A 47,304-nucleotide genomic window follows, 5' to 3' on the forward strand; every position below is an offset into this window, starting at 1 on the left:
ATGGCTACGGCAATGACGCCTTGTATCTCTATAACCACACGGCGGTCACGTGCGCCCTTTACTTTCAAAAAGACACCTTCCTGACCTGCAAAGTCACCGGCTGTGATACGGACTCTCATACCCTTGGAAAGATTCAGTTCTTCGGGCTGGAAGTAAAGCAAATGGTCGTTATAGGTTCCGGCAACGGCGATGAAGCGTTGCATCTCATGGTCGGGGACGACTATCTTCTGACCACTGCGGGTATCGGTGATATATTGCAAATAAGTAATTTGAGACTTTACACGCTGTACGTCGGAAGGACGTGCATGGACAAAGACCAGATTACGGATGACGGGAACCAAAGCACGGACTTTCTTACCCTTGCGGATGCTTACCTTATATTGCATGGGGACAAAACAGCCGAGGTTCTCCTTCTCGAGAAGATGCACCGCATCAAGCTCCCTGCGGTATGTGGCACGCATGGCATGCCAGACTTCAACCTCGTTATCCGTTCCCATTTTCGCCACTTTGTTCATAAAAGGGTGTTCCTCCGGGGCTTTGAATACTCGGTATACACCTGGTATCCAATCATTTGCGAGCACATTATGTAAAATACAGCAAGCATTGTGCCCTTCTTGCCAACAGATTTTTTGCAGTTCTTCATTACCTTCCGGTATGAAACTATAAACGAACGGATTACAAGAAAAAAGCGTTTTTTAAACGTTCGTTTTTTGAACGTCAATATTTAAAAAATTAAAGAGGGAAGATTACTTAAAAATTAGTAAAAGGAAGAAGTTAGAGAAATACAATGCAATAGGCTTACTGACAAAGTATTATACTCACTAAAAAGAAATTTATAGAATATTTTTATTAAACATTTTGCGAGATTCAAAAATACACGTTATCTTTGCGTTCATTAAACGAACGTTTAAAAAGCACCTTTCCTAAACGCAATATTCCACTGTATAACAGCAAATTACACCCAAATAAAAAAATATCGTGTTTATAGAAATCAGGTTCCTACAAACACGATATCAATTAAAAAAGAAATTACTATTCTCAGAAATTAAAGATACCCAATTCCGGGAAAGTAGCCCCCTGCACCGCAAAACAGATTCCGAAACAAGCCGCACTTACAATCCAAAGGATAACCAGCGTCCACTTCAGACCGGAATTCATCGGCTGCCATTTGAATATCTGGCTAAAGATGGCCCACACAAGGCTGACCAAAGGAATCCCTACCAGCAAGATACCTGCAATGTACATCACAATGGCAGACAACGGAGAAGTAGACAATACCAAATCAGCCATCGGGAAATGGGAAATGAGAGCCGCACCACCACCGACAGCGACCGTTATCGCAGCAAACAACAGCGCCACGAATACCACTCCAAATACAAACAGTATCGGACTGCAGATAATGGCAAATATCACCAGACAGATTTTCAAAAACCAGCCGGCAATCATCACCAGCCCATCTCCCAACTTTTGCAGGAAAGTACGGGGCTTGTCCGACCTCATATAATCATTCACCCCATTGGCGACTTTCTCAAAACCATCCGTCACCGTCTTTCCGATATTCTCCACCGTAACGGCCTCGCCCCGCATGCTCAACTTCTCAGCAGCCGTGCGAGCCTCCGGTATAATCAGCCAACATACGATATAGACCGGTATCAACGTCCCTACCCCGCAAATCAAGATAACAAGCAGCAACAGCCGAAGCAAAGTCACGTCCCATCCTAGGTAGGCAGCCATTCCACTGATGACACCACCCAGCATCTTGTCATCCGGATTACGGTAAAGACGACGGCGTGTAGTGCCATAAGCGGTATTACTGTTCCAAGCACCGGCACCATAGCCGCCCCCGGTACTCGTGCTGCCGGAATCGGCACTAGCACTCTCTCCTTCCGCCTCCATATCTTCAGGCTTTCCCATACGGGCAATCACCTCTTCTACATCGGCTATCGTAATTACTTGTGAGCCGGCCGACAATTTCTCGGCAAAGAGTTCGGAAATACGGCGTTCAATATCATCTACAATCTCGTCGGCACCGGCTTCCTTGCGGAAGTGCATCTTGAGATTACTCAGATAATTATCCAAAAGACGGTATGCGTCATCATCAATATTGAAAACGGTTCCACCTAAATTTACAGTTAATGTCTTTTTCATAACACACTATTCATTTACAATTTGACTATTTACGATTTACTATTTATCATTCGGCGAATGCGGCATATTCTCTGTGGTCATTTCAAGAATTGCTGATGTGATTCACCGTCTCGTTCAACTCTTTCCAGGATGTTTCCAGTTCACCGAGAAAGACTTCTCCTTTTTCCGTCAACCGGTAATATTTACGGGGAGGACCTTGTGTAGACTCAATCCATTCATATCCCAGAAGGTCGTCATTCTTCAGACGGGTGAGCAATGGATAAAGTGTACCTTCTACTACAATCAGTCTGGCTTCTTTCAACTTCTGAATGATATCCGAAGCATAAGCCGGCTCTTTGTGAAGCAGCAGCATGATGCAATATTCAAGCATGCCCTTGCGCATTTGCGACTTTACATTGTTTACATCCATAATGGCATTTACAATTTGACAATTTACTATTTTGCTGCGCAATAGAGTAATGAGTGTCCTTATTAATTCTATTGACGTTCCTTGTATGGCACAAATATATGTATTATATCAGTACCTTGTATTACAATGTACCTTATATTAAATATGATTAACAATAAAAGCAGTACACACCACTCTCCATCATCAGTAGTGTGAACAACATATCGTTTATGGTCAATAAGTTATTAAGATTTACAGATAAATAAGCCGGTTGATAAGCCTGAACAGAGAAAGGGGAATATTTACCGATGGATAACTATTTTATCCAATATACCGGTCAGACTCGCAATCACCACTCCGTAGTTAGTTATGGGGATATGTTGTGCGCGGGCATGGGCAATACGGTTGAGTACATACTTACGATTGAACATACAGGCCCCGCAGTGGATAATCAAGTCGTATCGGGACAAGTCTTTTGGGAAGTCACTCCCGGAGACGAAGTCTATCTGCAATCCCCCACCGACACGCTTCCGCAGCAGGCGGGGAATTTTGACCTTCCCGATGTCCTCGGCCAGCGGAGCATGGGTACAAGCTTCGGCTATCAGTACGCGCGATTGCGCTGTGAGGCAGTGGATAGCGGCAGCTCCCTCCACAAAATCATGGATATTCCCTTTGTAACCGGCAAAAAGAACCGAAAAAGAGGTGAGGCTGCTTTCGGCGGGCTTTTGCCGATAAACGACGGGAAATACCTGAGAGTCTGTGATAATCAGCTTGGGCGGACGGACAAGGGCTTGCAGAGAGGCTTGCAGCTTATCGGTGGTGCAGCTCATCACCAGGCACTTTTTATCCAACAGTTCGCGGATGGTCTGCACCTGCGGAAGAATCAACCGACCTTTTGGGGCTTGAATATCTTGGGGCATGACCAACAAAACAACATCTCCCTCAGCCACTAGTCCGCCCGTAATGGTTTGCTCACCAAAGTCCTCGGGAAGTTTCTCAAGGATGGCATCGAATATGTCCTGAATGCCGGTGCCTTCTTTGGCACTGACTACAACTGGAGTCCGTCCACACTCCCTTTCAATCCGGAGCACCAACGAAGCGACATCCCGGCGGGAATCGGCTTTATTCAGTATTGGTATAACGGGAATTCCTTGCTCTGCCAGCAAATCCATCCATTGTTTTTCCAAAGTTCCGTCTTCTTCATAAAGCAAGAGGGCGACGTCGGCTTTCTCCACCGTCTTCAAGGTACGTTCCACACGCATCTCGCCCAGTTCGCCTTCATCGTCATCAAAGCCGGGAGTATCAATAAAGAGACACGAACCCAGAGGATATACTTCCATGGCCTTTGTCACGGGGTCGGTAGTAGTGCCGGGAGTTGCCGATACCAATGCTGTGTCTTGCCCGGTCAAAGCATTGACAAGGCTGGACTTTCCGCTGTTCCGTCGTCCGAAAATTGCAATGTGCAGACGGTTTGAATGGGGTGTATGATTCATATTCTCCTTTTTTCCTCCGCTTGAAATCTAAAATCTGAAATCCCTTTTACCTTCTTCTATCTCCCGAAGGTTACGCTCGGCTATCATACGTATCTTGGAATTCGGAATATGCGCCATCTCCTCACGAATCAGCCGTATGCCCTTCTCCTTTGTTTCGGGAGAGGCATAGTCCTCCAGATATTCTTTCAATGTCATCAGGGCATTGGGCTGGCAACAGTTTGCTATCTGCCCGCGCTTGACGAGCGACATGAAACGGTCTCCGGTGCGTCCCTCGCGATAGCAGGCGGTACAAAAGCTGGGGATATGCCCCAGGTCGAGCAGCCAATTCACCACTTCATCCAGCGTGCGCCGGTCGCTTACATCGAATTGGGAAGAGTCCTCCTCTTCCGTTTCCGGAACGGCATAGCCTCCCACACTGGTACGCGAACCGCCGCTTATCTGCGAAACGCCCAGTTCGAGCACCCGGCGGCGTACGGCTTCCGACTCACGGGTGGAAATAATCATTCCCGTATAAGGCACTGCAATGCGGGTAACCGCCACAATACGGCTGAACATCTCATCTGAGATGGCATCGGGAAAGTCTTCGGTCGAAATATCATCTGCCGGACAGATACGCGGCACGCTGATGGTATGCGGACCTACGCCAAAGGTAGCTTCCAGATGTTCGGCATGCATCAGCAATCCTACGAAGTCGTAGCGATAGGTATTCAGACCAAACAATACGCCGATACCTACATCGTCGATGCCTCCCTCCATGGCACGGTCCATCGCTTCGGTGTGGTAGGCATAATTACTTTTCGGTCCTGTAGGATGCAAGGCTTCGTAATGCCCTTTGCTGTAAGTCTCCTGAAAAAGGATATAGGTGCCGATGCCTGCCTCTTTCAGCAACCGATAGTTCTCCACCGTAGTAGCGGCTATGTTGACATTCACCCGGCGAATGGCTCCGTTCTTGTGATGGATGCTGTAGATAGTACGGATAGACTCCAGAATATAATCGATGGGATTGTTCCGAGGGTCTTCTCCAGCTTCCAGCGCCAGACGTTTATGTCCCATGTCCTGCAAGGCGATAACCTCGCGGCGTATCTCCTCTTGCGAGAGTCTCTTGCGGGGAATGGTACGGTTCTTGGCATGATACGGGCAATAGACGCAACCATTCACGCAATAGTTGGAAAGGTAAAGCGGGGCAAACATCACAATGCGGTTACCATAGAATTTCTGTTTGATTTCACGCGCCAAATGAAAAATACGCTCTACCAGTTCCGGCTCGTCGCATTCCAGCAGCAGGGCCGCCTCCCGATGGGAAAGCCCCCGGCACAAAGCAGCCTTGTCAATCAGACTCTCGATGAGCGGACGATTGTTGCGGTTTGCCCGGGCATACTCCAACGTGTCCAATATCTCCTGATGATTGATAAATTCTTCCGCTTGTCTTGACTTTATGTTATACACTTCGTAAATTGATAATTGGTAATTAAAATAAAGAATGAAGATTTGAAAATTATCAATTATCAACGGTCAATTCTCCATTCTCATAATCTCCTCTCTCTTTGGACACTTCATAGCCTATTCCTTTCAGTCGCTCCTCCAGTTTCTGCAAACCTTCTGCAGCTTCAGCACCCACAGAGGCTTTGTTGTCGTAAAGGGAATACTTTGCCCGTTGATGAGAAGGCGAAAGGTTGGGCATCACGACATTGGCGCCCGCCAATATTCCCCGCTCCCGTCCGTCCGGGGCAAGTGTAGCCAAGGCAGTAGTGGCAGGTATCAGTGCGGAAGGATGCATCAGCCGGAAGATAGAAAGCAACTTCAGCGTCAACTCCATATCTCCCGATGAAAAAGAGGAAAACGGAGTATCGTGATGCGGAAGGAAAGGTCCCATGCCTATCATCTCCGGATGAAACCGTTCGATGAAGAGAATGTCTTCCACCAGATGGTCCACCGTCTGGTAAGGACTGCCTACCATGATTCCGGTTCCCACTTGATAGCCTATCTCTTTCAACCACCCCAGGCATTGTAACCGGTGAGAAAGAGACGTCTCCGCCGGATGGAGCTTGCGATAGTGCCTTTCATTGCAGGTTTCGTGCCGCAACAGATAGCGGTTGGCACCTGCCAGGAAGAAACGTTCGTAGGCTTCCCGCGATTTCTCGCCCAAGGATAAGGTAATGGCACAATCCGGGAAGGATTGCCGGATGGCGGCAACTGTCTCCACCATCCCCTCATCCTTCACCGCCGGCGCTTCGCCCCCTTGCAGCACAAAGGTACGGAAGCCCAACCGATAGCCTTCATGGCAACACGAAAGAATCTCCTCCTGCGTCAGCTCATAACGGGTGATGTTCCGGTTCTCCTTCCGTATGCCGCAATAGTAGCAGTTATTGCAGCAACGGTTGGTTATCTCAATCAGTCCGCGAATGAAGATTTTATTGCCAAAGCGGGCAAGCGCTTCTTCCCGGGCAAGCCCTTGCAGGTAGGCTGCAAGGGCTGTGTCCCGACAAAGAAGCAAGGCTTTATACTCTTCGGCATCCAGCCTGCGATTGCTCCGCAGTTTGTCAATCAAATGCTTCATATAAACGGACAAAGGGCTAATACGTCTCTTTTCTCTTTGCCAACTCCTGCGTCAGCTGGCGCTTTCCGGCAGTTATTTCATTATGCGAACATGGCCCGGTAATACAACCGCCCTCACAAGCCATCACTTCAATAAACTGCCCCGGAGCCTTGCCCGACTTGACGTAAGCACGCAACGCACCAATAGCTTTCTTATCCAGATTAGCCACTTGTACGGCATTGATTTTATCCGCCTCTTCCTTCAGATAGGCTTTCACGGCACCCATCACGCCCCCTGCCTGCGCGAAGCCATGCGCCTCGCGCACGGAAGTGAAACTCATGGAATAGGGCTGTGCCTGCTCCATCTGAATATCCAGCCCGGCAAGCACAGAAGCCATTTCCTCGAAAGTCATGATGAAGTCCACCGCCTCGTCACGCTGCGCCTCTTTGCGCTTGGCGACGCAAGGACCTATAAAGACCACCTTCGCATCCGGATACTTCTCTTTAGCAATGCGGGCGGCATAATACATCGGAGACCCGGTACCTGACACGTAGGGCTTCATGGCAGGAATATGCTTGTTCACCAGCTCTATATAAGACGGACAGCAGGAAGTCGTCATAAACTTCTGTCCCTCCTCCAACTTCTCAATCAGCTCGTGCGCCTCGTTGCTGACAGTATCCATCGCTCCCTGAGCTACCTCAATGACATCCGTAAAACCAACTTGTTTCAATGCGCCATACACTTGTTCAATGGTTGTCTTGAACTGCCCCAGGATGGACGGAGCCACAATAGCTACCACCTGCTCACCCTTGCGGATTTTGTGTAACACGTCAAATACCTGCGATATTTCGAAAATTGCTCCGAACGGACATGCATTGAGACACTTTCCGCAATAGATACATTTGCTTTCGTCAATATGCTCTATCCCCTTCTCATCCTTACTGATGGCTTTTACGGGACAAGCTTCCTCACAAGGTACAGGAATATAAACAATGGCATGGTAGGGACAGCTCTTATGGCAGATGCCGCAACTGATACACGCATCATGGTCAATCCACGCCTGCCCGCTCTCCTTGACATGTACAGCTTTCTTGGGACAATTCACCTGGCAACTGCGTGCCGTACATCCGCGGCAAAGGTTCGTAATCTCGTAGTTTATCTGCACACATGCCGAACAAGCTTCGTCAATCACACACATGATATTGTCTTTCGGCTTGCCATTCTCCGCTCTATCCAGTGCACGGGCAGCGTACTCCGACAAAGGAGTCAGTTCATCCATCTCGTCCTCCATATCAAGTCCCAGCAACGGCAGTGACTTGTACTTCCACACTGCGCGCTCTTTGTGCACACAGCAGCGTCCCGCATGCTTAGAACGTCTCGGACTCAGCTCGATAGGCAGCCGGTCTATTTTCTCCACAAGTTCGTTATTATTCCACAGCTTTACCAGTTCCTTCAGCAATCTGTGGCGGACAATCATAATGTTGCTCGTAAATGCCATATTTTTTAAAATCAGAATTAGTTAGTTCGGTAACGGTCTGCAAAGATAACGATTGTTTCACAAAAAAGGCTTAACTTTACAACCCAAACAGTATAAATACCACCGATATGTTTACTATAAGAAAAGCAACGACAGCAGATTGCGCACTGATTCAGAGACTTGCGCAACAAATATTTCCCGTTACGTATAAGGATATCCTTACTCCCGAGCAGACCGCCTACATGATGGAATGGATGTATTCATTGGACAATATCCGTAAACAAATGGAAGAAGAAGGTCATGTCTACTTTCTGGCTTACAAGGAATGTGAAGCGGTGGGCTATGTGTCTGTAGAGCAGCAAGGGGAAAATTTATTTCACTTGCAGAAGATTTATGTACTCCCACATTACCAAGGTGCACATTGCGGCAGTTTCCTCTTCCGTGAAGCCATCAGGTATATCAAGGAAGTACATCCCGGCCCTTGTGTGATGGAGCTGAATGTGAACCGTAACAACAAGGCACTGCAGTTTTACGAACACATGGGAATGCAGAAACTCCATGAAGGGGATTTCCCGATAGGAAACGGATATTATATGAATGACTACATCATGGGACTGGAAATCTGAGCCCCGGCATTAAAAGTCCTCCAAAAATTAAAGGCTGCGCAGTTCATTACGAACATTGCGCAGCCTTTGGTTTTATCTTCCGTTTCCGATTACTTCGCCACCTTTTCAAGCCATTTTAGCATGAACAGCATGGTAAACATGGAAATGCAGCACGCTACTACGAATACCGTCCACGTCATCCAGATAGGGATACTTTCGTAGAGGATAGCACCGATAACGAGCAACTGATTACCAATGGCAGTAGCACCCAGCCAACCGCCCTGCATGATACCCTGATATTTGGGAGGAGCCACCTTGGACACGAATGAAATGCCCAACGGAGATATGTACAACTCGGCAACAGTCAATATCAGATAGGTAACCATCAGCAACAGCGGAGTCACCTTCACCGGAGAAGTACCCAAAGCGATAATATCCTTGTGCATCGGCAAGTTGCTTACATAAGAACCGATAGCCATTATAAGAAAGCCGGTGGCAGCAATACCCATACCGATGGCAATCTTCCGCGGAGTGGAAGGCTCTTTACCCTTGGCACGTTGTGCTGCAAAAACAGCCATAATAACCGGTGTCAGAGACACAACAAAAATCGGGTTCAAAGACTGGAATAGCTCAGCGGAAATAGCCATTCCGAACAAATTCAAATCTGTATATTCCTTGGCAAAATAAGTCAGCGTCAATCCATTCTGATGGAAAGAAAACCAGAAGAAAATTACCACACCAAATACGGCAAACAATGCATACATGCGCTGTTTCACCTCTTGCGCACTCATCTCCACAACAGTTGCGTCGCCTACTTTTGCAGCAACCTTCTTGCTGGGATCGGGGAACTTCTTTCTGTTGATGATAAAAATCACCAGAGAAAGAGCCATAGCCAAGATAGCTACACCGAATGCATAGTGGAAACCGGTAGTAAACACATTCAGATATTCATTGGCAAATACCGTCATATCCGTTATGGGTGTTCCGGAAATAGTGGCTTTTGCCGCCAATGCGCTATAAGCGTCCACAGCTTCGGGAGTCAGCGTTCCAGCCAGATGTCCGTGGCAAAGGGCAGGCAGGTCGGCATCATAATTGTAGCCGAATGTGGACAGCCACCAGTTACGTACGCCTACTGCGGCAAACGGAGCAAAGATGGCACCTACATTGATGAACATATAGAATAAGGAGAAACCGGAATCGCGCATGCTGGAATATTGGGGATTGTCGTACATCTGCCCTACCAGCGCTTGAAGATTTCCCTTGAAAAGGCCATTTCCGAAAGCTATGACAAACAAGGCTGCACAAGTAATCACCAAAAACAAGGTTTTATTGGCAACCGGTGTAGGAGACGGGATGGCCAGCATCAAGTAGCCTACCGCCATCAAGACAATACCGGTAAAGATGGTACCTTTGTAGTTACGAGTTCTGTCGGCAATAATACCACCTATCAATGCAAGAATGTAAATAGAAAAATAAAATGTTGAGTAAATCAACCCTGCCTCTTTTCCATCCAGTCCGAACTTGGCTTGCAGAAAAAGTACAAGAATGGCCATCATGGTATAAAAGCCGAAGCGCTCGCCCAAATTAGCAAAAGATGCGGCAATCAGACCTTTAGGGTGTTTGTTGAACATAAAAATTAGTTTTTAGAATTAGTAATTAGATTGATTTCTTGAATAATTCCTGCAAATATATAAATTCTATTGAATATTTCCTTATATAATTAAAATATCTCAGCAAAAAATAGAAGATTTATTCATTAAAAAGAACACAAACCTCTGCATGTACTTCCCTTACCAAATCCTTCGGATCCAGTTTAAGCTGCAAACCGCGTTGTCCGGCACTGATATAAATATATGGAAACTGAAGGCACGTTTCGTGAATATAGGTAGGGAAAGGCTTCTTCATGCCGATGGGTGAACACCCGCCCCGGACATAGCCTGTCAGGGGTAAAAGTTCCTTAACCGGAATAAGGTCACACTTTTTGTTACCCGATGCCTTTGCCGCCAGCTTCAAATCCACTTCGTGCTCACCCGGAATGACACAAACAAAATAGCCGGATTTATCACCGTGAAGAATCAGCGTCTTGAACACGCAATTGATGTCCTCACCCAAACTGGCAGCTACATGCACTGCACTTAAGTCATTCTCATCCACCTCGTAGGGAATGAGCTCATACGCAATCTTGGCCTTGTCGAGAAGCCTTGCTGCATTCGTCTTATTGATTTTCACCATGGCAATTTACAAATTTTATTTTATCAGCTTCCAGCTCTTCACGCAGGAATTTCGGAGTATAGCCTTTCTCGCTTTTTGCCACCTCTTCAGGCGTCCCGCAGGAAAGAAGCTCCCCTCCTCCCTTGCCACCTTCAGGCCCCATATCAATGATATAATCTGCCATCTTGATAACATCGAGATTATGCTCAATGACGACAACAGTATTCCCTTTGTCTACGAGTTTGTTCAACACGTTCATCAGAACGCGAATATCCTCGAAATGGAGTCCGGTGGTAGGCTCGTCAAGGATATAAAGAGTCTTGCCCGTATCACGTTTGGAAAGTTCAGTAGCCAACTTCACGCGCTGACTCTCACCTCCGGAGAGCGTGGTGGAGGACTGCCCCAACTTGATATAACCCAATCCGACTTCCTGAATAACCTTAATTTTGTTCAATATCTGAGGAACATTCTCGAAAAACTCCACCGCACGGTTGATGGTCATATCCAGCACATCGGCAATGGATTTTCCCTTAAAACGTACTTCCAGCGTCTCGCGGTTGTAGCGTTTGCCGTGACACACCTCGCAAGGCACATACACATCTGGCAGGAAATTCATCTCAATACACTTGTACCCGTTGCCTTGGCAAGCCTCGCATCGCCCTCCACTGACATTGAAGGAGAAGCGTCCCGCCTTATATCCGCGTATCCTCGCTTCGGGTAAGCCGACAAACAGATTGCGTATATCGGAAAATACGCCCGTATACGTGGCCGGATTGGAACGCGGGGTACGCCCCAAGGGAGACTGATCTACATTCACCACCTTATCTATATATTCTAATCCTTCAATGCTGCCATACTCCAAAGGGTCCTGCAGAGAACGATAGAATTTCTGTGAAAGAATAGGCTGCAACGTCTCATTGATAAGCGTGGACTTACCACTGCCGGAAACACCAGTAACGCAAATCAGCTTGCCCAACGGAAACTCCACATCCACATTCTTCAGGTTATTACCCTTGGCGCCACGCAGCCACAGGCTGTGCCCATTGCCCTCGCGACGCTTGGCAGGCACCTCGATGGCACGTTCACCGTTCAAGTATTGGGAAGTCAGCGTATGCGTCCGGAGCATTTCGCGGGGAGTACCGGCAAAGACAACATCCCCTCCCAGCCTACCGGCTTTCGGCCCCATATCAATGACATAATCGGCCGCAAGCATCATATCCTTGTCATGCTCCACCACAATGACGGAGTTGCCAATGTCACGCAAGTCCTTCAAAGAGCATATCAAGCGCTGGTTGTCTCGTTGGTGCAGGCCGATACTCGGCTCGTCCAATATATACAACACATTCACCAACTGAGAGCCTATCTGCGTAGCCAGGCGGATACGCTGGCTTTCGCCACCGGAAAGGCTGACGGAACTGCGGTTCAGCGAAAGATAATCCAGACCGACGTCAAGCAGAAACTTGAGCCGTGTACGGATTTCCTTCAGGATTTCACCGGCAATCTGCTGCTGCTTGCTACTGAGATACGGGTTCACGTTTGCCAGCCAGTCATACAGTTCATTGATGTCCATCGTGGACAATTCGTAGATGTTCTTGTCGTGAATGCGGAATGAAAGCGCTTCTTTATTCAACTTGGCACCATGACATTCCGGACAAACGGCAGTCTTGGCAAACTGATCCGCCCACTTCTGCGCCGTGGCAGAAGCATCCTTCTCCTGCAACATCTTGATATACTTTACAACCCCCTCAAACGTCACAAAATAATCGGAAGAGGTGCCTATCAGTGAACTCTTTATCTTGATACGCTCGTCCGAGCCGTAGAGTATCTCATCCAGTGCATCGTCCGGCAACTTCTTCACCGGAGTTTTCAGCGTTGCTTCATATTTCTCCAGTAAGGCGGCAATCTGCCAGAAAATCATGCTGTTCTTGGCTTTCCCCAAGGGTGCGATGGCACCTCCGGCGATGGAGAGCTCGCGGTCGGGAATCACCTTGTCGATGTCAATCTGGCTCACCACCCCCAGCCCTTTGCACTTGGGGCATGCGCCCTGCGGGGAGTTGAAGGAGAAGTTGTGCGGTGCCGGTTCCCGATAAGACAACCCCGTCACGGGACACATCAGCCGCTTGCTGTAATGGCGCACGCTGTCGGTCTGCGCATCGAGTATCATCAGCAGTCCGTCACCTTGGCGCATGGCGGTGGCCACGCTGTTCTTCAGACGTGTGTCATCCTTATCCGTCACCACCAACTTATCTATCACCACCTCCACATCGTGGTTCTTGTAGCGGTCCAGTTTCATACCGGGCAAAGCTTCGTGCACCTCACCATCCACACGTACATAGAGGTAGCCCTTCTTGCGCACCTGTTCGAAGAGTTCTTTGTAATGTCCCTTACGGCTACGCACCAGCGGGGCAAGAATATAAATGCGTTTTCCCTTGTAATCCTTCAGGATAAGGTCAAGAATCTGTTCCTCGGTATACTTCACCATCTTCTCGCCCGAAAGGTAAGAATAAGCGTCACCAGTACGGGCAAAGAGCAGACGCAGATAGTCGTAGACCTCTGTGGTGGTGCCTACGGTGGAGCGTGGATTCTTGTTCGTAGTTTTTTGCTCAATAGAGATAACCGGACTCAATCCCGTTATCTTGTCCACGTCCGGACGTTCCAGATTACCCAGAAAGTTACGGGCATAGGCTGAAAAGGTCTCGATATAGCGACGTTGCCCTTCGGCAAAAATAGTATCGAATGCCAGGGAGGACTTGCCGCTTCCGCTCAAGCCTGTAATCACAGTCAGGCTGTTACGAGGGATTTCCGCATCAATATTCTTGAGGTTGTGTACACGCGCACCATATACATTGATATATTCTGTTTCTTCTTGCATGTTGATTAATCCTATCGTTTTAACTGCAAAAATAACTGTTTCCCCCCGAATATCAGCTGGCAAGCGCTATTTTTCAGTTTTGAAATGCACAATATTATTTCTTAACGCAATCCTTTGGTTAGAATGCCACAATATTCGTACCTTTGCAGCTACTTTGGGAAATTGTAAACATAAACCAACGATTACTGAATGAAAACGATTAACCGCATTATCTGCTCCTTGCTGCTTGCCGGTGCATACAGTATCAATGCAGTAGCACAAGAGAATCAATCTTATTTTCTGCATACTATCGAGAAAGGACAAAGTCTTTATTCCATCGCCAGCATGTACGGCGTCAGCCAGTCGGATATCATCAAGCTGAATCCCGGCAGTGACGAAAAAATATTCATCGGACGCACGCTGCGCATCCCGCGCAACGCTGCCAACGTACAAAAAGAGACATACCATACTATCGAAGCCGGTGAGACCCTCTACCGGTTGACCGTAAAATACAATGTATCTGCCAGAGCCATCTGCGATGCCAACCCGGGACTGAGTGCCGAGAATTTTCGTATCGGACAAGTAATCCGCATCCCTTCCACAACCGAAGCCAAAACCATTGTCCCAGTTGAAACGCAAAACAACACTATGGTTGCCAACAATATTCCCGGCCCCGTAGAATCACGATGCCGTGACATGCACAAGGTGAAACGGAAAGAAACCGTATTCAGCATCAGCCGCGAATACGGCATCAGCGAAACCGAACTGATAGCCGCCAACCCGGAGTTGAAAGGCGAAAACAAAATAAAGAAGGGAACCTTCCTCTGTATTCCCTATCCCAAAGCGCAGACGGAGCAAAGCACCCAATCGCAGGCAATACCTACCGACAGTGAGTTGTTCCGCGAAAACAGAAAAGAGACAGAGCGTTTCAGCACCATCAAGGCTGCTGTCATCCTCCCCTTCCTGGACGGGGTATCGAAGAGCGAATCCTCCCGTATGGTAGAATACTACGAAGGTCTGCTGATAGCCGTAGACAGCCTGAAACGTACCGGCACTTCCATTGACCTGTATACTTACAATTCGGGTCCCGAGAACACCTCATTGAACTCCATTCTGGGTAAAAGCGAGATGAAAGATATGGACATCATCTTCGGGCCTCTATACCAACAACATATCAAGCCGCTGGCCGAGTTTGCCAAGAAACAAAACACGCGTCTGGTGATACCATTTACGTCGAAAGACAACACTGTATTTCAGAATCCGGCAATCTACCAGATAAATACCCCACAATCTTATCTGTACTCCGAGGTGTACAATCATTTCGTACGCCAGTTCCCCAATGCCAATGTCATCTTTATTGAAGCCAGCCAGGATACCAAGGACAAGGCAGAATTCATCAAGGGACTGAAAGACGAACTACGCAACCGTTCCATCCCGATGAAGAGCTTGAAAGAGAGTGTCACCGTAGAATCCTTGAAAACGGTATTACGTGCTGACCGTGAGAACATCTTCATTCCCACATCAGGCAGCAACCTGACATTGATTAAGATACTTCCCCAATTAACGCTATTGGTGCGCGAGCAACCCGAAAGCCGTATTCATTTGTTCGGTTATCCGGAATGGCAGACCTACACCAAAGACCACCTGGAAGCCTTCTTTGAGTTAGACACCTATTTTTATTCCTCTTTCTATACAAACAACCTGCTTCCTGCCGCCATCAACTTCACCAAAACCTACCGCAGATGGTATGGTAAGGAGATGGATGAGCGCTATCCCAAATTCGGAATGCTAGGCTTTGATACCGGTTATTTCTTCCTGAAAGGACTTGCGCGCTACGGCTCTTCTTTCGAGAAAAACATGCAGGGATTAGATTTGATACCTATCCAGACCGGCTTCAAGTTCCAACGGGTAAACAACTGGGGAGGCTTCATCAACAAGAAGGTGTTCTTTGTGCACTTCACCAAGAACTTTGAGCTAGTGAAACTGGACTTTGATTAGGGATTCATATAACTCGTAACTATATTTTCGAATGAAACTAAAAACAATCGTCATATTCGCCTTACTGGTGTGTGCATGTGTATTGCCTCTGCATGCACAGGTGGGCGAGCAACGCCACAACTTCGCTGTCGGCGTCAATGGAGGCATCAATCTGAATAGCGTAAGCTTCTCTCCCTCTGTCAAGCAGAAGAATCTGATGGGCGTCAACGGTGGTGTGACAGCCCGATATATCTCTGAGAAATATTTCAGTATGATTTGTGGTGCACAAATTGAAATAAACTACTCACAGCACGGTTGGAATGAGTACTATGAGGACTACCCCACACTGAGCTACACTCGCACCATGAACTATGTGGAAATACCGTTCTTGGCACATCTGGCATTCGGCAAAAACCGCGGTCTGCAATTCTTTATCCATGCCGGTCCACAGATAGGTTTCCTGCTTGGCGACAGTGAAAAGATAGACGGTGATTGGGACGGTACTATAGCAGACTCCTACACCCACATCACCGTGGAACAGCACGGAAAGGCCATAGACAATAAATTTGACTACGGCATTGCAGGTGGAGCAGGCATAGAACTGCGCACCAAGGCTGGCAATTTCCTTGTAGAAGGAAGATACTACTATGCTTTGTCCGATTTCTATGGTAGCACCAAGAAGGATTTTTTCTCACGTTCCGCACATGGAGTTATTACAGCCAAGATTACTTATTTGTTCGACTTGAAGAAATAATACCTTCAAGTAGTATTCTGAGCTATCCTACAGAAATCCCAGGTTCTTGCTAAGATATCCGGGATTTTTGTCCGTTTTTATATTCCGCCCTCACCCACTTCCCGCCTCTTTCTTCCATCACACTTGAAAGATGTCTCAGACGCCCATATCTATATGCTCGCCTTATACGGAACAGCAGTAGTCCCAAGTGACAAGGTCTAAGGAAAAATCCAGTAAAAAGGCAGACCACGTATTCCGAATGAAACACGTGGTCTGCCTTTTATTATTAATTATCAAAACCCTTCTTATCTTCTTAAACGATCTGCTGCCTTCACCATCACCTCATCCTTGTAGATGGCACGAAAAGCCAGATAGTTGAGAATGATGGCTACCACCGGAAGGCAGAGAGCCCATCCTAGCTGGAAAGTCATTGCATCTAAATTATCCTTCAAAATGAACATAAAGACACAGAAAGCTATGTAGTAGCCTATCAGCAGAATACTGCTAAAAATCGTCATACGTATTTGCAACATACGGTTACGGAAAAGGAATATAGTACAGAAGGCAACAAGCACACTGAGCAACAATATCCCGAACAAGCCCCAAGTAGACAAAAATCCTCCGCCAGCCAAAGACACTCCCAGAGGTTTGAAAACATGTGCCGTTACTCCGTCCGTTCCAATGAACTGTCCTACAGGCATACAGATTGTCACAACCAGCAAGATAGTTACCAACAACAAATAAACGGATTGAATACGCTGTATCATTACTGCAATTTTTCTTTTTCCTTAGCCGGGTTACGATAATAAATCTTACCCTCAATATACTCTTGTGTTCCAATCAATGTCGGCTTCGGCAGTTTTTCGTAATAGCGGGAAATCTCAATCTGTTCCCGGTTTTCGAATACTTCTTCCAGATTATCATTGTAAGAGGCAAACTCAGCAAGCTTTTTAGAAAGGTCATTCTTGATTTCCACACTAATCTGGTTGGCACGTTTTCCGATAATCGCTACGCTTTCGTATACATTACCAGTATCCTCACACAACTCCATCATATCACGGGTCACCGTAGTAGTAGGAGCATTTGTCTTTCTGTAATCCATAAATTTATCTATCGTATTAATTACAAATTATTAATTACTTTATCAATCATAAACTCTAAATCACAAATTACTTAGCATATTCTTGCCATTTGCAATTCGTAACTTTCAGTCTGTGGCTTCTTATTATTACTCTTCGCTTCCTTCTCCCAGCATTTTCTGTGCCTCCTTGAAGATTCGGTCGGCTTCCTTCGTATATTTGCTTTCAGGGAATTCGTTTTTAAAAGCATAGCACTCATCCACAGCTTCACGGTAACGTTCCGCTCTTCTATCTTCCACACTATATACAGCCAATTCATACTTGGCACGCAAGATAAGAATGGATAAGTCTTCACGCAGGTTGGTATATGGATAATCCTTCAAGGCATTCTGAGCAGTGATAACACACGCCTGATAGTTATTGCCCAGATAGTTACCCATATTATAATAAAGTTTTGCAGACAGATATTCCTTCATCACCAACTTGTCCTGCAAGGCAAATATCATGTTCTGTGCCTCCTCTTTCTTGGAGCTTTGCGGGAAGTATTCCATAAACATCTGCAACTGTTGGATAGCACTATATGTACCGGATTGATCCAAACGCGGCTCCGGAGTATCCAGATACAAAGCTTTACCGGCATGGAAGCGTGCCAATTCTGTAAATGTACCACGGGGATAAACGTTGTAGTACTGAATGAAAGTCTGCGCAGCAGTCTGATAATCCTTCTGGTTATAGTAACTCATGCCCAGCATATAGAGGGATTCCTCCGCCTTATCAGTACCTTTGAGAATGGCAATCAATTCGTTGAGCAAAGTAGCAGCACGGTTGTACTGACCTTTTGCGAAATAATTTTTTGCCGCTTCGTACTTATATTCATAATCCGTGCTTTTCAGCAATTTATTGTATTCTCCACACGAGGAGAGCAGCAATGCTGCAAGCAGAGTTATTAGGATGTTCTTCTTCATTACTTTTGTTCAAATAATGCGCAAAGATAGAGGTTCGCATCGAATAAAGCAACGATACGAGCCTTAATTTTTCAAAAACCAGATGAACGGGTTAGAAACAGGGACCAACGGTTAGTGGTTAGGGATTATCCCTAACCACTATTTCACAGTTTATACAAGTCACTTGCCGCCAACAAATCGACCTTTTTTTCTGTCAATACACGGATACAGTTATCCATGTCGTTGGGACGGATGATAACATTGGCCGTTTCACCGTTGGCAAAAGAATACATATACTCGATGAAGACACCTTCGTCGGACAGGAAACGGAGTACTTTTGCCAATGAGCCGGGGATATTAGGACAACTGATCCCTACCACATCTGTCACATTCACAGCGAAGTGATTATTTTTCAAAGCCTTATATGCTTTATCCGGTTCGGAAACAATACCACGAAGGATACCGAAATCGGCATTCTCTGCAATACATAGAGCAGAAAGGTTGACACCTTCTTTTGCAAGAACTTCAGTCACCTCCGTGAGGCGGCCGGACTTGTTCTCCAGAAAAATGGAAAGTTGTTTTGCTACCATGATTATTGAGTTATAAGTTATAAGTTATTAAAGCTTTCGGTTGTCGATGACGCGCTTTGCCTTGCCTACGCTGCGCTCAATACTGCGTGGTTCTACCAGACGGACATCTACGCCGAGGCCGAGTACACTCTGCAGGCGGGCTACGAGCTTCTTCTTCAGAGCCAACATCTTGTTGATTTCGTCGGAATAGTATTCAGGGCGAACTTCAACCTGCAACTCCATGGTATCGGTATTGTTCTTGCGGTCTACCAGCAAGAGATAGTGAGGCTCGAATTCCGGCATTTCGAGAATGACAGACTCTATCTGCGTGGGGAATACGTTGACACCACGGATAATCAGCATATCATCACTACGTCCCAAGATACGGTCCATACGAACCAAGGTACGTCCGCAGGAGCATTTTTCATAATGCAGAGCAGTGAGGTCCTTTGTGCGGTAACGCAACAGCGGCATACCCTCTTTCGTAAGGTGAGTGAACACCAATTCACCTGTCTGGCCGGGAGCAACCGGCTCAAGAGTCTTCGGGTCTACAATTTCGGGGAAGTAATGGTCTTCATTGAGGTGGGTGCCATGCTGGCACTCGCATTCATAGCCCACACCGGGACCGGCAATCTCGCTAAGTCCGTAAATATCGAAGGCCTTGATACCCAATTTAGTTTCAATATCCCGACGCATACTTTCAGTCCACGGCTCAGCACCAAATGCTCCTATTTTCAACCTGAACTCTTCGCGGGGAAGACCGGAGTCCTTGATGGCATCTGCCAAATAGAGGGCGTATGAGGGTGTACAGCAGAGTACAGTAGAACCGAAATCATGCATCAGCGTAATCTGCTTCTCCGTATTGCCACTGGACATCGGGATAACAGAAGCCCCGATATTCTCGGCACCGGCATGCGCACCCAGTCCGCCGGTAAAAAGTCCGTAACCGTATGACACCTGAAAAATATCCGAGCTACTGGCACCATAGGCGGTAAAAGCCCGTGAAAGGCATTCGGACCATGCCGAAAGATCTTTTCTGGTATAGCCTACCACAGTAGGCTTTCCGGTAGTGCCGGAAGAGGCATGGATACGTACAAGCTGACTCATGGGTACTGCACAAAGTCCGAAGGGATAATTGTCCCGCAAGTCATACTTGGTGGTAAAAGGCAGTTTTACAATATCATCTATACTGTTTATATCATCAGGAGTAATTCCCAGTTCCTGCATTTTCTTACGGTAAAAAGGAGTGTCATGATACACACGCTCCACAGTCCTTTTGAGGCGAATACTCTGGATTTTACGAAGGCTCTCGCGGTCCATGCATTCAATACTTTCATTCCAAATCATGTTCTTCGTTGTATTACAATTATTAATGGTTGTTATCAATATAGCTGCAAAGTAAACAAAAAAATTTTGTTTATCTCAAAGATTTTGCCGAATATTGCCGCATTAAAAAAGAGACAATGAGCAAATTCGAACTGACATCTGCCTACCAGCCCACCGGTGACCAGCCGGAGGCCATCGCACAGCTGACCGAGGGTGTGCGCGAGGGACTCCCCGCACAGACATTACTCGGTGTCACCGGTTCCGGAAAGACATTCACCATAGCCAATGTCATTGCCAACATCAACAAGCCCACACTGATATTGAGCCACAACAAGACGCTGGCCGCCCAGCTGTATAGCGAGTTCAAGGGATTCTTCCCGAACAATGCTGTGGAATATTATGTATCCTACTACGATTATTACCAGCCCGAAGCCTATCTGCCGTCTTCGGACACTTACATAGAAAAGGACCTCGCCATTAACGACGAGATAGACAAGTTGCGTCTTGCCGCAACCTCGGCCCTGCTTTCGGGCAGGAAAGACGTGGTGGTAGTATCTTCCGTTTCGTGCATCTACGGCATGGGAAACCCGGCAGACTTCTACAACAACGTCATCGAAGTGCAGCAAGGAAGGAACTTCAGCCGCAATGTCTTCCTGCGACGCTTGGTAGACAGTCTTTACGTACGCAATGACATAGACCTGAACCGCGGCAACTTCCGCGTGAAAGGCGACACAGTGGACATTTACCTGGCTTACGCCGACAACCTGCTGCGCGTCACCTTTTGGGGAGACGAGATAGACAGCATCGAGGAAGTGAACCCCATGAGCGGCATCACCGTCGCCAGGTTCGACGCCTATAAGATTTATCCCGCCAACCTCTTCATGACTACCAAAGAAGCCACGTTGCGTGCCATACACGAGATAGAGGACGACCTGCACAAACAGGTGCAATGGTTTGAAAACGAAGGTCGTCCATTCGAGGCCAAGCGCTTGCAGGAACGGGTAACCTACGACATGGAAATGATACGCGAATTGGGACATTGCTCCGGCATTGAGAATTACTCGCGCTACTTTGACGGACGTGCTGCCGGTACCCGCCCCTACTGCTTGCTGGATTTCTTCCCTGAAGATTTCCTGATAGTCATTGACGAAAGCCACGTCAGCGTCCCGCAGATACGTGCCATGTATGGAGGTGACCGTGCCCGCAAGATAAACCTGGTGGAATACGGTTTCCGCCTACCGGCTGCCATGGACAACCGCCCGCTGAAGTTCGATGAATTCGAAGAGATGGCCAAGCAAGTGATTTACGTCAGCGCCACACCGGCAGACTATGAGCTGATGAAATCCGAAGGCATCGTAGTGGAGCAGGTCATCCGCCCGACCGGACTCCTGGACCCTATCATCGAGGTGCGTCCCAGCCACAACCAGATAGACGACCTGATGGAAGAAATCCAGGTACGCATCGAAAAGAGCGAGCGAACCCTTGTCACCACCCTCACCAAACGAATGGCCGAAGAACTGACCGAATATCTGCTGAACAATAACGTGAAGTGTAATTATATCCACAGCGACGTAGATACTTTGGAACGTGTGAAGATTATGGGTGACTTGCGCGAGGGTATCTACGATGTACTTGTCGGGGTCAATCTGCTACGTGAAGGTCTCGACCTGCCAGAGGTCTCTCTTGTTGCCATTCTTGATGCTGACAAGGAGGGGTTCCTCCGTTCCCACCGTTCACTGACACAGACTGCCGGACGTGCCGCCCGTAACGTGAACGGCATGGTCATCATGTATGCCGACAAGATAACGGACAGCATGCAACTGACCATCGACGAGACCAACCGCCGTCGCGAGAAGCAGTTGAAGTACAACGAAGAGCACGGCATCACGCCACAGCAAATCAAGAAAGCGAAGAACCTCAATGTGTTTGCCACCAACGAGGCTTCCGGCGAAGCCGTCCTCAGCAGCGAGAAGTTCACTTCCAGCACTCCCCGCCCCTATGTGGAACAAGAAAGTACATCTACGATGGCTGCCGACCCGATTGTACAATACATGAGCCGCTCACAACTAGAAAAAAGCATCGAACGCACCAGGAAGCTTATGCAGGAAGCAGCCAAGAAACTCGATTTTATCGAAGCAGCCCAGTATCGCGACGAGGTATTGAAAATGGAGGAACTGTTGAAAGGAAAAGACAAGTGAGAAAAGATAGAACGGCATTTATTTTTCTCATTATTTTTGTGTACGTTTGCAGGTAAATTCAATGCAGCGATTTACATGGAATTATTAGTATATAAAGCCTCTGCCGGTTCCGGCAAAACCTTCACGCTAGCCGTGGAATACATCAAGCATTTGATAATCAATCCACGCGCCTACCGGCAGATACTTGCCGTAACCTTCACCAACAAGGCCACGGCAGAGATGAAGGAACGCATACTGACACAGCTTTACGGCATCTGGAAGGGAGAACCGTCTTCCGAAGCATACCTGGAAAGAATTAAGAATTATAATTTAAAAGCTCAAGGAGAGAGTGGAGACGAATTGACGGACGAGGACATCCGCCAACGGGCCGGCATGGCACTGCAATACATGCTGCATGACTACAGCCGTTTCCGCGTGGAAACCATCGACTCCTTTTTTCAATCCGTGATGCGTAACCTTGCCCGCGAACTGGAGCTGAGTCCTAACCTGAACATAGAGCTGAACAACAGTGAAGTGCTGAGTGATGCCGTAGACAGCCTCATCGAGAAGCTCACCCCCACTTCTCCCGTACTGGCATGGCTGCTGGACTACATCGACGAGCGCATCCGCGACGACAAACGCTGGAATGTCTCGAACGAAGTGAAAAGCTTCGGACGAAACATCTTTGATGAAAGCTACATAGAACGCGGCGAAAAGCTGCGGCAATGCCTGCGTACTCCGAACACGCTGAAACTCTACCGGGATGTGTTGCGCGACATGGAGACCGAAGCCCTGGAACAGATGAAAAGCTTCTGCGACCAGTTTGAGGGCGAACTGGAAGGGCATGCACTCACTCCCGAAGACTTGAAGGGAGGCGCCCGAGGCATAGGCAGCTACTTCCGCAAGCTGCGCGACGGCAGACTGTCGGACAAGGAAGTGCTGAACGCCACCCTGCAAAACAGCTTGGCTGATGCAAAAAACTGGGCAACAAAAACGTCTGCACGGAAGGACGACATCCTCCGTCTGGCAGAAACCAGCCTGATGCCTTTACTGCAGGAAGCTGAAAGAATGCGTCCGCAACGCAACCGTACGCTGAACAGTTGCCGCCTCTCGCTCCAGCACCTCAACAAACTGCAACTTCTCAATCACATCGACGAAGAGGTACGTACGCTGAACCGAGAGCATAACCGCTTTCTATTGTCGGACACCAACGCTCTGCTGCACAAGTTGGTGCGCGAGGGTGACTCTTCGTTCGTCTTCGAGAAAATCGGCGCCAACATACGCAACGTCATGATTGACGAATTCCAGGATACCAGCCGCATGCAATGGGACAACTTCCGCCTACTGTTGCTCGAAGGACTTTCGCAAGGAGCCGACAGTCTGATTGTAGGAGACGTGAAGCAGTCCATCTACCGCTGGCGCAACGGAGACTGGGGAATACTGAACAGTTTGGGCAATGAAGAATTGAAAATGGAGAGTGGAGAATCAAGTTCTCCATTAAACAACTTTCCCGTCCGTGTGGAAACCTTAAAGACAAACCGGCGTAGCGAAACGAACATCATCCGTTTCAACAATCAAGTATTTACGGCTGCCATAGACCACCTCAACGCACTGCATCTGAACGAGCTGAAAGAGGATTGCCTACCCCTGAAACGCGCTTATGCCGACGTAGTGCAGGAATCGCCCAAGAGCAAGGAATACGGCTATGTAAAAGCCGCCTTCCTTGAACCGGATGATGAACACAACTATACAGAGCAAACCCTTCTCGCCTTAGGAGAAGAGGTACAACGGCTACAGGAGGAAGGCGTAGCACTGAATGACATCACCATCCTTGTCCGCAAGAACAAGAATATCCCGCCAATAGCCGACTATTTTGACAAAGAACTGCATCTCTCTGTCGTGTCCGACGAAGCTTTCCGGCTGAATGCTTCCCTTTCCATCTGCATGCTGATGGATGCCCTGCGCTGCCTGTCGAATCCGGAAAACAAGATTGCGGAGGCTTCGTTAATGGAGAATTGCAAATTACAAAAGACCAACGACGAGCAGCAAGAAGACACGGCTCCCCTTCCCGAAGCTTTTACCTCCCGGCGGGAAACGCTGCGCCTGATGCCCTTGTATGAGTTGCTGGAAGAACTGTTCAGCATCTTCGGCATGAGCCGTATTGAAAAGCAAGATGCCTACCTCTTCTCCTTCTTCGATGCTGTGACGGAGTATCTGCAAAGCAACTCTTCCGAACTGGACAGCTTCATACGCTACTGGGACGAAACCCTTTGCAACAAGACCATCCCCAGCGGTGAGACGGACGGTATACGCATCCTCTCCATCCATAAGTCCAAAGGACTGGAATTCCATACCGTACTGATTCCCTTCTGCGACTGGAAGCTGGAGAACGAAACCAACAACCAGCTGGTGTGGTGCGTACCGCCGGAAGAGCCTTATAATGCCATCAGCCTAGTGCCGGTGAACTATTCCGCCACCATGGCGGAATCCATATACCGGCAAGACTATCTGCACGAACGACTTCAATTGTGGGTAGACAATCTGAATTTGTTATATGTGGCCTTTACCCGTGCCGGCAAAAACCTCATTCTCTGGAGCCGGAAGGAACAGAAGGGAACCATGTCCGAACTCCTTGCCCACACCCTGCCCCGCATAGCCAAGGACGGAGCGGGCAGTTGGGACGAAGAGGCTACCATATACGAGAACGGCAGGATTTGCCCCTCTCCCGCCCCCGTTTCACAACATGACGCAGACAATCCTGCTGATGACGAAGCCAAACCTCTATGCTGCGAACGTAACCCTAAGGTTTACGAACAGCAACCGGTCAACAGACTTTCGCAAAAGCCAGCCAAACTGTCCGTCCACATGGAAAGCATGCTTCATGACATTGAATTCCGCCAATCCAACCGTTCGGCAGACTTCATAGCAGGAGTGGACGAAGCAGAATCCAACCAGCGCTTCATCAACCGGGGACGTTTGCTGCACACCCTATTTTCTGCTATCGAAACGGAAGAAGACATTGACAATGCCATCAGCCAACTCATCTTTGAAGGTGTGATTGGACGGAGTGAGACGGAAGAAGAAATACGCGACCTCACCCAACGCGCCTTCTCTCTGCCCCAAGTCAAGGACTGGTATTCAGGAACGTGGCAGCTGTTCAATGAATGCGACATCATCTGGCAGGAGAACGGCGAACTGCGGACACGCCGCCCGGACCGCGTGATGATGCGCGGTGAAGAAATCGTAGTGGTGGACTTCAAGTTCGGAAAGCCGAACAAGAAGTACAACAAACAAGTGCAGGGATACATGCAACTGCTAGCCCGCATGGGGTATGCCGCAGAAAATATACAGGGCTACTTATGGTATGTAGAAGAGAACAACATAGAACCGGTATAACTCACCTCACCATCAACCATCAATTGTCAACTGAATCATGGAAACATTCCTCCAATTGGTCGCCCGCGACCTTTACGCCAAAATAGGAAACGACCTCTCGCGCACTGCCATCGTTTTCCCCAACAAACGTGCCAGTCTGTTCTTCAACGAATACCTGGCAGCCGAAACAGACCGCCCTTTGTGGTCACCTGCCTACGTCAGCATTAGCGAACTGTTCCGTCAACTCTCGCCATTGAAGTCCGGCGACCCTATCCGTCTGGTATGCGAACTATATAAGGTATTCCGAGAAGAGACCCGCAGCGAAGAAACTCTGGACGACTTCTACTTCTGGGGAGAACTGCTCATCAGTGACTTCGACGACGTTGATAAAAACCTTGTAGATGCTAACAAGCTATTCAGCAATCTGCAAGAACTGAAGAACATCATGGACGACTACGACTTCCTTGACGAAGAGCAGGAAGAAGCCATCCGACAATTCTTTCAGAATTTCTCCATAGAAAAGCGAACGGAATTGAAAGCCAAATTCATCTCCCTCTGGGATAAGCTGGGCGACATCTACCACCACTACCGCCGAAACCTCACGGAACTTGGCATTGCCTACGAAGGCATGATGTACCGCAATGTCATGGAGCAACTCGATACCGACCGACTGCGCTACGACCGCTATGTATTTGTCGGCTTCAATGTGCTGAATAGAGTAGAAACCCGCTTCTTCCAACTCTTGCAGGATGCCGGGAAAGCAATGTTCTATTGGGATTACGACGTGTTCTACACCCGGCTCCCCCTTGAGCAGAAGCCGCCCTATACCCACGAAGCAGGCGAATTCATCCTCCGCAACCTAAAGTTGTTCCCCAACCAACTGCCCGAAACTTCTTTTGATGTACTGCGGAAGCCCAAGAACGTACGTTTTATCTCCGCTTCTACCGAAAATGCACAAGCCCGCTACTTGCCGCAATGGATTAAAAATAATGAGGAATCGGCCGGAAGAGAAGAATCAAGGACTCCTTCCTCATTCAAAGACACTGCCGTGGTCCTCTGCAACGAGTCCCTGCTGCTCCCCGTCCTCCACTCCATTCCGGCAGAAGTAAGGGACGTCAACATCACGATGGGTTTCCCCCTTGCCCAAACTCCGGTATACAGCTTCATCAACGCCCTTGTAGAGCTACAGACTACCGGCTACCACGCAGGCACCGGACGATATACCTACGAGACCGTGCTCACCCTGCTGAAGCATCCTTATACCCGGCAGCTTTCCTCCCATGCCGAAGCACTGGAAAGGCAGCTTACCCGGGACAACCGCTTCTATCCCCTTCCCTCGGAACTGAAGCAAGACACATTCCTTGAACAAGTCTTTACACCACAGAATGGCATCGCTGCCCTATGCGGCTACCTCACCGGACTGCTTCGTGAAGTAGCCGTCCTCTATCGCCAGGAAAAAGACGTGGAAGACATCTTTAACCAGCTGTACCGCGAATCTCTGTTCAAAAGCTACACCCTCGTCAACCGCCTGCTCAATCTGATAGAGACCGGGGAACTGAGTAGTCTGCACACAGACACACTGAAGCGACTGCTGAACCGCCTGCTTACCTCCGCCAACATTCCCTTCCACGGAGAACCCGCCATCGGCATGCAAGTAATGGGTGTACTGGAAACGCGCAACCTTGATTTCCGCAACCTCATCATGCTCTCTCTCAACGAAGGGCAGCTGCCCAAAGCCGGAGGCGATTCCTCCTTCATCCCCTACAACCTGAGGAAAGCATTCGGCATGACTACCATCGAACACAAGAACGCCGTCTATGCCTACTACTTCTACCGCCTCATCCAGCGGGCAGAAAACGTCACCTTATTATATAACACCTCTTCCGACGGGCTGAACCGCGGAGAGATGTCCCGCTTCATGCTGCAATTCCTGGTTGAGTCGCCACACGACATCTCCCTCGAGTACCTTGAAGCCGGACAATCGCCCCAGCAAGCGCGGAAAATTGAGATTCACAAGACACCGGAAATGTTGCAACAGATGTTCAATGCCTACGACGTCCACCAACGTCCCCAGGCATTCTTTTCCCCCTCTGCCCTCAATGCCTATCTGGACTGCCGGCTGAAATTCTACTACCGATATGTAGCCGGCCTGAAAGCCCCCGATGAAGTAAGCGCTGAGATAGACTCCGCCCTCTTCGGCACCCTCTTCCACCGTTCCGCCGAACTGGTGTACGCCGAACTGACAGCCAACGGACGGGAGATACGTAAAGAGGACCTGGAACGATTACTGAAAGACGATGTCCGCCTGCAAGCCTATGTAGACAATGCTTTCAAAGAAAAGTTCTTCCACATACCCCTTACGGAGCAACCGGAGTATAACGGCACGCAGCTCATCCATTCCAAAGTCATTGCCTCTTACTTGCGCCAGCTCCTGCGCAATGACCTGCAGTATGCCCCGTTCCGCATGGAGGGTATGGAGCAGGACGTCAGAGAAACGATGGAAATAGATACTCCGCAAGGAAAGCTTGCCTTACAGATAGGCGGTACTATCGACCGCCTGGACAGCAAAGGAGACACGCTACGTATCGTGGACTACAAGACAGGCGGTACTCCCAAGACTCCCGAGAATATAGAACAACTGTTTACTCCCGCCGACAATCGTCCCAGCTATATTTTCCAGACGTTTCTGTACGCAGCCATCCTTTGCCGCAAGCAATCGATGAAGGTAGCCCCTTCCTTGCTCTACATCCACCGGGCAGCTTCCGAAGGCTATTCCCCGGTCATCGAGATGGGGGCTCCACGGCAACCCAAGGTACCGGTCGGCAACTTCGCTTTCTTCGAAGACGAGTTCCGCGAACGGCTACACGGACTCCTGCAGGAGATATTCAGCCGGGAAGAAACATTCTGCCAAACAGAGGACATCCGGAAATGTGAATATTGCGATTTCCGCAGTCTATGTAAGAGATAAAAAGAAGTCTTGATGGTTTTAACGGCATCATATTGGTAGTGGATGGGAGAAGCAGGACAATCAAGATTATAGATTTCGTCCACATCCCCCTTATAAGATTGTAGGCGATTTGATAAATTATGCAAGTTTGCAACAAAATATTTCACCTGTTAATGAACATAAAGAGGCAGATTAAAAAATCTGCCCCTGAAATATTTCATTTATCTGCCACATACTCTTCTTCTTTCTTATCCGGAATACTGAAGTCCTTGTTCGCAAACAAGTCTGCCAAGCCCGAAATTTGCTTTAACCGCAACACTTCGTCACGGTCCATCCCGATGTTTTTCATTATCCATTCATCCGACATGCCGGCTCTGTCCAATTCTGCCACAATATGACACATCAACTCAATGTTGTGCGTGCCACGGGCACGGTTATGACGGATAGTGGACGCCATGCGGCTGGAAAGTTCCTTGTCGATTACGACCACGGGAAGCAACCCGTTTTCGCGCTGATAAATTCTTTTGGATGTCTTCAACACCTGATAACGGTGATAACCGTCTACAAGGATATAGTTGTCTTCTTTCTCGTCATAGTAACAGACACAAGGCATGGTGAAACCGTCTTCCCAGATGGAAAGCTCCAGAAGTCTCATTTCGGGCGGTGCCACTACATTCGGATTGTAATCGTTCGCTTGTATTTTCTCTATTGAAATCGCCTTTACATTATATACCGGACTTTTATCTACGCTCATAACATCATATTTTTGAATTGTTCCATTATCTTGTCCCTTTTGTATGCCTCTTCCTTGTTCAAGGCAAACCCCATGTACTTGCAGGCATGGTCGTTCTTCAGAATGCATATACACATCCGCTTATAAGTGGGGATTTCCCGAAATTCCGCAATGTCAATATCATCCAAATAGTCCATGCGCACCGGTTTCTTGTTCGTCTTGTAATTCGTGGTATTCATCACTTCGATGGACACTCCTGCATCCCTCAGCTTCTGGATGGTCTCGTCAGCCAGACAGCCCCCTTTTGTACGCCAGAATTCAATACTGACAGTAAGCTTTTTCAAGTAGTTCCTCCGGGTCTCTTCCGGCAAGGTGGAAAGCAAGAACTGCATAAAGCCTTTCCACGTATACCCTTCGGGCAATCGGACTGTTTGCCACCCCATGGCACGCGTCCCTCCGTAAATACCGGTAAAGTTCACTCCGTTGACCCGTCCTATCATTTTTCCCCAAGTATTCGGATCGATGACACGATACAGCTTCAGGCTCTCCTGTGCCTCGCAGAGAAAAGGACTTGCCACACGCTGACGTTCGATATTGACCCCGGCTTTATAATATAGGTCATACAAATGGTTATAGTCAAAACCGAATTTGCCGTTGGCTGTCCAGATATCTGTCGTCTTCCAGTCATAAATGGGATAAGCATTGAAAATGTCATTACCTATTTTCGAGGTCCAGCGGTAATTGTGGTACATCTGATACTTCCGGTTCAGATGGATGCTGCGCCAACGGTTAAAACTCTCCTGCGTACGAATGCCTATGAGAAAGCAGGCACGCACTCCGTTCTTCTTCTCATGCAGCCATTTGGCAAAATGCATCTGAAACTCATAATCCCACATTTTGGGAGTATAGAAAGGAAATGTCTCCTTAGTGAAACAGCCTTTCGGCATTTTCCTCACCCAAATGTCCTTCAAATCATCCTGCCACGGACGCCAGTAACTCTGGTACATCGACGTGCAAGTCGTTACACGAAAAGGCACACAAACACGATATACCTCCAATATATCCTTATTTGCCTCCAATATCCGGTTCACATAATCAATGGTCATGCTATACTGTATCTCATAGTCCATGTGGAACACACACAGTTTACGGTCCAACCGGTTCCTGCGGATATAGTCTATGCATAAATTCAGCAACACTCCACTATCTTTTCCTCCCGAAAAAGAGACGCATACCGTGTCAAACTCCCTGAAAACCACATCAAGACGTTCTTGCGCCAGTTCATACACATTTTTGGGTGCAGCCATAATTATTTGTTTTTCTCCATTTTCACATAACGAGTCCATACCTTGTCTTCCAAAAAGCCCAGCTCGCCGAAGACATCCCTATCCTCAACAAAGCTGACAGCTGTCAGGCTGCTCTCCTCGCTCAGCTTCTCAAGTACCTTTTCCAGAAGTAATTTCAGCGTGTCAACATTTTTCTCCTCAATATAATAGTTGTTGATAACACATTTATGTTGCTTATGCTCCACCGGCACAAAACCTACAACATGTTTATCATCCAGAGCAACAAACCACTCGTACTCTTCCGATGTCCGGAAAGGGTAATTGTAATTCTGTTTCAGCACTTTCGAGCTCATAACCAAAGGGGCTACAAGCTCATACAGTTTTTTATCTGTACCATGTAATTGTACTATCTGTATCATATACATTCATATTATTTGAAATTACGTGTTAAAGATAAAGCTTATTTACGACGGAATATCCTCCTTTTAAATAGATTTAAGAATATAACCGGATAAAATATTAATAAACAGATATTATCCTCCTAATTTGTATATGTTGACTAATTGGGAGTTCTTTGCAAAAAAGTCACCCGAAAAGAAATAATGAAATATTTACTGCTTTTTATAATCTTTGCTAAGATAGAAATGTTCACTATCGGTGGCGGATACACATCTTTAACGGCATTCGTCCGGCAGTAGCCACACTGATTGTGATTCCCTACATTTCGGGCTGTCCCCGTATGGATTTCCTTGCCGGAATCTCAGGCTTCCTCCTATATTGAGGAAGCGGTGGAGACAGACACCATCTTGCGGGCATATGCCCATACCACGCAATAAGCAACCAGCGGTACAATAAACGCCCACACCATCGTCGCATGATCTGCCACCAGCCCCATCAACAGCGGACCTACCACGCCTCCCACTGGAGACATCATCAGGAAAGAGGAAGCCCTCTTGGTATGATTGCCCAACCCGCGCAAGGAAAGGGCAAAAATCGTGGGAAACATAATAGCCTCAAACGCATATCCGCACAACAGAGCTGCAAGCGATACCATCCCTACATCCAGCAACACCAACGAAGTGGTCACTACCGTCCCCGTGGCACACACCAGCAACATTTTCTCGGCACGTACGCGTCCCATAATCCAGCTACCGGCAAAACGTCCCAACATGAACAGTCCCAATCCGCCGAAAGAAAGTACTACCGAAGCTTCGCGAGCATTCATCCAGTTTTGTTCCACCACATAGTTGATAAAGAAGCTGTTGATGGAAATCTCACCGACCTCATAAGCAAACAAGGCTATCAGTCCGAAAATGAAAAGCCGGTGCGACCACAATTCTACCTTATTACCAGCTTCGTCCACCTCCACACTATGTTCAATCTCGGGCAACTTGATTCTTGAAAAAACCAGCGCTACCAGCAGGACAACTAACCCCATACAGATATAGGGCAATGCGACATTGCCCGAGCCCGTCTGCCCATCCTTAGAAAAGAGCAGCAGTCCGGCAAGCACCGGTGCACAGATACATCCCAGACCGTTGAAGGATTGCGCGAAATTCAGTCGGCTGGCAGCTGTTTCCTTTGCGCCCAATTCTGTGGCATAAGGATTGGCGGCAGTTTCAAGAAATGTCAGTCCACAGCCTATCACGAACAACGCAAACAAGAAAAGATTAAAAGACAAATATTGCTGCCCGGGGATAAAGAGCAGCGAACCGATACCGTAGAGCAGCAGTCCGAATACCACACCCCGGCGGTATCCGAAGCGACTGATGAAAAGTCCTGCAGGAATGGCCATGATGAAGTATCCCATATACATCGTCATCTGTATAAAGGCCGAATGCGTCTTCGTGATGTCCAGTATCTCTTGAAAGTGCTTGTTCAGTACATTCAGAATGGCATGGGCAAATCCCCACAAAAAGAAAAGAGAGGTAATCAAAATGAAGGGCACAAGGTATTGTCTGCCCACCAATGGTATTCGTTTCTGTTTCATAATATGATAATTCCAGACAATCGTTACAAGGCGATTGATAATTGCGGGTGCAAAGATAAACAAAACTCCCGGTCTTTTCCCAACATTTTCACATTCGCTATTGTACAGAGCAGCTTTTTCTCTAACTTTACTGCCATCATACAATGTTAAGCCATGAAAAATGCCATCCCACGATACAATTTCTACAAAACTAAGAGCCTATTAAAAAATGACTGAAATCTTTTTCTAAAGAGGTTTCCGTATCCGTCAGATTATTTCTTTCTTTGAGGCGACCAAACTTAAAAAAAGATGTATCAGACAGATTTAACGGAAACCGAGTGGCAATATATAACAATTGCCCCGTCAAGTCGCGCAGCTCGGTATATTTCGTCAGACTGAAATCGACGTGCAGCACCGGATAGGCCTCCCACTCCTGCTCCAGCCGTTCCATGGCCAGTCCCTCGAAAGACACTTTATTCGTAATAAAGTAATGCTTTATCACTGATAAAGCACTGCTTTACTCGCAATAAAGTGTTGCTTTACTCGCGATAAAGTGATACTTTATATTCAGCAAAGTGTTCGTACAGCTGTTGTATGCTGATAAAGAAGACGTTTAGTTCGGCCGTCTCAACACAGTCAGAACGAAGCAAAAACTATACTTTAATGAAAAAGTCTGATAAGGTTTTGAGCGAAGCTAATGACAGAGCAAAATGATAGTTTCAGTTTTGACTTGTGGATTGTATTATTTAAGTTTATCGTATTCTTCATCCGTCACCGGCTCTAGCCATTCATTAAAAGTATCCTCTCCGGGAACTTCGAAAGCAAGATGGGCAAACCAACCATCAGAAGCGGCTCCGTGCCAATGCTTCACATTTGCAGGGATATGGATAACCGTACCGGGTAGAATCTCTACTGCCGGCTTGCCTTCTTCTTGATACCATCCACGACCGGCAACACCGATAAGCATCTGTCCACCGCCTTTAGTAGCGCGGTGTATGTGCCAGTTATTGCGACAACGAGGCTCGAAAGTGACGTTAGAGACGGAAACCTGCTCACGTGAAATGGGAGCGAGATAGCTGTTACCTATGAAGTACTGTGCGTATGCAGTGTTCGGTTCTCCAATGGGGAAAATCATTTCACGCTGGAACGCGGCTTTGGTATCTTTACCGGCGGTGTCCTCTGCCCATACGCCTTTGGCCAGATTAAACGCTGCCCACGCTTTGGGCCAACCGGCATAGAAACCAATATGGGTGATGATTTCGGCAATCTCCGTACGGGTGATGCCGTTCTTTTTTGCCGACTGAAGGTGGAACACGAGCGAATTATCCGTGATTCCCTGACTGATAAGAGAGGTAATAGTTACTAAACTACGGTCGCGCAGACCGAGTTTGTCGGTGCGGCTCCAGACCTCGCCAAAGAGGACATCGTCGTTGAGCTCCGCAAATTTAGGAGCAAACTCACCCAACTGGGTGCGTCCTGCTGTCTGTACTATCTTTTCTTGTGCCATAACATTGAGTGTTAAAATGCTGAATACTGAAATAAAAAAAATCTTGTTCATAGTCGTTCTATTTATTGCATGAAGTTATTGAGCTTGTTAGCCGGATTAAGTGGCGTCTGGTCAGACAAGACCAATGATTTGACCATGTGCAACGTTCCTTGCTTGTATTTCTGAAAGTGTTCTGATGCAATATGTTTTTCATAAGCCGCATGGCTCGCATAGGTTTCGAGGATGGTCACCTTGCAGGGATTCTCCTTCTCGCCGACCGCATACATAGTCAGCACGCCCGATTCGGTGCGCAGAGAGATTTCGCCTACTTCGATTGCGTATTTCATATACTCGTCGAGATACTTCGGATAAACCTCAATTTTCGACAACCGCACGATACCGTCAGCACTCATCGGCTCTTTGGCGCACATACCCGGCTGCTTATCCAGATTCAGGCATTTGCCGATAATCTCTCCCGTGGCAAGGTAGGAATAGGTCGGAAATTCAAACAATACAGGTTTCAGCTTCGTATAGTCGAGTTTCCCGTTATTATCAAGTACTTCAGGAACAGCATATGTATTGACTATCGCACAAATGAAATTGTCGAAACTTTCAGTTTCATAGATGTCTACCACCTCACACTCCATGGTGAGTGGCGATGCGTCTATAACGGGAGTACCGTTTTCGCCAATATGGTAGGCGAACACCTCTGACTTATCGACCGTCGCACCGCTTACACTTCCCACATAGTCAGCTTTCTGCAATATTTCACGACTCACTAGATTGATGGAAAGTCGTTTTGAGTCCTTTATTCCTTGATTAGTGTAATGGCTTTTACTCATGCTGATGAGTATCCGGTCATGTCCAATAACACCCGTATGGCCTACCACTAGCCAGTTTACTTTCCCTTCAACCTCCGCCCCGACAACCGTCATCGGCTTGGGATAGAGCGCTAACAGATTTCCGAGATTTTTCTTGTTCGTTTCCATTATATTAGGTTGAACGGTGTTCTCCTTCACGGGGATACTGCACGATATTATGACAAGCAGTGACAGAGCTCCTAAAATTGTTTTTGCCATACTCTATATTACTCTATTTTTCTTGTTAAACTTCTGATGACAAAGATACCGCGATAGCACAAGCGAAGACGTATATGAGTTACGGATATTTGTACCCGAATTCCCGATTATACCGCAAGAAAGTTCAAGTTCATCAGATGAGTATAGTAAGACTGGCAGGAATCCTACGAATAATCCCACGCATGTTTTTTTTAATCGTTATTCTTGCCGATACAGAAAACAAGAAAGCTCTGAAATTCTTGGATTTCAGAGCTTTGCTTTAATTTGATTTTGCTTTTTGCGGTGCGTACGGGAGTCTCTGAATGCTATTATATGATTTTTAAAGAAGCCTTAAAACATTAATAATCAACATTATAATAAAATCTCATCAACTTTATAACTTCAACCAATATTATATACTCTCGTAAATCGGGGGAGTAGTTAAAGGGTGTTACTCCCCCTAATCAGTCTTTGTATCTTCGCTCTTGAAATTAGGTGGATAGAACAAGGGAAAGTAGTTTGTACTATCATGTATATTCATGTAATGTCAGCCTATTTTCCCTTTAAAATCTTCTCTTTAGATTCGCGGTAAAATTAAGTAAAACGTATGAAAAAGACAAATTTTAGTACAAGAGCCTATGTAATGAAGAACGGGCAGGTAATGATTCGGGTAAGATGGAACAGTAAGAAGAATGAAGTCGGTTTTTCGGTTGGGTATACTATTGATCCTTTAAAATGGGATAGTGACAAACAACTGGTAAAAAGCAATACGACCCATAAAATCGGTGGGAAGATTGTTTATGCCCGTGAGATTAACAATGCAATCTGTAGTTTTCTGGTTTGTATCGAGGAAGTGTTTGCCAAATATGACCTTCATTCCAAAATACCAACGACAACTGACTTGAAAGAGCTGGTGAATGAGAAATTGGGTAGGGTAAAACAAGAAACGGTGGATGAAGATAAGATGAAAACGTTGAAGGATATATTTTCCGAATTCTTGCTGCTTCGACCACAAGAAGGTAATTGGGGTGATAAGATCCATGAGAAATATGACCAGATGTGGACTCAGTTAAGCAGTTGTGACCCCAATATTACACTTGAAACTCTAAATCAGTTAAAAGTTCAGGAGCTTGTCGGATGGTATATAAAGAATGACTATTGTAACCGTACCATACAGAAACAAATCAGGATATTGAAATCATTCCTACGGTGGGTTTCAAGGCATGGATATACAATAAATTCTGGCGTATTAGAATTCAAACTCAGGCTGAAAGTAATACCTCGAACCGTAACCTTTCTAAAATATAAGGAACTGATGCACTTCTTCCACTATGAATTTCCCAAGGAGAAAGAATACCTATCAAAAGCGAGAGATATGTTCTGCTTCATGGCTTTCACTTCTTTACGATATTCGGACTTGGCTGCACTTAGACCGGTCAACCTAGTGGATGGGTACTTAGATTTCTGTACCGAAAAGACCGATGACAAACTGCATATCGCTTTGAATGAACACGCACAGCGGATCATTGATAAATACTCTTGGTACAAAGGCAATACCATATTCCCTGTTCCAAGCAATCAAAAATTAAATGATTATTTGAAAGAAGCAGCCAAACTTGCCGGACTGGATCGTGAAATATCTCAAGTTTATTTCAAGGGTAATACCAGGCATGAAGATACTTATAAGTTTTGGGAACAAATCAGTTGTCATGATGCAAGAAGAACTTTTGTATGTTGTTCCTTGGCTCTTGGTATTCCGGCTAGCGTAGTAATGAGTTGCACCGGTCATTCAGATTATGCCACTATGAAACCTTACATTGAAGTTGCTGACGAGACACAGAAAATACAAATTGAAAAGTGGAACACACACCAATACAAGTCGGGAATCATAGAAAGTATGGAAAAAATGACTCCGACACAATTAAAACAACTTTTTGAGTATGTAAAGAGTATTGCATAATATATTTTTTATATATTTAAGGCAGCATTTGAAAAAATCGGGTGCTGTCTTTATGTTTAACTCAAAAAATGTCATTATGGATAAAGTTATAGCAGAATCTATAAAAGATAATCAAGATTTTAAAATTCTATCCCAAATATATGATGATATAGAAACCGGTAAAGTGCCGATAAGAATAGAGAAATACCAGCTGACTCAAAATATTTATAAATGGAAAGACCAGGAATGCTCCATCAAAGAAATCATTGACATACTGTATTTAAAAAGTTGGATGAAAAAAGGAAAAGGGAAATATATATTAGAAAATGTGAAGATTGGAGAAAACCTATATAGCATATGTGGAGATAAATATTTTATAGAAGATGATATTGTCCCTATATTTGAGGATGTCCTTAACGATAAAATCCAATTGAACGAGGAAGAGAATATAGAATATCGGTTTCATCTTTTCCTTGTATCCATGCCTGCAAGTATTGTAAGAGCACTCACACTTACAATGACCAATAAAGAAAATATTAGGCAGCAAAAAATACAAAGAAGTTTCCATTACGCAACTGATGAGGAACAAAAAAAGATTGCATCGTCATTTTGGATTCTTTGGAACAAGAACATATCAATACCCGAACTACTAAGTTGTTGTTTCCCATCGTTATTCTCGCCGGAGGAGATACAAATTATCCAGAACAAATACATGGAATTTGAGAAAAAAGAGGACTTTACCATTTGGTTTGATCAGAACTATGATGCCATTCTACAAGATTATATCAATAAGGAGTTCCAAGGCAGCAGTTTAAGATTCAATGAATATATAAGGAATGAATTGGAAAGAAGCGGTATATGTCCACTTGATAGAAAACCGACAGAAGAATATGAATGGAAAGTCGCGGCAAATGTTGTTAAAAAATTCCACAACGAGTATCAAAAATGGGAACAGCAAATTATGGGGGATGGTTATATGGACATCCATCCGATTTTTGAATATGAGTACAGAAAGCCTATTTTCTTCCTGCAATATTATTGTTTTCATAAAAGGAACTGGGAGATTTTTTTTGATATGATGAATGGTGACAAATTGAGTATGGACGAATATAACCATATACTCAGCCGGATGAAAGAAGAAGGTCTAAATAAATATGTCCAGAAAAAATATAATGAATACAAAAGAATAACAAGTGCCGTAAAAGATATAGTATTTGTCAAAGAGCTTAACATAAATGAAGTTAGCCAATCGTTGTCAAGATACTATAGGAGAAAAAAGGACGGAAAAATTGATTATAAATTTGACCGTCAGTATTTATTGGATATTATTGAGGATATAATTTCTGAATTACATTCTGGTTTGGATGTGGCCGGATTTATTTACATATTATGGAGAACCCACTTCTTTGACCATGCCTACTTTGATGATAAATTCACTTCATTTCGAGATAAAATGACTGAAATATTCCAACTTAGTGATATTCCCAGTATTAAAGAATATACAGAAAAGAAGCCCAAGACAAAAGATAAAGCTTATAAATTATGGGATCAATGGGACGTTTTTCAAAGAATGATTGACAAGACAGCACTGGACTAATTTTTCTTCAATAAAATAAAAGGAGGAATATTTTTACATATTCCTCCTGAGCTGAGTTATTATAGTCTTTCGATCTCTTCTTTGGTCAATCCGGTTGCTCCGATAATCAACTCTATTGAAGTTCCAGATGATTTTAAATAACGGGCTACTTCTATGGCTTTCCTTTTCTCTCCTTCTGCTCTTCCTTCTTCACGTTCAGTATTAATATTATCACGAAGAATAACAATATTATCCAAGTGGCGGTAATAGGCAGCAAGCTCATCCTTGGTCATGCTATCCAGTTTCAGCCTTTCACGCGCCTCTTCAAGACCGGGAGCTGTGGCAGTGGAAGGTATCTCTCCGGTGTTAAGATAATAGATCCATTCTTCCAAGGGACTTTTCGCTACCTGATTGAAACCGTTCACCTTCAGGATATAATATTCAGGATATAGCTGACTTACCGTATCCACCTTGAATGTCTGCTTCTGGAATGGAGTGAGTTCCAGGAGATCGTTGGTGTGGATGCCTCTGAATTCTGTCTTCCCATGATATACATAGTCCGTACCATGTCCTAGAGAGAAGTAGACTATATTGACGCTATATACCTTACGGACCTTGTCATAGCTTTCTCCCCTATTGATATACTCAGTCACCAGCTTGGAAGTACCGAACAACATACGCTGGAAGTAGGCATACTCATTATTGTTCTGCACCTCTATCAGCACCAGTTCACCCTTAGAGTTCTCGGCAAGCATATCGACACGGTTATACTTGTCATACTCATCCTCCTGATTGCTTTCACTTTCTAGGAGTCGCTGGATAATAATCTTCTCACCCAATAACGTAGTGAGCAGACCTTCAAGTACACTGAAGTTTGCCTTGTTCCTGAGCAGACGTTTCATCGCCCAGTCAAAACGAATTATCTGATTCTTATTGTTGTCATTCATAATGGTCTAATATATTGGTTACTACAAAGGTAAACAAAAAGATTCAGAGTACCAAATTTACAAAAAATCTATCCATTTCCAATCCCCTCAAATCCTTATATATGACAAAAAGCTTGGAGTATAATTCAGCACCATTAAGATAAGGTGCATCGACTTCAAGCATTATAACAAAAAATAATTTACCGGGTCACGCTTATTTTCAGACGATGGATAAGATGGAGATTCGATGATGCGTAGCAATTTCAGTATGTGGACAAGACATAAAGTTCCCCACGAAAGAATGTATGCCGCATGATAGGCCAAGTAAATGCGAGGAGCTATTTATAACGGTTCAACTATCATAACCAGTCGAAAGACCGGTTTATTTTTTTTCTTCCCCTTCCTTGATTTCCCCTCAAAGCCTTATATATGAGAAAAGTATATAAGAGAAATAATAACTAACAATTTAAAACAACTAAGAGACATGGGAAATTTAATTAAAGGATTGAAGGTCGCAGCTTATGTGGCCGAGATTATCGTGGCAGGTTCCGTAGTAATAGAACTTGCGGAGAAGTATTGTGGCAAATTCGGGAAAAAGAAGATTGCCACGGGTAAAGTCAAGGCCGTTGATGCTGCGACTGAAAACTGATAGAACGTCTGATGAATGGATTATGACAAGAAAGCGGACGTAATAATAACCGTATTGGAGGTAGCAACTTCAATACTCAAAGGGATAAAGAAGCTAAGAGGTATATTTATAAAAGCAAAGAAATGACACCTCTTGGCTTTTTTTGTTTCATCGCATTTTATTAACCGACTAAAAAATAACAAGAGTATGGAAACAATGACTAATGAACTTACTGTCATTCCAAGAACAATCGGAATGATGGGCAGAATGGGTATGCTTAAACCTGAATTTATCGAAGATACTGTAATCGTATCAGAAGAAGAACAGGAGGAACATCCAAATTTTATTGAGAGTAACACTTCGGGTATTACGCTTGAAGAACTGGAGAGTAATTGCATTGTCCCTAGTTTCGGAGACAACCAGCTTACAATCAGCCACCAGAAATTTATCCACCAGGTAGAAGATGCTGCAAGAATGTATTTTACCGGAGAGAACTTTGGAAACACGGAAATCAGAGTTTCACATAAGATTTTAGGCAGGGTTCCGGGAGCATTGACAAAAAGGAAAGAAGAGCTTAGACCGGAGGACGAGACCATCTATTATCAACGTATGGCTTTCTGTTTTCATATCTGTTCCATGAGCAGAATGATGAACGGCGAGGAAGTACATTTATGTATCGGAGGTGTAAGAAGCCTGAACGAGGAAAACTTATACGCCCGAAAATCCCCCGAGAAATTCAAGATCTTTATCGGGTGGAGGGTTCGTGTGTGTTCAAATCTGATGCTGACCAACGATGGCTTGACCGGACGACTGGAAGTAATGAGTGATGCAGATATTTATAGTTCAGCACTCAGACTATTCCAGGATTTCAAACCGGATCAAAATTTGAGATTACTTGAAAACCTGGGAAGGACGAGGATTTCACAGGAACAGTTCTGCCAAATAATAGGTAGGCTCAGATTATACCAAGCTTTACCCGCTTCACAACTTAAAGAATTGCCAAAGGTGATTTTAGGTGACTCCAATGTCAATGCAGCTACGAAAGGCTATATAGAGAATCCAAATTTCGGATTGTGTGGCAGAGAGAATATTACTTGTTGGGATTTGATGCAGCTACTCAATGATGCCGCCAAACAATCCTATATTGATAAGTTTCTGGAGAGGAATCAGAACTGTACTGATTTTGCTGTAGGTATCCAAAAAGCTTTAAACGGTGAAGATACTGAGAATTACGGATGGTTTTTGAGTTAGACCTGAAAAGAAATTAACTCATAAGGGAGAAAGAACTAAAATATAGCAAACCGGTTCTTTCTCCCTTTTTTGTTGAACTCTTTAACGGATACATAATATGGAAGTGAATGATATTATGACATACATAGACAGATTGCTGCAAGGCTGTTCTGATAAAAGATGTGCTGAGATTCTAAAGGAAGTAACGGAGGAATGTCAGTCACGTATAGATGAATGTAAGAAAGGTGCTTATTCTAAATCATTGCAATAGGAATAATATATAAACAATAATGAATATTATGGAAAGACATGAACTGGAAAACAGCAGGGAATTCAAGGCTGCAAAAGAACTTGAACATGCCCTGAACGACTATGGGTGGAATGAGAAAAGGTTCGCTATTACAGTTACCACATTCCACAGGACCCTACAACAGACTTTATTCAGAAGTATGGTTGAAGTAATAAGAGTCATGGGAAGTGAAGGTTACGGATATGACCCGAGAAACAAGGCTTCACATGAGATATGTAAGAAGATAGTGGAATCGGGAGTTCTGGAAGACAAGACGATACCATTCATCTGAAAAGGTTGAAACATACCAAGACTAATATTCCGGGGAGGGATATTTCCGATTAAAAGGAAGTATCTCTCCTTTTTTTATTTACTGACAATTTAAAATTCAGAAGACTATGTTATACTATAATTTTTATGGTTATGAAGAATTCAAGGCCCGTTTCGGACTTGAGAAGAGAGACAATGGTGTGGCGGTAAGAAAGAACAAGATACTGCTGGCCCACCTCAAAAATCCTGCACTGCTCAGATATTGCAGGGAACATGATGATTATGCCTTGTTACATATATATGATATGGCTGACCTACAGAAAAAAGTAATGGATGCTGTCATTGAATCAGGAAAAGGTGATGAAAAGCTACCTTATAGGGTGGAGCTGATAGGAAAGACATATTACTCCTCCCAATATCAAACTGACGAAAGCAAAGGTGTATGTGAGGACTTGGATAAAAGTTCAGTCCGCTATATAAATGTTGAACGTAACCGGGTCTTCAAGAAAAGAGCCGGAAAATTCATGAGAGGGCTTATCCTTGAGACAGAGATAGGAAAACTGCTCTCTCCAAGTGTAGTGAACTGGATTTCGGGAGACGTTTTCACTCAAAACTGGTGGACTTATACACATAGGAAATCACCTGATATGGAACTTCATGTCAACAATGATTTTGGGAGAATCTATGACAGTAACTATTGTAAAGGGAGTTTCGGTTCATGCATGGTGGATGAGAACAGGACTTCGTTCTATCATGATTCGGTAAAAGCCAAGGCTGCATACATAATAGACAAGACGGGGCTGATTGTAGCCAGAGCCATTCTTTTTACCGATGTTACGGATCAGGACGGCAAGAAATGGAGGCTGCTTGAAAGGCAGTATTCCTCGGAAGGTGATGATGTATTGAAACGCCTGCTTGTGGATAAACTTATTCAGGAAGATTATATTGACGGCTACAAGGTAATCGGTGCTTCCTGTCATGATGCAAATTCCTTTGTGGATGTTTGTGGCAACTCATTGTCTGACAGAAAATTTGAAATAGATTGTGAACTGGAACTGGAAGACACGCTTTCCTATCAGGATTCTTTCAAATGGTATAGTTATAATCAGAACAAAGCCTATAACTACGAAAACTCCGGGACCTCATACAACCTTGATACAACGGACCTTAATCTTTACGGGGATGATAATGAAGATGATGGAGAATGGGATGCTTACCACCAATACTATTGTTCAGCAACAATTTGTTGCTATCGGAACGGAAGGGAGATCTGGGTGGATTCAGACAACCTGGATGATTTTGTATGGATTGAATCAAAGAATGAATATCACCATGAGAACGATTGTGTATGCTGTGACAATTGTGGAGAGAACCTGCTGAAAGATAATGCGGAATACTCCGAGGTGACAGAAGAGCATTATTGCTGCAAGGAATGTATGGAGAAAGCGGAAAATGAGTTCAAGCGGAAGAACTGGTATTATTCCGAGTATGATGAAGCATGGTATGAGAACCTTGATGATATAACCCGGATCAATATCTGGAATGACTCGGAAGGAGTATATGAAGAGAAATCCATTTGTATAGACACTTTGGACAGTCTGATTGAGAATGAAGATGTATGGGAGTTCGGTGAGGATGTATTTGATACAGTAAATCCGAGCACCAACCTTCCATACGGTTATAAACTTAAAAAAGAGATGAGTCATGAATATGCAATTGTTGAAGAGGCTGTATAGTATCTACAGCCCGAGCGGAAAGGAACAGAAGATGGTGAAGTTCCTCTGTTCCTACATAAGACAACTTCCCGGAAACATATCCGTGTCAAAGGATGAATTCGGGAACCTGTATGTAGTAAAGGGGGAATCAGAAAGTTATCCCTGCCTGGTGAGCCATATCGACCAGGTTTCACACTGCAACCACTCAAAGGATTTCAAGGCGGTGGAGACCAGGGAAATCATATTCGGTTATTCGCCCAAGAACAGGAGGTTTGAGAATCTGGGAGCCGATGACAAGAACGGGATATTCATCTGCCTTGAATGCCTGAAGAAATATGATGCTGTTAAAGTTGTATTTTTCAGGGAGGAAGAAACAGGATGTAGGGGAAGTTCTGAAGTGGTGATGCCTTTCTTCGATGACGTGAGGTTCGTTATCCAGCCTGACAGAAAGGGTAATTCGGATCTGATTACAAGTATCGGATATTCTGACTTGTGTTCCGAAAAGTTTATAGAAGCCCTTGAACCTGAAAAATGGGGTTACATGGAGGAGAACGGATTGATGACTGATATTCTGGCCTTGAAAGAAAAAGGGCTTGAAGTTTCCTGTATCAACGTCTCATGCGGTTACTACAATGCCCACACTGATGAAGAAATCACAGTGAAGAAAGACCTGATGAAGAGCCTGATGTTTATAGAGCACATCATAGAGGATTGCACTGACATCTATCCCCATACGCAAAGTGACTCATATTTCAGCCCCTATGAGTTCGAGGATGAGGTTTATGACATGCTGAACTATGATCCGACTTTAACTCCCGAAGATCTTTATGACATGTATTCCACCAATTTTCCACATTTGAAATTAGAAGATTATAGAAAGATATGTGAGGATTATCGGATGTTTTGGGTTGAGGATGAAGAAGATATGAATGAAAAAACGTTGAATTATGGAAAGAGATAAGAACTACGATTTGGAACTGGCTAAATATATCTGGTCCATCTTGAAATGCAATCCCCCAATCCTTATGTCTTGGGGAGTTGAGATTGAAACAGTAAAAGTGATAAAGTATGGTCTTGAATTCAGAGTCAATGGATTCAAACATACCGGAAAAGTTCAGATTGTATTGAATGAGGGTGCTGACCTGTTTGAAGTCTGTCTGATTGCTGAAGATGGAGAAATCAGGGATAAGAGAGAGGGCATCTACTTTGACATGCTTGTTTCTGTGGTAGATGAACTTGTGGAGAAAACCAATGACTATGAGAAGAGGGTTTCTGATACATATAATATTATAAGGTATTAGCGGTTCTCTGAGAAATCGGGAAATGTGACAACGGGCTTTCTGTGAGGGAGTAGATTTTATAGGAACTCGAAATCTCATGGAAAGCTTTTTTTATAAATCAGCTTAAAGGTTATTGAACGGTCGTTTAGTAACCGAGAAGAGCGTTAAATAAGTGTTAATTATGAAACAGAAAAATTATGTTGCCTACCTGCGACAATCCACAGTGAAACAGGAAGTATCAGGATTAGGCGTAGAGGCACAGAGAGAAATAATACAGAATTACCTGAAGGATAAAAAAACGATTGCTGAATATATTGAAACGGAAAGCGGTCGTAAATCTGACAGACCCAAACTTACTGAAGCATTGGAATTATGCAGAAAAACAAATTCTGTCCTGATTGTAGCAAAACTGGATAGGCTGAGCAGAAATGTGGCCTTCACCAGTCAATTGTTGGAGAGTGATGTGGAGATAGTATTCTGTGATTTTCCTGAGGCTAATAAACTTGTACTACATATCATCAGCAGTATAGCAGAATATGAGGCGGGATTGATCAGCCAAAGAACGAAACAATCCCTGAAAGCCAAGAAAGCGAGAGGATATAAGCTTGGTAAATCTGAAAACTTATTAAACAGACTGAATCAAGCGGTAGAGAACAGCAATAGGACCAATCATCAGAAAGCTCTTGACAATCCCAATAACAAGAGGGCTATAGCATTGTTGAAAAACTTAGTAAGAGAAGATAGAAGTTTGTCTGAAATGGCTAGAATCCTGAACAGTGAAGGGTTTGTTACAGCTATGGGGAAAGAGTTCAGAGCTTCGCAGGTGAGTATATTATTGAAAAGGTATAACTTGAAAGAGGATTGAAATTATGGAACCTAAGTATATATTGATTCTAGACTTTTTTGTCGGCTGTCTGAATATCATAAAGCTGACGGACGAAGAGCTGAGAGAATCAGAGGAATATGAGGACTTTGAAGATTTTCTCTCAACCATCGAGGAGAGATACGGATTCAGACTTAACAGTTGCCAATGGATGGTTACAGAAAATCTGGACATCCATTGCTATCAGAACGGGGAAGAGACAGAACCCAATCTGTTATAGCCAAATAAGGAAGAGAAACCGGGGTAATACTTGGTTTCTTTTTTTTCTTCGGTTTGGTCGGAGACAAGAGCGTGGAACGTAGTGGAATGTTATACATAACTGGAAGACAAGGTGGAATAAATAAGTGTGCAAATGATGTACAAAAGCTTAAATAGTAAGCATTTATGTAAATAATTTATTCCATCCTACGGTTATGTCATACTCATTACTTCGTATAGGCTTCTGTCTCTGATTTACCCCTGACCAAATGAAGTTGTCGTTTACTTGTCAATCACCATATTCTTAACTGGATGAATAGTATCGGCATGGTTTTATACATTTTCTGCCGACAACCATCTCATCCGGAATTGTGAATGGTGGGATAAAAGAAAAACAATTAGAGATTTTTTATTATTCCGGTCTTTATGGTGCTGTCTGAATTTGGGTTGTGAGATTAAGGATATTTTGCTGACGGTTGATTGTTATTGTCAGTTGGTAATAGTTGTCAGGGGGTGGTTCGTATCTTTCTTATCCCTAAAAGTCAAAGAGATTATAATTTGGATGATTGGTTCTGTGATTAGATTACTTTTCTTTCCCTGCCTCAAAGGGGGAAATGGAGGGGAAAATGGGGGAAAAGGGGGTGGAAAAGCCTATTTTTTATAACTTTTTTCAATTCTACTTATCCAGAAATTAGTAAAAAAATAGGTTTTAGAGGTTCCCCTTTCCCCTTTCCCCCCTTCTCTCTCTTGAGAACGGGAAGAAGAAAAGGATAGATTCTATATCTACTTTGGTTATCATTTAAAGTTCTTGCAGAAATAAAATTGTCAGTTTTAAAAACTATACCAATTTATTTCATATTAAACTTGCATAAAACATTTTTTTTATATATATTCACACAGTTATTTATGGCGAGTTGTATATAATTAATACTTCGTTAAAATTACAGTTAATCCGTTGAAAACAAATGAGTTAGTAAATAATATTTAGTATAATAAGATAGG

Annotated in this window: 38 protein-coding genes and 2 pseudogenes; 16 read left to right on the forward strand and 24 right to left on the reverse strand. The window is 45.2% G+C overall.

Features of this window, described 5'->3' with window-relative positions:
- From M1B78_RS12890 to M1B78_RS12920, 7 genes are all read right to left on the reverse strand, one after another.
- Positions 1-497: UpxY family transcription antiterminator (locus tag M1B78_RS12890; protein ID WP_257940909.1), on the reverse strand; the 497-nt coding region annotated here is incomplete at its 3' end.
- Between the two features lie 541 nt (positions 498-1,038).
- Entirely contained in the window at positions 1,039-2,148 is a 1,110-nt protein-coding gene (locus tag M1B78_RS12895) for a PspC domain-containing protein (protein WP_136010393.1), read from the reverse strand.
- A gap of 82 nt (positions 2,149-2,230) precedes the next feature.
- The gene (locus tag M1B78_RS12900) at positions 2,231-2,557 is read right to left on the reverse strand and encodes a PadR family transcriptional regulator (protein ID WP_005825341.1); all 327 of its coding nucleotides are present in this window, start codon (positions 2,555-2,557) and stop codon (positions 2,231-2,233) included.
- A 281-nt stretch (positions 2,558-2,838) separates the two neighbouring features.
- On the reverse strand, positions 2,839-4,029 hold the full coding sequence (hydF, locus tag M1B78_RS12905; protein WP_257931692.1) for a [FeFe] hydrogenase H-cluster maturation GTPase HydF: 1,191 nt from the start codon (positions 4,027-4,029) through the stop codon (positions 2,839-2,841).
- Between the two features lie 27 nt (positions 4,030-4,056).
- Positions 4,057-5,475 carry a [FeFe] hydrogenase H-cluster radical SAM maturase HydG gene (hydG, locus tag M1B78_RS12910; protein ID WP_257931691.1) on the reverse strand — a complete coding sequence of 473 codons (1,419 nt, stop codon included), beginning with the start codon at positions 5,473-5,475 and terminating at the stop codon, positions 4,057-4,059.
- A 52-nt stretch (positions 5,476-5,527) separates the two neighbouring features.
- The gene (gene hydE / locus M1B78_RS12915) at positions 5,528-6,586 is read right to left on the reverse strand and encodes a [FeFe] hydrogenase H-cluster radical SAM maturase HydE (protein ID WP_257940886.1); all 1,059 of its coding nucleotides are present in this window, start codon (positions 6,584-6,586) and stop codon (positions 5,528-5,530) included.
- 16 nt (positions 6,587-6,602) lie between these two features.
- Positions 6,603-8,063: a monomeric [FeFe] hydrogenase gene (locus tag M1B78_RS12920; RefSeq protein ID WP_257940887.1), complete on the reverse strand. Its 1,461-nt coding sequence runs from the start codon at positions 8,061-8,063 to the stop codon at positions 6,603-6,605.
- Between the two features lie 107 nt (positions 8,064-8,170).
- On the opposite strand from M1B78_RS12920, the gene M1B78_RS12925 reads away from it, so the two are divergent.
- Positions 8,171-8,668 (forward strand): GNAT family N-acetyltransferase, encoded by a 498-nt coding sequence (locus M1B78_RS12925; protein ID WP_257940888.1) that lies wholly within the window; start codon positions 8,171-8,173, stop codon positions 8,666-8,668.
- A gap of 89 nt (positions 8,669-8,757) precedes the next feature.
- Here the strand turns inward: M1B78_RS12925 and M1B78_RS12930 are convergent, their stop codons facing one another.
- The 3 genes from M1B78_RS12930 to uvrA form a co-directional block, all read right to left on the reverse strand.
- Positions 8,758-10,278 (reverse strand): peptide MFS transporter, encoded by a 1,521-nt coding sequence (locus M1B78_RS12930; protein ID WP_257940889.1) that lies wholly within the window; start codon positions 10,276-10,278, stop codon positions 8,758-8,760.
- 118 nt (positions 10,279-10,396) lie between these two features.
- The gene (ybaK, locus tag M1B78_RS12935; RefSeq protein WP_136010408.1) at positions 10,397-10,876 is read right to left on the reverse strand and encodes a Cys-tRNA(Pro) deacylase; all 480 of its coding nucleotides are present in this window, start codon (positions 10,874-10,876) and stop codon (positions 10,397-10,399) included.
- Positions 10,863-13,730, reverse strand: coding sequence for an excinuclease ABC subunit UvrA (uvrA, locus tag M1B78_RS12940; protein ID WP_257940890.1), 2,868 nt, complete (start codon positions 13,728-13,730; stop codon positions 10,863-10,865). Before uvrA ends, ybaK begins: the two co-directional genes overlap by 14 nt.
- 189 nt (positions 13,731-13,919) lie before the next feature.
- On the opposite strand from uvrA, the gene M1B78_RS12945 reads away from it, so the two are divergent.
- Both M1B78_RS12945 and M1B78_RS12950 read left to right on the forward strand, forming a co-directional pair.
- On the forward strand, positions 13,920-15,707 hold the full coding sequence (locus M1B78_RS12945; RefSeq protein ID WP_257940891.1) for a LysM peptidoglycan-binding domain-containing protein: 1,788 nt from the start codon (positions 13,920-13,922) through the stop codon (positions 15,705-15,707).
- A 31-nt stretch (positions 15,708-15,738) separates the two neighbouring features.
- Positions 15,739-16,440, forward strand: coding sequence for a porin family protein (locus M1B78_RS12950; RefSeq protein ID WP_136010383.1), 702 nt, complete (start codon positions 15,739-15,741; stop codon positions 16,438-16,440).
- A gap of 284 nt (positions 16,441-16,724) precedes the next feature.
- Here M1B78_RS12950 and M1B78_RS12955 read toward each other — a convergent pair whose 3' ends face one another.
- The 5 genes from M1B78_RS12955 to M1B78_RS12975 all read right to left on the reverse strand — a co-directional run bounded on the left by M1B78_RS12955 (position 16,725) and on the right by M1B78_RS12975 (position 20,358).
- On the reverse strand, positions 16,725-17,186 hold the full coding sequence (locus M1B78_RS12955; RefSeq protein WP_257931684.1) for a DUF4293 domain-containing protein: 462 nt from the start codon (positions 17,184-17,186) through the stop codon (positions 16,725-16,727).
- On the reverse strand, positions 17,186-17,521 hold the full coding sequence (locus M1B78_RS12960) for a DNA-directed RNA polymerase subunit omega (protein ID WP_136010381.1): 336 nt from the start codon (positions 17,519-17,521) through the stop codon (positions 17,186-17,188). Before M1B78_RS12960 ends, M1B78_RS12955 begins: the two co-directional genes overlap by 1 nt.
- A gap of 126 nt (positions 17,522-17,647) precedes the next feature.
- Positions 17,648-18,463 (reverse strand): outer membrane protein assembly factor BamD, encoded by an 816-nt coding sequence (locus tag M1B78_RS12965; RefSeq protein WP_136010380.1) that lies wholly within the window; start codon positions 18,461-18,463, stop codon positions 17,648-17,650.
- 143 nt (positions 18,464-18,606) lie between these two features.
- Positions 18,607-19,032 carry an amino acid-binding protein gene (locus M1B78_RS12970; protein ID WP_117588771.1) on the reverse strand — a complete coding sequence of 142 codons (426 nt, stop codon included), beginning with the start codon at positions 19,030-19,032 and terminating at the stop codon, positions 18,607-18,609.
- A 27-nt stretch (positions 19,033-19,059) separates the two neighbouring features.
- Positions 19,060-20,358 (reverse strand): phenylacetate--CoA ligase family protein, encoded by a 1,299-nt coding sequence (locus M1B78_RS12975; protein ID WP_136010379.1) that lies wholly within the window; start codon positions 20,356-20,358, stop codon positions 19,060-19,062.
- Positions 20,359-20,474: 116 nt separating this feature from the next.
- On the opposite strand from M1B78_RS12975, the gene uvrB reads away from it, so the two are divergent.
- The 3 genes from uvrB (at position 20,475) to M1B78_RS12990 (ending at position 28,857) form a co-directional block, all read left to right on the forward strand.
- A complete protein-coding gene (gene uvrB / locus M1B78_RS12980; protein ID WP_257931682.1) occupies positions 20,475-22,535 on the forward strand; it encodes an excinuclease ABC subunit UvrB in 2,061 nt (686 codons plus the stop codon).
- Between the two features lie 75 nt (positions 22,536-22,610).
- Positions 22,611-25,910: a UvrD-helicase domain-containing protein gene (locus tag M1B78_RS12985; RefSeq protein WP_257940892.1), complete on the forward strand. Its 3,300-nt coding sequence runs from the start codon at positions 22,611-22,613 to the stop codon at positions 25,908-25,910.
- A gap of 37 nt (positions 25,911-25,947) precedes the next feature.
- Entirely contained in the window at positions 25,948-28,857 is a 2,910-nt protein-coding gene (locus tag M1B78_RS12990) for a PD-(D/E)XK nuclease family protein (RefSeq protein ID WP_257940893.1), read from the forward strand.
- 2 nt (positions 28,858-28,859) lie between these two features.
- Here the strand turns inward: M1B78_RS12990 and M1B78_RS18895 are convergent.
- From M1B78_RS18895 to M1B78_RS13025, 8 genes and pseudogenes are all read right to left on the reverse strand, one after another.
- A pseudogene (locus tag M1B78_RS18895) lies at positions 28,860-28,952 on the reverse strand (SDR family NAD-dependent epimerase/dehydratase); the annotation flags it as partial.
- Between the two features lie 101 nt (positions 28,953-29,053).
- Positions 29,054-29,590, reverse strand: coding sequence for an IbrB-like domain-containing protein (locus M1B78_RS12995; RefSeq protein ID WP_257940894.1), 537 nt, complete (start codon positions 29,588-29,590; stop codon positions 29,054-29,056).
- Complete coding sequence (locus M1B78_RS13000) at positions 29,587-30,876, reverse strand: DUF3440 domain-containing protein (protein ID WP_257931679.1); 1,290 nt, start codon at positions 30,874-30,876, stop codon at positions 29,587-29,589. Before M1B78_RS13000 ends, M1B78_RS12995 begins: the two co-directional genes overlap by 4 nt.
- A 2-nt stretch (positions 30,877-30,878) precedes the next feature.
- Positions 30,879-31,274 (reverse strand): hypothetical protein, encoded by a 396-nt coding sequence (locus M1B78_RS13005; protein WP_136010372.1) that lies wholly within the window; start codon positions 31,272-31,274, stop codon positions 30,879-30,881.
- Between the two features lie 353 nt (positions 31,275-31,627).
- On the reverse strand, positions 31,628-32,845 hold the full coding sequence (locus M1B78_RS13010; protein ID WP_257940895.1) for a sugar MFS transporter: 1,218 nt from the start codon (positions 32,843-32,845) through the stop codon (positions 31,628-31,630).
- A 319-nt stretch (positions 32,846-33,164) separates the two neighbouring features.
- Positions 33,165-33,341: pseudogene (locus M1B78_RS18785) on the reverse strand (AAA family ATPase); the annotation flags it as partial.
- Positions 33,342-33,566: 225 nt separating this feature from the next.
- Positions 33,567-34,382: a carboxymuconolactone decarboxylase family protein gene (locus tag M1B78_RS13020; RefSeq protein ID WP_136010369.1), complete on the reverse strand. Its 816-nt coding sequence runs from the start codon at positions 34,380-34,382 to the stop codon at positions 33,567-33,569.
- A gap of 11 nt (positions 34,383-34,393) precedes the next feature.
- On the reverse strand, positions 34,394-35,389 hold the full coding sequence (locus M1B78_RS13025; protein WP_257940897.1) for a flavin reductase: 996 nt from the start codon (positions 35,387-35,389) through the stop codon (positions 34,394-34,396).
- Between the two features lie 586 nt (positions 35,390-35,975).
- Here M1B78_RS13025 and M1B78_RS13030 point away from each other — a divergent pair.
- On the forward strand, positions 35,976-37,328 hold the full coding sequence (locus tag M1B78_RS13030; protein WP_257940898.1) for a site-specific integrase: 1,353 nt from the start codon (positions 35,976-35,978) through the stop codon (positions 37,326-37,328).
- 76 nt (positions 37,329-37,404) lie between these two features.
- Complete coding sequence (locus M1B78_RS13035) at positions 37,405-38,904, forward strand: hypothetical protein (protein ID WP_257940899.1); 1,500 nt, start codon at positions 37,405-37,407, stop codon at positions 38,902-38,904.
- Between the two features lie 59 nt (positions 38,905-38,963).
- On the opposite strand, the gene M1B78_RS13040 is transcribed toward M1B78_RS13035, so the two are convergent.
- Positions 38,964-39,830, reverse strand: a complete 867-nt coding sequence (locus M1B78_RS13040) for an Rpn family recombination-promoting nuclease/putative transposase (RefSeq protein ID WP_257940900.1) — start codon at positions 39,828-39,830, stop codon at positions 38,964-38,966.
- Between the two features lie 463 nt (positions 39,831-40,293).
- On the opposite strand from M1B78_RS13040, the gene M1B78_RS13045 reads away from it, so the two are divergent.
- The 8 genes from M1B78_RS13045 (at position 40,294) to M1B78_RS13080 (ending at position 46,324) form a co-directional block, all read left to right on the forward strand.
- The gene (locus M1B78_RS13045; protein ID WP_257940901.1) at positions 40,294-40,458 is read left to right on the forward strand and encodes a hypothetical protein; all 165 of its coding nucleotides are present in this window, start codon (positions 40,294-40,296) and stop codon (positions 40,456-40,458) included.
- Between the two features lie 186 nt (positions 40,459-40,644).
- Complete coding sequence (locus M1B78_RS13050; protein ID WP_257940902.1) at positions 40,645-41,688, forward strand: DUF3871 family protein; 1,044 nt, start codon at positions 40,645-40,647, stop codon at positions 41,686-41,688.
- A 278-nt stretch (positions 41,689-41,966) separates the two neighbouring features.
- Complete coding sequence (locus tag M1B78_RS13055) at positions 41,967-42,248, forward strand: hypothetical protein (protein ID WP_257940903.1); 282 nt, start codon at positions 41,967-41,969, stop codon at positions 42,246-42,248.
- A gap of 106 nt (positions 42,249-42,354) precedes the next feature.
- Positions 42,355-43,962 (forward strand): hypothetical protein, encoded by a 1,608-nt coding sequence (locus tag M1B78_RS13060; protein ID WP_257940904.1) that lies wholly within the window; start codon positions 42,355-42,357, stop codon positions 43,960-43,962.
- On the forward strand, positions 43,931-44,902 hold the full coding sequence (locus M1B78_RS13065; protein WP_257940905.1) for a hypothetical protein: 972 nt from the start codon (positions 43,931-43,933) through the stop codon (positions 44,900-44,902). The genes M1B78_RS13060 and M1B78_RS13065 overlap by 32 nt, the downstream gene beginning before the upstream one ends.
- Entirely contained in the window at positions 44,889-45,242 is a 354-nt protein-coding gene (locus M1B78_RS13070; protein ID WP_257940906.1) for a hypothetical protein, read from the forward strand. The genes M1B78_RS13065 and M1B78_RS13070 overlap by 14 nt, the downstream gene beginning before the upstream one ends.
- Before the next feature lie 160 nt (positions 45,243-45,402).
- Positions 45,403-46,086, forward strand: coding sequence for a recombinase family protein (locus M1B78_RS13075; RefSeq protein WP_257940907.1), 684 nt, complete (start codon positions 45,403-45,405; stop codon positions 46,084-46,086).
- Positions 46,087-46,090: 4 nt separating this feature from the next.
- A complete protein-coding gene (locus tag M1B78_RS13080; protein WP_257940908.1) occupies positions 46,091-46,324 on the forward strand; it encodes a hypothetical protein in 234 nt (77 codons plus the stop codon).
- The last annotated feature ends 980 nt before the right edge of the window (positions 46,325-47,304 follow it).

Source organism: Bacteroides muris (ex Fokt et al. 2023) (assembly GCF_024704895.1).
GTDB lineage: Bacteria > Bacteroidota > Bacteroidia > Bacteroidales > Bacteroidaceae > Bacteroides > Bacteroides muris.

Bases quoted from the DNA above. Each gene is read 5' to 3' on its own strand.
- M1B78_RS12895 (WP_136010393.1), bottom strand. From the start codon at position 2,148: ATGAAAAAGACATTAACTGTAAATTTAGGTGGAACCGTTTTCAATATT.
- M1B78_RS12900 (WP_005825341.1), bottom strand. From the start codon at position 2,557: ATGGATGTAAACAATGTAAAGTCGCAAATGCGCAAGGGCATGCTTGAA.
- hydF (WP_257931692.1), bottom strand. From the start codon at position 4,029: ATGAATCATACACCCCATTCAAACCGTCTGCACATTGCAATTTTCGGA.
- hydE (WP_257940886.1), bottom strand. From the start codon at position 6,586: ATGAAGCATTTGATTGACAAACTGCGGAGCAATCGCAGGCTGGATGCC.
- M1B78_RS12920 (WP_257940887.1), bottom strand. From the start codon at position 8,063: ATGGCATTTACGAGCAACATTATGATTGTCCGCCACAGATTGCTGAAG.
- M1B78_RS12925 (WP_257940888.1), top strand. From the start codon at position 8,171: ATGTTTACTATAAGAAAAGCAACGACAGCAGATTGCGCACTGATTCAG.
- M1B78_RS12930 (WP_257940889.1), bottom strand. From the start codon at position 10,278: ATGTTCAACAAACACCCTAAAGGTCTGATTGCCGCATCTTTTGCTAAT.
- uvrA (WP_257940890.1), bottom strand. From the start codon at position 13,730: ATGCAAGAAGAAACAGAATATATCAATGTATATGGTGCGCGTGTACAC.
- M1B78_RS12945 (WP_257940891.1), top strand. From the start codon at position 13,920: ATGAAAACGATTAACCGCATTATCTGCTCCTTGCTGCTTGCCGGTGCA.
- M1B78_RS12950 (WP_136010383.1), top strand. From the start codon at position 15,739: ATGAAACTAAAAACAATCGTCATATTCGCCTTACTGGTGTGTGCATGT.
- M1B78_RS12955 (WP_257931684.1), bottom strand. From the start codon at position 17,186: ATGATACAGCGTATTCAATCCGTTTATTTGTTGTTGGTAACTATCTTG.
- M1B78_RS12960 (WP_136010381.1), bottom strand. From the start codon at position 17,521: ATGGATTACAGAAAGACAAATGCTCCTACTACTACGGTGACCCGTGAT.
- M1B78_RS12965 (WP_136010380.1), bottom strand. From the start codon at position 18,463: ATGAAGAAGAACATCCTAATAACTCTGCTTGCAGCATTGCTGCTCTCC.
- M1B78_RS12970 (WP_117588771.1), bottom strand. From the start codon at position 19,032: ATGGTAGCAAAACAACTTTCCATTTTTCTGGAGAACAAGTCCGGCCGC.
- M1B78_RS12975 (WP_136010379.1), bottom strand. From the start codon at position 20,358: ATGATTTGGAATGAAAGTATTGAATGCATGGACCGCGAGAGCCTTCGT.
- uvrB (WP_257931682.1), top strand. From the start codon at position 20,475: ATGAGCAAATTCGAACTGACATCTGCCTACCAGCCCACCGGTGACCAG.
- M1B78_RS12985 (WP_257940892.1), top strand. From the start codon at position 22,611: ATGGAATTATTAGTATATAAAGCCTCTGCCGGTTCCGGCAAAACCTTC.
- M1B78_RS12990 (WP_257940893.1), top strand. From the start codon at position 25,948: ATGGAAACATTCCTCCAATTGGTCGCCCGCGACCTTTACGCCAAAATA.
- M1B78_RS12995 (WP_257940894.1), bottom strand. From the start codon at position 29,590: ATGAGCGTAGATAAAAGTCCGGTATATAATGTAAAGGCGATTTCAATA.
- M1B78_RS13000 (WP_257931679.1), bottom strand. From the start codon at position 30,876: ATGGCTGCACCCAAAAATGTGTATGAACTGGCGCAAGAACGTCTTGAT.
- M1B78_RS13005 (WP_136010372.1), bottom strand. From the start codon at position 31,274: ATGATACAGATAGTACAATTACATGGTACAGATAAAAAACTGTATGAG.
- M1B78_RS13010 (WP_257940895.1), bottom strand. From the start codon at position 32,845: ATGAAACAGAAACGAATACCATTGGTGGGCAGACAATACCTTGTGCCC.
- M1B78_RS13020 (WP_136010369.1), bottom strand. From the start codon at position 34,382: ATGAACAAGATTTTTTTTATTTCAGTATTCAGCATTTTAACACTCAAT.
- M1B78_RS13025 (WP_257940897.1), bottom strand. From the start codon at position 35,389: ATGGCAAAAACAATTTTAGGAGCTCTGTCACTGCTTGTCATAATATCG.
- M1B78_RS13030 (WP_257940898.1), top strand. From the start codon at position 35,976: ATGAAAAAGACAAATTTTAGTACAAGAGCCTATGTAATGAAGAACGGG.
- M1B78_RS13035 (WP_257940899.1), top strand. From the start codon at position 37,405: ATGGATAAAGTTATAGCAGAATCTATAAAAGATAATCAAGATTTTAAA.
- M1B78_RS13040 (WP_257940900.1), bottom strand. From the start codon at position 39,830: ATGAATGACAACAATAAGAATCAGATAATTCGTTTTGACTGGGCGATG.
- M1B78_RS13045 (WP_257940901.1), top strand. From the start codon at position 40,294: ATGGGAAATTTAATTAAAGGATTGAAGGTCGCAGCTTATGTGGCCGAG.
- M1B78_RS13050 (WP_257940902.1), top strand. From the start codon at position 40,645: ATGGAAACAATGACTAATGAACTTACTGTCATTCCAAGAACAATCGGA.
- M1B78_RS13055 (WP_257940903.1), top strand. From the start codon at position 41,967: ATGGAAAGACATGAACTGGAAAACAGCAGGGAATTCAAGGCTGCAAAA.
- M1B78_RS13060 (WP_257940904.1), top strand. From the start codon at position 42,355: ATGTTATACTATAATTTTTATGGTTATGAAGAATTCAAGGCCCGTTTC.
- M1B78_RS13065 (WP_257940905.1), top strand. From the start codon at position 43,931: ATGAATATGCAATTGTTGAAGAGGCTGTATAGTATCTACAGCCCGAGC.
- M1B78_RS13070 (WP_257940906.1), top strand. From the start codon at position 44,889: ATGGAAAGAGATAAGAACTACGATTTGGAACTGGCTAAATATATCTGG.
- M1B78_RS13075 (WP_257940907.1), top strand. From the start codon at position 45,403: ATGAAACAGAAAAATTATGTTGCCTACCTGCGACAATCCACAGTGAAA.
- M1B78_RS13080 (WP_257940908.1), top strand. From the start codon at position 46,091: ATGGAACCTAAGTATATATTGATTCTAGACTTTTTTGTCGGCTGTCTG.